Origin of the sequence: Vibrio toranzoniae, from assembly GCF_024347655.1 — a bacterium.
GTDB classification, from domain to species: Bacteria; Pseudomonadota; Gammaproteobacteria; order Enterobacterales; family Vibrionaceae; genus Vibrio; species Vibrio toranzoniae.
In genome coordinates this window covers 576,717-634,387 of record NZ_AP025515.1, presented here as the reverse complement: position 1 = coordinate 634,387, position 57,671 = coordinate 576,717, and the positions used below count along the sequence as shown (strand labels likewise).

The window sequence follows — 57,671 nt, the reverse complement described above, 5'->3', positions numbered from 1 at the left end:
GCAAGACCTAGCTCTCAGAATACTTACCTCACCTAACAATCTATGCCCTCGCGGGTAGGGCATAGATCATTTAAAATTCGCAAAAGGAAATGCAGTATGGCCGTAGCAAGCTATGAAGGAATAAAGATAAACAACCTTTTCCACGAATACGTGGCAGGCAAGCCAATCCTTAAAGGCATTAATATTGATATCGATGAGCCTGGTATCATCGCGATCATTGGTCCATCCGGTACCGGTAAAAGTACGCTTCTGCGCTGTATCAACCGTCTCAACGATCCAAGCCAAGGTGAGATCATTTTTGATGGCGCTGACCTGACTCAATTAAAAGGCCAAGCGCTACGTAAACAGCGTCGACACATCGGCATGGTGTTCCAAGAATATAACCTTGTGGAACGCTTAACGGTTATTGAGAACGTGTTGAGTGGCCGTTTAGGTTACATGACAGCCTGGAATGCGTGGCGTCGTAACTACTCCTCACAAGATTTAGCAAAAGCTTTCGAGTTACTTGAATTTGTAGGCCTACAAGACTTTGCAAACCAACGTGCCGACAGTTTGTCGGGTGGGCAAAGGCAGCGTGTTGGTATCGCTCGAGCGGTGATGCAAGACCCATATATCTTATTGGCTGACGAACCGACGTCATCACTTGATCCAAAGACTGCGGTTGAGATCATGGAGCTCATGGAAACCTTCGCCAAGCAGAAGAACATCCCTGTGTTGGTTAATATCCACGATGTGAACTTAGCCAAGCGTTACGCCAAGCGCATCATCGGAATGTGTAACGGCAAGGTGCATTATGACGGCAACCCTGAAGGCATCTCAGAAGAAGACCTAAAAATCATTTACGGGGGTGAGTCATGGCTGGATTAAACCCAAGTTCTTCAACAAGTGCATCGTCAACAAGCGAATCTTCGTCAGCGAGTTCAATTTCGAAGCACGAAAATCCGTTCAGAACCTCATGGACTAACCGAGCAATCATCGCTGCGATAGTTGCTTATCTGTTTTATAGCTTTTCGACGTTAGGGCTGACCTTTGACCGTTTGATCATTGGTTTTGGTGAAAGTGAGCGGTTACTCGCTAGAATGTTTCCGCCTGATTTTTCGCGTACCAGCTTACTATTGAGCGGTTTAGCAGAGAGCTTGCAGATTGCTATTATCTCTAGCTTCTTTGGTATCGTCATTTCTCTGTTTCTAGGCTTGTTAGCCGCGAGAAACATGATGCCTTCAATCGTGTCGACGCCAATACGCTGCTTCATTGCACTATGTCGTTCTTTTCATCCGGTGATCATCGCAATTCTATTCGTGAAAGCGGTGGGCTTTGGTGCCTTGGCCGGGATCCTGACCTTGGTATTCGCATCGATTGGTTTTATTGCCAAGCTGTTTGCAGAAGCGATTGAAGAGATCTCTTTTAAACCAGTTGAAGCGATTAAGGCAACAGGCGCGAGTTTCATTAGTGTCATTTTATATGCGGTGATGCCACAGGTATTCACGCGTTTTATTGGTTTTGCTAGCTACCAGCTGGACTCGAATTTACGTAATTCCACTATGGTGGGTATTGTGGGGGCGGGGGGCCTTGGCGGTACGCTGTTCTCGGCATTCCAGCGTTTTGATTACGATTTTGTCGCCGCTATTTTACTCACCATTATCGCACTGATTCTTGTCGGTGAATTCCTTTCCAATATTGTTAGGAGAATCTTCTAATGACTACTGCATCTATCGATAGAGAGTGGCAACGCTTTACACCCAACGAACGCGTGGCTCGGTTTTCCGTTTACCTTAGCTTAGTGTGTGCCATTGTTTGGTCTTGGCAAACGGTGGAAGTGATTCCTGAGTTCTTATACGACGCGCCAGCGCAGTTTGCTGATATGTTTGAGCGGATGGTGCCAATGGACTATGCCTTCTATCCTGAATCAATCCACGCAGCGATGATTGAAACACTTCACATCGCAACATTAGGTACCTTATTTACCTTGATATTTGCGATTCCGTTAGCGTTATTGAATGCGCCAAATATCACACCTAATAAAGCGTTGAACTGGGTTGCGCAATTCTTTCTCGTGTCTTCACGCTCAGTGAATTCATTGGTTTGGGCATTGTTGTTTATCGCACTGTTTGGCCCCGGTGTTCTCGCAGGTATTATGGCGATCGCCATTCGCAGTATCGGCTTTGTAGGGAAGCTGTTAGCGGAAGCGATTGCTGAAGTGAACATGGGGCCTATTGAAGCTCTGCGCGCAACAGGTGCTTCGTGGATGAGTATCTTGCTTAAAGGTTATTGGCCACAAGTGATGCCAGCATTTTACTCAATTGTATTATTCCGGTGGGATATCAATGTGCGTGAATCTGCAGTATTGGGTTTAGTAGGCGCTGGTGGTATTGGTGTGGTGCTCAACGATGCGCAGAATTTGTTTGAATGGCAAAAAGTGTCGATGGTATTAGTGAGTATCTTTGCGGTGGTTATTATTGCTGAAGCTGTAGTGATCCATATCCGTAATAAACTCATATAGACAGTTTATTGTGTGAAAGTTAAGAGCTTATCTAGCATTTTGAAGCTCAAACGACCCTAGGTACTTCGGTCTACCTAGTGGTCGTTTTTTTATGTCTAAAGAGTGGTCTGAGATCTGATTAGAAGGGCGTGATTCATTTTTAAGTGTCTAGCTTTTAACTTTTAATTGCCAATAGCGCATCCACAAATTCTGCAAACCCATAGCCACCCGGCTGCGACATTACCGTACTTGGATGATGATCTAACTTATCCCAATAATGCTTAATGTTTGCCACGCCAACGGTGAGTGGTAGTGATTCGAACATCTGTTGATCGTTCATTGAATCGCCGACATAACAGGCTTGGTTATGGATCTGTTCGATCGATAGGCCTTTATTTGCGAGAAAACGATGCACCGCGTTTTTCTTTGAGTGCTCTCCATACCAAGCATTAATATGAATCGAGCTGGCCGTCGCGTGTGCGCCTAAAGCATGTATTCTCTCAAGTAGCTCTTGCACTATTTCAGGATCAACAGGCTTACGGTTTTGGCCGATATCAATAGCGACCTCACACAAGCGGTAAGGTTGGTCCAAAGTTAGAGATAAGTCTGGGTAATTCAACAAGATCGTTTCGACTTGTTGTTTTAGCTTGGCTTGGTTCTGACGCACTTGTTCTAGCGGTATTTCCGATGAAATCTGTAATGCACCATCTTGCTTCTCTAGCAAGAAAGCGCCATTTTCTCCAAGCACGGCATCGACAGGCCAAAGTTGCGCAATATGATCGCACCAACCAGCACAGGCTCCTGTTACTGCGACCACTTTGATTCCATCGTCTCTCAGCTTCTGTAGCGCAATCAGGGTTTCTGGAGGGAGTGAACCTTGCCAAGTGAGCGTGTCATCGACGTCGGTTAATACCCAGTTGATGTGTTGCCAGTCATTACCTAGTTGGTGTTCCATCCTTAAACTCACTTATTCGATTTTTAGTGCTATATAGAGTGATCAGTTTGTCGTTAAACGCCTTTCGATCTGTATCGTTAATGAACGCTGCGGTGTGTTTAGAAAATACAATACTTGGCAAAGTCACCCGCTTCATTAGCCGTCCAGTCGCCTTTAGGTTTCTCTTTCATATCAGTACACCAAGCTTCACTTCCGACTTCTGTACAAGCCATAATTTGAGTGGATAGAAATAGAAGTAGCGCGATTTTTCTCATAATAAATATCCTTTATTGTCTCTATTACTGCTTATAACTGTACCAAATACTATCCGTTATTGTTATAGCAACCAGTGACTTAAGATTGTTAAAAGTGATGGTGATTTTAGGGTGGGGAAAGAACGAGATGACTAGACCTTTTTATCGCTAAAATCAAAGTTACGGAAAGGTCATTTGAGGCCATAGATCGAAAAAGCCAGCAACATGTGCTGGCTTTGAAAACCTTAGTGCGCTTCTATTAGTTAATGCGCTTCTGTTGGTTCATGCACTTCTATTAGTTAGGTCGCTTCTAATTATAGAGTTATACCAATTTCATCTCTTGGATGATATCTGAAGCAATTTCTGGCTTCGTACTTGTTGGCTTCTCATGCAGGTCTGCTTTCAATTGTCCCTTACGGTTACTCAGGCCCGTTTCAAGTTTCTTGAGTGCTGAAGCGATTGCTGGGTACATAACGTCGCCAGTAGCTTTTGCCGATACACGTACGCCTTCGTAGTTGGTGAACACTTCAACCTGATGCTTGCTGTGCTCTTTTGTAATGATGATGTCGCAGCTAATCAGTGATGGGAAATGGTTAGATATCTTCTCGAATTTTCCTTCGATGTCTTTGCGTGACTCGTCGTTAATTGATACATGATGTGTTTGAACATTTATTTTCATAAATCATACCTTTCCAATGACTGTGTCACTTAAACGTAGCAAACATCGGATAGTTTAACCAACAGCGAAAGCATACATGTGTGATTGACTTCAGTGTTATCAAATAATCTATCCTTGCTCCCTTGAAAGTCCGATTAACTGAACGCATATTATGTTTCGTGTTTTAAAGACATGTTCAAAAATACTTCACTCTTGATGCATTGCTCTAACGTACCTTCCTTGCTTAGTTTTTATCACCCAAATAAAGCATCAATCCAAATATATATTCTAGTGATAAATCTACAAATCACCGCTGACTATTATGTGATGGACGGCACTCATCTTTTCATTCCACAAGGGCTAGTGAGCCGTCAAGTTAGACATAAAATAAGGCAACTCAGAGCTGCCTTTAGATTGAGAAACCTAGTTTCATCATAGGTGTTATTAACTGAATTTGTAAGACGATGGCACTACGATTACACCTAGTTTTGAAATATGAAATCGCTCGGCATCGTCCCTGCTATTAATGCCTATTTGAGTATCATCAGGCACCTTAACGTTCTTATCGATGATGCAGTTTTGAATGTGGCAGTTTTTTCCTATTTCAACATCTTCAAACAGAATACTATCAATCACAATTGCGGCATTACTGACTTTGACCTTAGGAAAGAAGATAGAGTTTTGCGCAGATCCGCCTTCAATTACAACCCCGTTCGCTATCATCGAGTTGATAAATATCCCTTGGTTCCCTTCTACAGAAGCGATGGTTCGCGCTGGTGGTAGCTGCGGTTCGTAGGTACGGATTGCCCAATCAGGTTGATATAAATCGATAGGGGAAATTGGTTTTAGCAAGTCCATATTGGCTTGGTAATAGGAGTCTAGGGTTCCAACATCTCTCCAATAGGCGTCTTGAGTGACTCGGCCTTCTGTATCTCCAAACTTATAGGCGTAAACACTGTTATTTCCAACTAACTTAGGAATGATGTCTTTACCAAAATCGTGGCTTGAACTCGGGTCTTCAGCATCAGCCAGTAGTGCTTGTGTTAGCACCTCTTTATCAAAGACGTAAATACCCATTGAAGCCATGCTTCGAGTCGGCCTACCGGGTACACATGCTGGGTAACGTGGCTTTTCGGTAAAGTTATTGATCTCGAGAGATTCGTCTATCTCCATCACACCAAACTCTTTGGCTTCATCAATCGAAACTTCCATGCACGCCACGGTTAAGTCGGCCTCGTTCGTTTTGTGTTGCTTGAGCATTGGGGCGTAATCCATGCGATAGATATGATCGCCAGATAACACCACCACATGCTTGGCTTCACTGCGAGACAGCAAATACAAGTTTTGATAAATAGCATCGGCCGTGCCGCTATACCAGCTATCACCTGTTCGCATTTGTGGGGGAACATTGGTGATGTATTCGCCGAGCTCAGGGTTTAGTACCGACCAACCATCACGTAAGTGTTTTTGCAAAGAGTGAGACTTGTACTGAGTGAGCACCAGAATTTGGCGGAGCCCAGAATGCAGGCAGTTCGCGAGCGTGAAATCGATGATTCGATATTTGCCACCAAACGGTACCGCAGGTTTTGCGCGGTTATCGGTGAGGGGAGAAAGTCGAGAACCAACACCGCCGGCCAGAACGATTGTTAGAGTGTCTTGCATGGTGAGAACCTCAATGTATTTATGATTATGAACATACACTTGCAAGCACTAAGCCAAATGTAACTCATTGAATATTAATCAAGGTTTGAGTTAACGGTGTGGTGCTGCACCAAATTGATGCGTGTGAGATGTTGGCTTGCTCTGTTTTGGCGCAAATAGATCGAAGTAAAGCTAAGGTGTAGTGTTTAAAGGAGTGACGCACGGAAAATATGCATTACAAAACTGTCAATAAAATGAGGAAATAAAGTGATCGAGTCGATATAAATTTACACAAATAACCATAACCTTTCACAAATTGATTTCCATCAATAAAGTAGGGTTACTCTATGCTACCTTGCACGCAAAATAAGAAATGATTACTCATTCACCAATAAAGAATTAAGCCCTAAAAAGGAAATAATAATGAAAAAAACAGTATGTGGTATTGCGGTTATTGCGGCTCTTTTGTCAACCAATGTTCTTGCTCATAAAGAAGGTGATTTCATCATCCGTGCTGGTGCAGCAACAGTATCTCCAAATGACAGCAGTGGCGCTGTTCTTGACAATTCAGACCTAGAGTTTTCAGTTGATTCAGATACTCAGCTTGGTTTAACTTTCGGCTACATGTTTACTGATAACCTTAGTTTTGAAGTATTAGCAGCGAGTCCATTCTCACACAATATCTCCGTCAATGGTTTAGGTAAAGTTGCCGACACTAAACAGCTACCGCCAATGTTTATGGTTCAATACTACTTCGGTGAAGCGAACAGTGATTTTCGCCCTTACGTAGGTGCAGGTATCAACTACACTGTATTTTTTGATGAAAGTTTGAATAGTACGGGTAAAAGTGCAGGCTTGAGTGACCTATCTCTTGATGATTCTTGGGGCTTAGCGGCTAACATCGGCATTGATTACATGATCAATGAAGATTGGTTTCTAAACGCATCGGTTTGGTATGCAGATATTGGTACAACCGCTAAGTACAAGCAAACAGTCGGTGGAATTACCACACAATACTCCACAGATGTTGATATCGACCCATGGGCATTCATGATTGGCGGTGGTTACAACTTTTAATTAACCTTTGTTAGATGATTCAGAGCGCTCAAGCACCAGCCAGCTTGGGCGTTTTTTTTGCATCCTTGTTAATGAAATTCTTACTTCAACTCACTGTTGTTATGGATAAAAGACACCGATTGTCGTCACCTATTGTTAATAAAAGAGAAAGATAAGTGTCATAACAGCCCTCTATGATCTCGATTCAAATCATGGAGGATATATGAATCGTAAATTTAATAAGCTGACATTATTACTGCCTATCGCGGTAAGTTCTGCTCTAGTAGGGTGTTCTCAATCAACGTCAACATCACCAACGACTGCTACGCCATCTCCAGCGTCAGTTGATGCTTTTAGCCTTCAATGCCAATCCATCCAACAACCAATCGCGAGCGGTGCTGCGGTAACTGGACTTACTTTGGTTGGCCGTTCTATTACTGACGCTCCGTTTGATACTTCTGCAGCCGAAATCGTCAGCTACGATTCATGTACCGATAAGCTTTATGTGGTTAACGCTCAAGCGCAGAAAGTCGATGTTTTATCAATGAACTCGGCTAGCGAACCAACATCTGAGGGCTATATTGATCTTCAATCAGCAGCTGCGGCTTCTGGCATTAATATCGGTGCTGCAAATAGTGTATCGACTCATCAAGGCTTAGTTGCGGTCGCAATTGAAAACGCCGACAAGCAACAAAACGGCATCATTGCACTTTATCGTTCAGACACGTTAGAGCTGCTCACTACTTATACGGCTGGTGCATTACCGGACATGGTGAGCTTTTCTAAGGACGGTCGTTACATTGCATCTGCAAACGAAGGTGAGCCGAATGCGGATTACAGCATTGATCCTGAAGGCTCAGTGACACTGGTTGATTTAACCAACGGTCCTTTGCAAGCGAAAGTGACTCAAATTGATTTCAAGGCATTCAACCTAGGTCAGCCACGCCACGCAGAATTGACCGAAAAGGTTCGAATCTCAACTCCGAATGCAACCGTTGCCCAAGATCTAGAGCCGGAATACCTAACGTTTGCTGATAACGGAAAACTCTATGTAGCCCTGCAAGAGAACAATGCATTAGCAGCGATTGACGTGGTGAGTGCACAAGTGGATGCGATTCTGGGATTAGGTGGAAAGCCTTGGGATACTGCTCAGTTGGATGCGTCAAATAAAGACAAAAACATAGGTAACCTACAAAGCTACGCAATGTTAGAAGGTCTCTACATGCCAGATAGCATCACTAGCTACAGTGTTGAGGGCAACACCTACATCGTGACTGCAAACGAAGGTGATGGTCGTGAATATGGCATCAAGACCACGCAAAAAATGTGTGATGAGAAAGGTTTTGAGTGGGACGGTGACGATTATCAAGGCACCGAAAACTACACCACAGAAAAAGACTTTTGTATCGCTTATGTCGATGAAGTGCGTGGCAAGAAGCTAGACGTTGACGCGAACCACCCATTGGCTGGAGCACTCAAAGACAATAAGCAACTTGCTCGTCTTAAAGTGATTAAGCCACAAGGAACACTTGCTGCTGACCAAAAAGTTCAAGCATTCGGTAGCCGTTCTTTCTCTATCTGGGATGAGTCTGGCGAATTAGTGTTTGATAGCGGCGATGATTTCGCTCGGATCGTTCTTGATCAAGATCCTGCAAACTTCAACAGCACCAATGATAACAACCAAAGTGGTGACGATCGCAGTGATGATAAAGGGGTTGAGCCTGAAGCTATCGAAGTGGCTGAGATTAACGGTAAGCACTATGCCTTTATTGGTCTTGAACGCCAAGGTGGCATCATGGTTTACGACGTAACACAGCCTAAAACTGCAAGTTTCATCAGCTACTTGAACAACCGAGACTTTACACAACCAGTGTGCACTAAAGTTGATGAAGACGGTGATTGCGACAACGATACTTACAACTCGAAAGCGGGTGACCTAGGCCCAGAGTCAATCAAGTATTTTACTCGCTCTGGTAACCACTTTATTGCGATTGGCAACGAAGTAAGTGGTAGCACATCAGTTTATCGCGTTGAGTTTTAATTACGGTTACTGCTTGTAGCTAGACTCAATAAAAACAAAAGCGCCACTATTGAATAAGTAGTGGCGCTTTCTATTTATGCATCACAAATATATGCGTGATAATTAACTTCTATGGCTGTTGCTTAGTTGGTGCTAGAGCAATCTCACGGATACATACGTTCTGTGGTTGTTGGTAAGCGAATGATACAGCGCGAGCGATATCGTCAGCTGCCAATACGCCACCCATGTCTTCTTTCCAAGAATCGTAACCGTCTTTGATCTCTTGAGATGTAGTGTGGTACAGAAGTTCTGTTTCTACAGCACCCGGTGCGATAGTCGTAACACGAACATTTGACGCCGCCACTTCTTCACGAACGTTTTCAGAAATAGCGTGTACCGCGAACTTAGTACCACAGTAAGCTGCGTGGCTTGGGAATGTTTTCTTACCCGCGATAGAGCTGATGTTGATGATAGTACCTGTGTTACGTTCCATCATCGGAGCAAGTACAGACTGCATGCCGTTCAGAAGACCAATCACGTTCACATCGAACATTGTCTTCCACTCTTGAGCGTCTTGCGTATCGATTTGACCAAGAAGCATTGCACCAGCGTTGTTGATAAGCGCGTCTACAGGGCCAAATTTCTCTTCACCTTGTGCGATTGCTGCATCAAAAGACGCTTTGTCTGTTACGTCTACTTTTACTGATAGAGAGTTTGGTAGGTTCAGAGCTTCAAGGCGGTCAACACGACGAGCTAAAAGTAGAAGAGGGTGACCTTCATCGCTTAGACGACGAGCGATTGCTTCACCAATACCAGAGCTTGCACCTGTAATTACGATTAGTTTTTTCATTTTATTTCCTCTGTACTTTTATTGCGTCGGTTGGCTACGACGTATTGTTTAAGTGCATTCGAATCAAGTGCTTGTTGCCTTGCTTCGTTGCGATGGAGGTATATTAAGGAAAAGAGCATTGTTGATATATAGCGCTTTACTTGAAACACTGTTGCTGTGGTGCAACAATAAAAGCGTCTATCTCATAACTTCATTAGTAAGCTGGCGACTATGCTCAATCAAATTAACCTGTCTGATATTCGCTCCTTCGTGCTGATCGCTCGTTTAGGTAATTTCACCAAAGCGGCTGAGGAGTTGGATGTGTCTCGTTCCCACGTATCACGCCAAGTGAGTAGCCTAGAAAAGCAGATGGGTGTGACACTGTTTATCCGCACCACTCGAACCTTGAGGCTGACTCACGCGGGGCAAGATCTGTACGCGAGATGTGAGCAAGCCCTCGATAACATAGACCAAGCGCTGATTGCTGCGGTTGATGATGTCGAAGAAGTACGTGGCGACATAAAAGTAAACTGTGTCGGCGGTTATCTTGGTGAGGTGATCATCGCGGATCTGGTCAATGAGTTCATGCAGCTCTACCCAGACATCAGCATTAGCCTTGATTTCAGCAGTAACCGAGTGGATTTGATTGAAGATGCTTTCGATATCGCTTTTCGCATGGGAAGCTTAGAAGACGCGGGCTTTATCGCCAGAAAGCTTTTGGACATCGAGATGGGAACACTCGCGAGCCCTGAGTATTTCGCTCGTAAAGGGAAGCCAAATCACCCTAAAGATCTCATCCACCATGACTGCTTAACAGGCTCTGTTCGCAAGTGGAGCTTTCAAGCGCTAGACGACACCAAGAAAACAGTCGATGTGCATGTGACGGGCAGGCTGCAATGTAAAAATGGGCGAGTGTTGGTGCAGGGCGCGAAGTCGGGCAACGGAATTATTCGTGTTCCAACCATCTATTGCTTACAAGAACTGAACGACGGGCAATTGCTGCAAGTGTTTGAAGAATGGGTGGTGCCTAAGGTCGACTTTTCAGCGATCTACCATCGAGACCGCTATCAACCAAGCCGAATTCGAACCTTCATTGATTTCGTAAAAGGTCGCTTTGAACAAACACCAGTGAGCTAAGCGTGTTTGCTGCAACTAATTAAGACTAGACTTTAATATTTATGAGAGAGCTTTATAGGCAACTAGCTGAGAATAGCCCCTCTCGCTCAGTATTCGCGTAGAATAGAAGCTAGAAAGATAATAAGAATAATTAAAACGATAACAAGAGTAAGGTCGCCATTATGTTCAACATGGATTTTTCAAAGAGACTGGTTATTGAAACCGAATCATTAGATTGGATTGCAAGCCATGCCAAAGGGGTTTGGCGCAAGCCGCTTGAAAGAGAAGAGAAAGAATCAGGTCACACAACCAGTGTGGTGAAGTACGATCCTGAATCTTCGTTTTCTGAGCACCCACACCCACAAGGCGAAGAGATCTTCGTATTAGATGGCGTGTTCTCTGATGAAACTGGAGATTTCCCTGCCGGCACTTATATCCGTAATCCCCCGGGCAGTGCGCATTCTCCATCAAGCAAAAATGGCTGCACGATCTTGGTGAAGCTCAACCAGTTTGATGCGAGAGACTTAACTCAAGTTCGTATCAATACTTTAGAAACGGAATGGCTTCCGGGTATTGGTGGTTTACAAGTGATGCCACTGCATGGTTTTGAACACGAAAATGTTGCCTTGGTGAAATGGCCCGTTGGCGAACGTTTTCAGCCGCATCGTCACTTTGGTGGTGAAGAGATCTTTGTGTTGTCTGGCTCCTTTAAAGATGAACATGGCGAGTATCCAAAACACACATGGATGCGCAGCCCGCATATGAGCGAGCATTTCCCTTATGTGGAAGAAGAAACCGTCATCCTAGTGAAAACAGGTCACCTGCCATTGGATTAAAGGAATGCTCAATATAAAGATGAGAAAGCCGCACTGTTTTGAACAAGCGGCTTTTTTTAGTTTTTATATATGAGTTGACTAGTAAGCGACACCAATACGCTGACGTGGGAACTTGCCAGCTTCGAGCTCATCAATCATCGCGATAGCGTAATCGCTCACTGAAATTTTGCTGTTGCCATCTTCGTCGGTGAGTAGTTGGTCGCCACCAGTACGGTAGGTTGATAGTTTCTCGCCCGGGAATATTTCTGCTGCAGGGCTAACAAAAGTCCAGTTAACTTCGCTGTTCGATTGCTTGAACACTTCAAGAGCTTCACCCTGTGCTAGCGCTTCATTTTTGTAATCCGCAGGGAAGTCCGGAACGGTCACTAGCGGTACGTTTGGCGCCACTTCTAATGAGCCGGCACCGCCAACCCAAAGTAAGCGCTCGATACCGATGCTCGGTAATGTTGCCAGCAATTTAGTCGCAGTGTTTTTTACGATGTCGTGATTACCCAGAGCACGTCCGCCAATCGAAGTAATGACTGCATCAACGCCGGCTAGTGCGTTTGCTAGATTTGCAGTTTCGTCTTGTAAATCAAATGAACGAACTTCAATGTCATTGTTTTCTACGCGGCTTGCATCTCTTACAACTGCAACTACGTCGTGACCACGAGATTGAGCCTCTTGAGCGATGTGACTACCAATCCAACCTGATGCGCCTAATACTGCAATTTTCATAATGTCTCTCCAATTATCTAATTTATTGAGTCGTTTTCTCGACAGCCATTGCAGTCTAATAGCTCACTAGATTGCGATAAATATCGCAAAATGATGTAGATTGTATCTATATATTGATCTAATAAGATTCGATTAGCAGCTAAACAGTTCAAGGAGAGCGTGATGGATAGGTTGACGGCAATGCGTAGCTTTGTCGAAGTTGCGAATTGTGCCAGCTTCACTCAAGCAGCTGAGCATTTGGATATGAGTCGGTTGCAGGTTTCGCGTCATGTTCAAGAGATAGAAGGGTGGTTGAAGCAGAGGCTATTACATAGGACGACTCGAAAGGTGAGCTTAACGGCGGCAGGGGAAATCGCCTTACAGCGCTGTGAGAAAATCCTCCATGAAACCGCTGAGCTAGAAGTTACTTCACTCAATCAAACCGATGATCTTTCAGGAACCATTCGAATTGCTGCACCCATTGGTTTGACTCAATACATGCTGCTGGATGTGGTTGAACAGTTCACTGAGCGCCACCCTAATATCACGGTCGAATTGTTTGCTTCAGACCGTTTTACTCAGCTGGTGGATGAAAGGATAGATATTGCACTTCGCTATACGGACCAACCTGACGATAGTTTGATTGCACGAAAGCTAATGGTAATTGATTCAGTGGTGTGCGCCTCGCAAGCCTACTTGGACCAACATGGTGAACCTGAAACGGTCGAAGCGCTTCGACAACACAATTGCTTTCGTCATCTGAATGTCTCGAAGTGGGATTTCGTTAAGGATAATCAGCACTATTCGGTTGAGGTGTCTGGCACCATCAAGGCCAACGATGTTGGAGTGCTAACTCGCGCGGCACAGCACGGGAAAGGGGTAGTTCGTTTACCTTGTGACTTAGCCAACCCACTGATTGCGAATGGCAAACTGATACGCATATTGGGTGATTTTGTTTCGCCAAGCAGCGTGCTTTGGGCGGTGTATCTGTCTCGCAGTTATCAGCTTCCAGTTGTTCGCCAGTTCATTGATTTTGCAGCACAAGCTTGGGCTAACGATATCAAATCTGGGGATGTTTGAAACTTCATAGGCAATGATACATAGCGATAGAAATTTTGAAGCCCATAAATACAAAAATCCGATATCAATGGTGATATCGGATTTGAACTCAATAATTCAGAGTTCCAGCACGCTCTCCTCTCACGAAGTCTTTACATGTAATGATGTACGGATAATCGAGTATTTATCACCTTTTCGTTGATGTCTGGTAAAGGCTGATACAAGCTTCTCGTAATGTCGGATAATACTTGGTCGTAGACTTGCGACACGACGCTAGAGATATCACTGGTTAATTCGTACATGCTATCTGCCGGTTGGGTCGCTTCGTTGCTCGATGCGATCTCTGTAAGTGCATGCATCGCTCGTGTGCAAACCGGTGAACCGCTGCTAATAGGGCAAATCATTGATAATTGGTTGAGTTTACGGTGTGTCTGAGAAGCATAGAATTTGAATCTCGCATACTCTTCAGGCTTTTCCATATCAGGTATGCACATTCGTAACTTGGTCAAGATCTCCATGCAATCCAAGATCTGTTGCCAATTCATGTGGTACTCACGGCTCATGTCTTCGCGTTCAGACTGAATCAGCCAAATGATCATCACTTCATCCATCAAGAACATGCTGTGACGTATCGTTTTGCCATGAATCGATTGGTTACGTACCAAGGTTCGGTTTTGCCAGTCACTGTGCATGGCGATGAGTTTGAGGTGATAAATGCGGTACATAGGACGGCTATCAAATGACACATGAGATTGAAGCAGTTCAGATACCTCAAGTATGTTGTCGTAAATCTCGTTCACTTTGCGAATCGAGTCGCTAGACAGTTTATGCGCCAGAGCGTAATGCGTTGCCGCGCGGTGTTTGCGTGATAACAACAATAACTCTCTAAGCAGAACTAAGGTTTCAAACCTGTGTGATAGCGCTGTTTGTCTCTTCCTTGAGAAATGAAACAGGGCTGCAAGTACTAATAGGGATAAACCCACTGAAATAACTACAAACATATTCAACTCCTAATATTTGTATACCTACTTAGTGGTAGTGCAGACACCGTGCCAAAATAAATAAGTGTTATATTTCATTGGGTTATGCTTTTAGTCTGATTATGGATGATCAATCATGGTGCATGGCTTCACCATTCGAGTGAATGTTTCTCATATTTTGCAGGATTTTTTGAGAGGTTACGCTTTTCTAGTGATTAGGCTGGGAAGGTTTTGATAACTAGAGGCACTTTGGCGATCTATTTCTGGCTCGTTTCAAGCAGCAGAAATTAAAAAGGCCTCACCCCTTATATGCTTTTAATTATAAAAAGCAGTAAGAGTGAGGCCTTTCAATGTTCATTTCGCAGTGTATTAGCTTAAATGCTAAGTGTTTAGCCCTCAATGCTAAGTGTTTAGCATTGAGGGCTAAACGTTATGCAAGCTTAAGATCGAACTCAGTGCGGTACATCACCATATCTTCAATGGTCAGTACTGGCATGTTGTGCAGTTTACCGAAAGCAACGATCTCTGGCGCTTTTGCCATTGTGCCGTCTGGGTTGGTTACTTCACACAGTACGCCTGCTGATTGAAGACCAGCCATTTGCATTAGGTCCACAGTACCTTCTGTATGGCCGCGGCGAGCAAGTACACCACCTTTGCGAGCGCGCAGTGGGAATACGTGGCCAGGGCGAGCTAGGTCAGTAGGCTTAGCTGTTGGGTTAGCAGCTGTTTTGATCGTTGTTACGCGGTCAGCGGCTGAAACTCCGGTTGTTACCCCCACTTTTGCTTCGATAGTCACCGTAAACGCAGTTTGGTTTGCACTGTTGTTATCTACAACCATAGGTGGAAGTTCAAGTTGGTTTGCTTGCTCGTCAGTTAGACACAGGCACACGATGCCGCTGCATTCGCGGATCATAAGTGCCATTTGAGCATTGGTTAAGTGTTCTACTGAGTAGATGATGTCGCCTTCGTTCTCGCGATCTTCATCGTCAAGTAAAAGTACGCCACGACCTTCGCGTAGGGCTTGCAGTGCGTTTTCAACTCGAGTGATTGGTTCGCCAAATTCGGCAAGTAGTGAAGACTGATTCATGGTTAAACTCCTAAAATATCACCAGAATCAGGGCTGTATGAGGGATCTCAACCGACGAGCATAACAAAGCCAACTCATTACAAGTAGACTTATACCAATCCAAATACGATTGGCATTAGCTCATTATGGTTTATCCAAAACGAAATGCACTCGTCTGAGTTGGAGGCATCAACTCAACAAATAGATGCGCCTTTCCAACTTAAACGAGTGTGCTTTCATTCTCTCTCATCCGGACTATAACCGTCGGCTCTGGCATCTCACCAGATCTGCTGACCTCGACGAATCGAGCGCTCGCGGGCTTATCTTTAGATTTTGCTAAGGACATACCGCCGGTGGGGAATTTCGCCCCGCCCTGAGAATAAAAATTAATAATTTGTTTTGCTTTGACAGCAGACCAGATGTTAATCCTTTCAATAATGGATTTAAAGGACTGGCAGCAAAGTTTTTTAGATTCAGCCCTATGAACTTGATAAGTGCTTACTTAATCGACGGAATATGACATAACTCGGTTTAACGTAGCGTTGTGATGTTTCTAATTACTCTAATCCAACTGTGAATATCAATGGCTGTCTGGCGATTATCATTGACATAAAATTGATATTGGCGATGCTAAGCTGCGATAGCATCCGACCACCTTATCCAAAAGATTTTATTCATGACTTCTCTGTTCTCTAACAAATCCAAAGGCTTATTACTGCTCGTTCTAAGTTTGTATTCCCTAGTACCCTTTTTGATCTTTGGATCTGATTTCGATCTTGGAAGTGCGGTTTTGCCTTTCTATGGTGCCTTCATGACGTTCGTGACGTATTCAGCAGGTAATCAAGGATTCTTGGTAACGCTCGCTGTTTTGTCTTTAGTTTTGCTCACGATGAAATTTTCCAAAGCTAAGCTAGTCAGCCTTTATCTGCAGTTAGGCATTTTATTGGTGCTTAGCTTTGCAGCGAAGACTTTCTTAAAGCATTCAACAGAGAGCCCGCGTCCTTATTCTGAGTATTTGGTTACACAGGAAGTGGTTGAAATGCCAGAGCTGTTTTATGAGTTACCATCGGCAGAAAAAAACGCGGCAATAGAGTCTGTGCAAGATAGGGTCAGCGAGTGGCGAGCACGTCATTGGCTTGGCGAAACAGACTATTCTTTCCCTTCAGGACACATGATTTTCGTTGGTGTGTGTTTAGCGTTCTTTGGTGGTTTGTTCTTGGAAGCGAAGCGCTTTTACCTAGTGGGTGGTTTGCTGGTTTGGGCTGGTGGCGTTGCTTATAGTCGTGTTTGGCTTGGTATGCATCGTCCTGAAGACTTGGTTGCATCTATCGCTTTTGCGGGTTTAATCTACCTATTGGTGCCACTGGTACCAACGCAAAAAATAGAACCTTTACTGCCTAAGTTTTTAAGAGCGACTTAAGCTTTTAAGATCCGCTCAAATTTCTAGGATCTTTCTGAATTTTAAAGCGCTAACATAGTGTTAGATAACCGATTACAAGCTGGCAGTCTCTTTATTGATTGAGACCGAGTTCTGCTTGTTTCTTTTTGGTTAGGCCTAAAGAGACAATTCGGTGTGATTCAGTGAGGTAGTATCTCAGCTCCTCATCTCTTTCTGGTGTGCTTTCAAACAACTGAATCCATTTCATACCACGCGAAGCAAAGTAGGGCGCAGGTTTATAACCGGGCTCTTCTTTCAAAAAGTCGAAGTTTTGGTCGGACGTTTTGAAGATAAATGCAGGCTCATCGTTCGGGCCCCAACCTCCAATCGCAAACACCTTACCTCCCACTTTCCAAACGTGAGAGTTATTCCACTGCATCACATAGCTGGTGGCAGCTTTTGATTCACAAAATGCATTGAACTCGTCGTATGTCATAGAGCGTCCTTTTAATCGTTCGGTATTGGAGCTGTGTGTTTGTTTCTTTGTCGATGTTTCTGCTTCGAGCTAGCCAGCTAAGCCTTGCCAAATGGCAGTAAAGCCGCTGATAGAACATAGCAATAAAGAACCGATACGTATCTTCTCTTTAGGAATGCTTTGCGTGGTCATTAACGCCACTTTATAACCCAACCAAGCTGCAGGAAGCAACGGGATTGTGATGATCAAATGGTGCATCGTGAAGAAGCCAATTGGGATCTGTACCAGCAATGAAATGATAGAACTAAACACGAAAAATGCAGAAAGGTTACCACGAAGTTGATTGGCATCTTGGTGTTGAAGTAGCAACGCCATTGGTGGACCACCAATGCCTGAGCTAGTGCCAAAGAATCCTGAGAAGAATCCCGCGATGCCCATCTTGGCAGGGGTCGGCTCTAATCTAAACGGCAGTAAGCTGACAATCACCGCAAATACCACCAATAAGCCTAACCACAGAGACAGAACGCTCGTTGAAACCATCACCAACAAAGCCCCGCCAGCTATAGAGCCCGGAATACGGCCAAGCAGTGCGATTTTTAATCCGCCAATAGAAATGTTTGCTCGGTGCTTAAACGCATTGAATATAGAAATGAACAGGCCGACGAGACAGATAGGCGCGGGTACATAGTCAGGCGAAACCAAAAACAACAACGGGGCAGCCACAATAGCTAAGCCAAAGCCGATTGCTGTTTGTACAAACGAGCCGACAAAAATGAGTGCCATCGCAATAAGGGCGGTCTGATCTAGGTATTCCATAAGCCTGCGGATTAGTTTTAAAGAAGTGAGCGGATACTATAAAGTAAAATAGCAGGAATAGTCTTATTATTCAGTGAAGTTTATGTGTGAATTTATGCTTTGTTAGCGTTGATATAAACATGACTAATAAGTAGAGAAACTTGAAGGTCGTTTGTTAAACGATTGAACCTTGTAACTTAGAATGAATACATAGATTTTTCAATGTAACTTATTGCTTTATTTGAGTGTTTAACAATGATGTAAAAACTAATATACAAAGTAATCATTAAGTAACATTGGTCTCTAACTCGACTTATCTGTTAAATATCGTAAATTTGGACGCAAATCGTTTCAACATGACTGAAACGCGATGTTAAAAGATTCAGGGAGAGTCATCATATGGATAAAGATCACAACCTTCGCGAAAACTTACTGGCACTGATCTTAGGTAGTGCACTGGTTTCACTCGGCGTTATATTTTTCAACCAAGTCGGTTTGCTCACTGGAGGCACGGCTGGTCTAGCTATCTTCATTACCAAAGTAACAGACCTAAGTTTTGGTCAAGTGTTCTTCGCGCTTAACTTACCTTTTTATATTTTGTCGGTTGCTCGTATGGGCTGGCGTTTCACCATCAGTACCTTTATTGCCGTTTCGATTGTTTCGTTCGCGGTGGATTACTTGTACCACGTGATTCAGATTTCTGAGATTCATGTATTGTATGCAGCATTATTAGGAGGTGGTTTAATTGGCACCGGCATGTTGGTGATCTTTCGTCATAAGATGAGCTTAGGTGGTTTCAACATTCTGGCGTTGTTCTTACAAGAACGTTTTGGGATTCGTGCGGGCAAAGTTCAGATGGCACTAGATTGCACGATTGTCGTACTCTCATTGTTTATCGTTGATGTGTCACTGGTACTACTATCTGTACTGGGGGCGATAGTCACTAACTTGATCCTGGCGATGAACCATAAACCAGGGCGCTATCAACCGGTAGTGAAAGCGGAAGCAGCGTAGCAGTTAGCCAAAGCAAAGTGATTTACAGATTATGAAATGTTGTCTTAGGTCAACGTACTTGAAAGTCGTATTGGACTTTATTACAGCACCGCCAGAAGAGTATTGGGTTGAAGGGATGACAGTTGAAGCTCGTTTTTAGTGCGGATGTTAGCTGAACAAAGGAGTAAATGGAGCGATGATCGCTCCATTTTTATTTCAACGGCTATTGGGTTGAATCAGAAGTCTCTCACATCAAGCTCATTGTTGATCAACACAACACACTGAGAAGCAAACAGCATGTTTGGACCTAAGCTGATTTTCTCAGTCCCTAAACGCTTCAAGCTGTTGTAGCTTTTCTTCGGCATAGGGATATGGTCAGTCAGAAGAAAACATGGGTTTTCAGCAATATTCGCATCACGGATAAAATCGCCTTTTTTATCCATCATGTACAGCTGGTGGTCTTCAGCTAGCTCTTTAACCAGCTTTTCAAAACTCATAGTACGAACAGTGATGCCCGGCTCAACCTGACGCGCCTGTTCTTTTGTCATACCTTGAGAAGCGTCAACCGCTCTTACTACCGCTGATAACAATGCAGACTCATGGAAGCCGCCAATGTTGGTGATCTCGTTTGAATCAAATGTAATCGTACGTGAAAAGTCTTTAGTACTTTCTAATACAAGGTGCACGGTGACATTCTCACGGTGAGATTGAGCAACGAAGATCGTGTTCATCAGGGTATGAGCCAGAATCTCAGTATGAGCATCTTGCCCAACACCTTCTAAGATAAGTTTGCTCTCTGTAGGGGCTGCGCGAGCGCGTAATACAAATGAACGCATGGAATGTACCTTGTCAGTATGTGATAAAGCTAAACGGACTTTATCAACATGAATTTATGAATAACCAAAATTGTGGCGGTATGTAACTCTTTTCTATTAATGAAGTCAAATAGAGTTGCTTATAGCGCCAACCAGAAGAACTCTGCGTATTAAATAGAGAATGACCACATTACAAGATGGTAAGGGTTGAAGCGACCCAATGTTTACGTAGATAGTATGCGCAAATTATTAGGTGACTTACTTAAGGAAGTAGTCGATGACGTTACAGAAAATCAATAAAGAAGAATATAGAAAGAAGATGAACCTGCTGTTGGTTTCGTTAGTTGGGTCACTCGCCTTGTTTGCTATCGTATTCGGTAGCATTCTGATTGAACTTTTTGGTTCAGCTGGGTCTATTAGTGGGGAAGCGACAGGCAATTTCCATTTGAATGTACTCGGGGTGATTTTATCAGTCGCATTGAATGCCTTTATCGCGAGTCGTGTGAAAGGGCATGATTACTTTAAAGAGGCGCTTTATGTGTGGAACCTTAAACAAACTCACAATCAAATCTATCGTAAGCTCAAGCGTATTCAACCGAAAGCTGAGCAAGGTGATCGAGAAGCATTAACTATCCTTTACTTCTATTACACTACGCAAAAACAGGTATACGACCTAGACAACAACACATTGACGATAAAAACAGTTCAGCAATCACTAGATAACATCCTAGAACTGAGTGAGAAATGGAGCATTGAGCTAGATATAGAGGCTTTTTCGAAAGATTTAATCGCAAAATTTTAAGTGATATGCCCACTATTGTATGAGCTTTGAGCTACGAAAGAGCCTTTTGACGTAAAAGTAGCCACTTAAGCAAGTTTTTTGAATTTTTATCAAAAAAGGGGTTGCCATGTTTTCGATGATCTCTATAATGCCGCCTCACTGACACGGCAGACGCCACAAGGCTTCAGCAGTAATCGGTAAGACGGAAAGTTAGAAATGAATTAATTTTAAAAAGTGTTTGACACTTAAGATTAAATCGCTAAAATTCACGTCCGCTTTCAAGAGTCCCTTTGTAAAAAGGAAGTTTCGATAAGCAAAGCTCTTTAACAATTTAAACCTATCAATCTGTGTGGGCACTCGTTGATGAATATCAAAACGTTTTATCTTCCCTTTTTATTAAGAGAAGTAAAACAGATTTCTCGGAATCAACTTTGGTTTCAATGAGCTGAGTGACCAATTCAATTTGGTACAGCCTTGAGCTGTTTGATTTCACTTTTTAAAGTGAAAACCAAAAAGAGCACAGTCAATTCATTATCTTTCTGTTGGAAAGATAATAGCTTTAGAATTACTTTTTGTAGTTTTGAAGTCAGTATTCATTGAGCCGACAAAATCTTAAATTGAAGAGTTTGATCATGGCTCAGATTGAACGCTGGCGGCAGGCCTAACACATGCAAGTCGAGCGGAAACGACACTAACAATCCTTCGGGTGCGTTAATGGGCGTCGAGCGGCGGACGGGTGAGTAATGCCTAGGAAATTGCCTTGATGTGGGGGATAACCATTGGAAACGATGGCTAATACCGCATGATGCCTACGGGCCAAAGAGGGGGACCTTCGGGCCTCTCGCGTCAAGATATGCCTAGGTGGGATTAGCTAGTTGGTGAGGTAATGGCTCACCAAGGCGACGATCCCTAGCTGGTCTGAGAGGATGATCAGCCACACTGGAACTGAGACACGGTCCAGACTCCTACGGGAGGCAGCAGTGGGGAATATTGCACAATGGGCGCAAGCCTGATGCAGCCATGCCGCGTGTATGAAGAAGGCCTTCGGGTTGTAAAGTACTTTCAGTTGTGAGGAAGGGGGTAACGTTAATAGCGTTATCTCTTGACGTTAGCAACAGAAGAAGCACCGGCTAACTCCGTGCCAGCAGCCGCGGTAATACGGAGGGTGCGAGCGTTAATCGGAATTACTGGGCGTAAAGCGCATGCAGGTGGTTCATTAAGTCAGATGTGAAAGCCCGGGGCTCAACCTCGGAACTGCATTTGAAACTGGTGAACTAGAGTACTGTAGAGGGGGGTAGAATTTCAGGTGTAGCGGTGAAATGCGTAGAGATCTGAAGGAATACCAGTGGCGAAGGCGGCCCCCTGGACAGATACTGACACTCAGATGCGAAAGCGTGGGGAGCAAACAGGATTAGATACCCTGGTAGTCCACGCCGTAAACGATGTCTACTTGGAGGTTGTGGCCTTGAGCCGTGGCTTTCGGAGCTAACGCGTTAAGTAGACCGCCTGGGGAGTACGGTCGCAAGATTAAAACTCAAATGAATTGACGGGGGCCCGCACAAGCGGTGGAGCATGTGGTTTAATTCGATGCAACGCGAAGAACCTTACCTACTCTTGACATCCAGAGAATCCAGCGGAGACGCAGGAGTGCCTTCGGGAGCTCTGAGACAGGTGCTGCATGGCTGTCGTCAGCTCGTGTTGTGAAATGTTGGGTTAAGTCCCGCAACGAGCGCAACCCTTATCCTTGTTTGCCAGCGAGTAATGTCGGGAACTCCAGGGAGACTGCCGGTGATAAACCGGAGGAAGGTGGGGACGACGTCAAGTCATCATGGCCCTTACGAGTAGGGCTACACACGTGCTACAATGGCGCATACAGAGGGCAGCAAGCTAGCGATAGTGAGCGAATCCCAAAAAGTGCGTCGTAGTCCGGATTGGAGTCTGCAACTCGACTCCATGAAGTCGGAATCGCTAGTAATCGTGAATCAGAATGTCACGGTGAATACGTTCCCGGGCCTTGTACACACCGCCCGTCACACCATGGGAGTGGGCTGCAAAAGAAGTAGGTAGTCTAACCTTCGGGAGGACGCTTACCACTTTGTGGTTCATGACTGGGGTGAAGTCGTAACAAGGTAGCCCTAGGGGAACCTGGGGCTGGATCACCTCCTTATACGAAGATAGTCACGATGAGTGTCCACACAGATTGATTAGGTTTAGAAAAGCAAAGAGACGAAGAACTCCCAAGTTCTTCAAGGTTTGTTTCTACCTTTTGAAGTAGAGATAAATTAGCAGTGTCCCGTTCGTCTAGAGGCCTAGGACACCGCCCTTTCACGGCGGTAACAGGGGTTCGACTCCCCTACGGGATACCATTGGGTCGTTAGCTCAGTTGGTAGAGCAGTTGACTTTTAATCAATTGGTCGCAGGTTCGAATCCTGCACGACCCACCATTTCCTCCCAAGGAAATAAAATATTGGGGCTATAGCTCAGCTGGGAGAGCGCCTGCCTTGCACGCAGGAGGTCTGCGGTTCGATCCCGCATAGCTCCACCATTCTTTCTCCGCGAAGGAATTAAAACTTTCGTGGGCGATTAGCTCAGTTGGGAGAGCACCTGCCTTACAAGCAGGGGGTCACTGGTTCGAGCCCGGTATCGCCCACCATCTTTAAACGTTCTTTGATGACAATAGTCTGATGAGAGTTTTTAAAAATGGTTTCGAAAGCTTTATGTTTAGAAACTCTTGCTCTTTAACAATTTGGAAAGCTGACTGATTACTTAATTGGTTTTCACTTTAAAAAGTGAAATCAAACAGCTCAAGGCTGTGATTAAGTTAATCAAATTTAAAAGTTCTCAATGTTTATCTGCTCTTAGTGAATAAGAACAGCATAAACACAACAAACACATTCAAGTGTCTTGTATTCGAATGATCAGCAATGATTGTTCATTTTTTGATTCTACTTTTTATTAAAAAGTGGAAACAAAAAGTAAATTGAGTCCGGCAAACAGTCATCAAGAATTAACCCTTCTTGATGACAACCAAAAACCTTGGTGATTTGACATCAACACGAAACTTCTTCGGGTTGTATGGTTAAGTGACTAAGCGTACACGGTGGATGCCTTGGCAGTCAGAGGCGATGAAAGACGTAATAACTTGCGATAAGCCCAGATTAGGTAGTAATAACCTTTTGAGTCTGGGATTTCTGAATGGGGAAACCCACGTGCATAAGCACGTATCTTGTTGTGAATACATAGCAACAGGAGGCAAACCGGGGGAACTGAAACATCTAAGTACCCCGAGGAAGAGAAATCAACCGAGATTCCGAAAGTAGCGGCGAGCGAAATTGGATTAGCCCTTAAGCTTTTAATGATGCAGGTGAAGCCTCTGGAAAGTGGCGCAGTAAAGGGTGATAGCCCCGTAACCGACACATCATCATCAGTGAAATCGAGTAAGGCGGGACACGTGATATCCTGTCTGAATATGGGGGGACCATCCTCCAAGGCTAAATACTACTGACTGACCGATAGTGAACCAGTACCGTGAGGGAAAGGCGAAAAGAACCCCTGTGAGGGGAGTGAAATAGAACCTGAAACCGTGTACGTACAAGCAGTAGGAGCACCTTCGTGGTGTGACTGCGTACCTTTTGTATAATGGGTCAGCGACTTAATTTTAGTAGCAAGGTTAACCGTTTAGGGGAGCCGTAGGGAAACCGAGTCTTAACTGGGCGTACAGTTGCTAGGATTAGACCCGAAACCAGGTGATCTAGCCATGGGCAGGTTGAAGGTTGAGTAACATCAACTGGAGGACCGAACCGACTAATGTTGAAAAATTAGCGGATGACTTGTGGCTAGGGGTGAAAGGCCAATCAAACCTGGAGATAGCTGGTTCTCCCCGAAAGCTATTTAGGTAGCGCCTCGGACGAATACTACTGGGGGTAGAGCACTGTTAAGGCTAGGGGGTCATCCCGACTTACCAACCCTTTGCAAACTCCGAATACCAGTAAGTACTATCCGGGAGACACACGGCGGGTGCTAACGTCCGTCGTGGAGAGGGAAACAACCCAGACCGCCAGCTAAGGTCCCAAAGTATAGCTAAGTGGGAAACGATGTGGGAAGGCTCAGACAGCCAGGATGTTGGCTTAGAAGCAGCCATCATTTAAAGAAAGCGTAATAGCTCACTGGTCGAGTCGGCCTGCGCGGAAGATGTAACGGGGCTAAGCTATACACCGAAGCTGCGGCTACGTACCTTAGGGTGCGTGGGGTAGGGGAGCGTTCTGTAAGCCGTTGAAGGTGGTCTGTAAGGGCTGCTGGAGGTATCAGAAGTGCGAATGCTGACATGAGTAACGATAAAGGGAGTGAAAAACTCCCTCGCCGGAAGACCAAGGGTTCCTGTCCAACGTTAATCGGGGCAGGGTAAGTCGACTCCTAAGGCGAGGCCGAAAGGCGTAGTCGATGGGAAACGGGTTAATATTCCCGTACTTCTTACAATTGCGATGGGGGGACGGAGAAGGCTAGGTGGGCCTGGCGACGGTTGTCCAGGTTCAAGTATGTAGGCGGGTGGTTTAGGTAAATCCGGACCGCTACTAACGCTGAGATACGATGTCGAGCACCTACGGGTGTGAAGTCATTGATGCCATGCTTCCAGGAAAAGCCTCTAAGCTTCAGATTGTAAGGAATCGTACCCCAAACCGACACAGGTGGTCGGGTAGAGAATACCAAGGCGCTTGAGAGAACTCGGGTGAAGGAACTAGGCAAAATGGTACCGTAACTTCGGGAGAAGGTACGCTCTTATCAGTGAAGTCCCTTGCGGATGGAGCAGACGAGAGTCGCAGATACCAGGTGGCTGCAACTGTTTATTAAAAACACAGCACTGTGCAAAATCGTAAGATGACGTATACGGTGTGACGCCTGCCCGGTGCCGGAAGGTTAATTGATGGGGTTAGACTTCGGTCGAAGCTCTTGATCGAAGCCCCGGTAAACGGCGGCCGTAACTATAACGGTCCTAAGGTAGCGAAATTCCTTGTCGGGTAAGTTCCGACCTGCACGAATGGCGTAATGATGGCCACGCTGTCTCCACCCGAGACTCAGTGAAATTGAAATCGCTGTGAAGATGCAGTGTACCCGCGGCTAGACGGAAAGACCCCGTGAACCTTTACTACAGCTTGGCACTGAACATTGAACCTACATGTGTAGGATAGGTGGGAGACTATGAAATTGCGTCGCTAGATGTGATGGAGTCGTCCTTGAAATACCACCCTTGTAGTTTTGATGTTCTAACGTTGGCCCCTGAATCGGGGTTACGGACAGTGCCTGGTGGGTAGTTTGACTGGGGCGGTCTCCTCCCAAAGAGTAACGGAGGAGCACGAAGGTGGGCTAAACACGGTTGGACATCGTGTGGTTAGTGCAATGGCATAAGCCCGCTTGACTGCGAGAATGACAATTCGAGCAGGTGCGAAAGCAGGTCATAGTGATCCGGTGGTTCTGAATGGAAGGGCCATCGCTCAACGGATAAAAGGTACTCCGGGGATAACAGGCTGATACCGCCCAAGAGTTCATATCGACGGCGGTGTTTGGCACCTCGATGTCGGCTCATCACATCCTGGGGCTGAAGTCGGTCCCAAGGGTATGGCTGTTCGCCATTTAAAGTGGTACGCGAGCTGGGTTTAGAACGTCGTGAGACAGTTCGGTCCCTATCTGCCGTGGGCGTTGGAAAATTGAAAGGGGCTGCTCCTAGTACGAGAGGACCGGAGTGGACGAACCTCTGGTGTTCGGGTTGTCATGCCAATGGCATTGCCCGGTAGCTACGTTCGGAATCGATAAGCGCTGAAAGCATCTAAGCGCGAAGCGAGCCTTGAGATGAGTTTTCCCTGGCACTATAAGTGTCCTAAAGGGTTGTCGTAGACTACGACGTTGATAGGCAGGGTGTGTAAGTGCTGCGAGGCATTGAGCTAACCTGTACTAATTGCCCGTGAGGCTTAACCATACAACACCCAAGGGGTTTTGTGGACTCAAAGCAATACCAAACGCTTGAATGAGTTTGAAGAGATAGACTTTTAAATCAGTTTTCCGAATTATTAATTGTCGCTGAGGCGTCAATTAACCAAATTTGCTTGGCGACCATAGCATTGTGGACCCACCTGATTCCATGCCGAACTCAGAAGTGAAACACAATAGCGCCGATGGTAGTGTGGGGCTTCCCCATGTGAGAGTAGGACATCGCCAGGCTTTAATTTCGTTGTTTGCTATGCAAATAACAACCTCAACAGTGCACTAATCTGTTGATGACAATTTGTTGGAGGGATGGCTGAGTGGTCGAAAGCACCGGTCTTGAAAACCGGCAACCGTTAATAGCGGTTCTAGGGTTCAAATCCCTATCCCTCCACCACCATTAGAAAGCCCGCTGAGAAATCAGCGGGCTTTTTTTCGTCTTGAATTTGGTAAAAGAATGCTCAAATACCATTAGATACGTCGTTATCTTATACCAATCTGGAAAATTAACTGATCAGATCAATCCACTCTCTTGTGCACATTCTTTTCACCCTATCTGCACTTTCTAGAAAGCAATTCCATGCACCACATATTTTCTCAACAATGTCGTCATAGTTCATAAAACTCTGGTTTGCTAGATAGTGTTGTCGTAGCCAACTCCATACTTGTTCGATTGGGTTTAGTTCGGGTGAATAGGGAGGCAGTTTAACGAGACTCACATTCGAAAATTGCTCAGCAATATCATCGGTATGCCAACCTGCACCATCCATGATCACAACCGCATGACGACCTTTTTCTGTTGCCTCTGATATTTGAGCAAGGTGGTCAATCATGATGTCCTTGTTTACCCAAGGGACAACCATGGCTTCTCCAATGCCTTTTGATGGACAGACTGAGCCAAACAAATACGCATACTCAAATTGCTGCTGTTTGACAGCACGAGGTCTGGTGCCTCTTTTTGCCCAGAGGCGAGTTGTCGTATTTTGCTGCCCGAATCGAGCCTCATCTTGAAACCAGACATCCACCGATTCCAACCCCATATGCCCCGGGATCTTAAGGATCGTTTCTATTTTGAATTTTTTTAAAATCGTCTTGAACTTGCTGAGATTGAGAAGGGTGTTTAGAGCGTGAAGTTATCCAAGAAAATCCCATGTGATTAAGCAAGTAATAGATAGAGTCAGGGTGATAATGTTTATCAAACTTCCTGACGATGTAGGCATGGATATCGCTGCCCGTTAATCGTCCTCCTGAAGAATCAGAAGCTCGGCTTTTGATAAATAGACTTAACTGTTCACGTTGCTTTGGAGAAAGGAATGCGGGTCTCCCAGTTCTTGGTTTCTCGTGTAATCCTTCAAGTCCTTCTTCAAGGAAAGTTTGTACCCACTTATTCACACTTGTTCTGCTTACTTTAAGGAACTTAGCAATCTGGGTTCGAGAATGACCGTCTTTAAAGTGAGCTAATGCGAGTAATCGCATCTTCATTTGAATAGATTTTTGTTGGCTAGCAAGTTTTTTGAAATCAATGTTATCGAGACTGTCCATAGCGTCTTTTTCACGAATAAGTCATAGACTAAATTAGATCATATTTTTACTTAGATTGGTATTATTCTGCTTCTGTAGAGTTTAGGTATAAAAAAGCAGAGCGCTCAGGCTCTGCTTTGATGTTTTAGTTGTATGTTCTTGTGACTAGTAATACCTATTTGGCTACGTTACCTGCCACGTTTAGCGCATCCCAAGTACGTGCGAATGGAGGTGCGTAACAAAAGTCCATGTAACCTAGTTGTTGTGTGGTCATCTTTGCAGTGATGGCAACAGCTAGTGCGTTAATACGACCTACAGCACCTTTCTTACCGACGATTTCTCCACCAAGTAGAACCTTAGTCTCTGGGTGATAAACCAACTTCACCTTGATGTCTTCTTGGCCTGGGTAGTAATCCGTTTGGTTCTTATCGGAAATCGTTGATACTTTCACATCTAAGTTGTGTTCTTTCGCCAGTAGTTCATTCACGCCAGTGCAGGCTAGTTCGTAGTCGAGCACTTTCAAACAAGATGAACCTAAGAAGCCTGACATGTAGGTATCTTTACCTGCTAGCTTGTCCGCCATCATGCGCGCTTGCTTGTTGGCTGTGGTTGCTAGAGGGACATAAATTGGTTTGCCTAATGCCATATGATGGACAACGGCACAGTCACCGGCGGCATGAATATAAGCGTCTTCAGTAGCGCCATATTCATTTACTAATAACGCACCGTTTGCAGCTTTTGGCAGTTCGAATGCTTCAGTATTTGGTTTGAAACCGAGTGACAGGATCACGACATCGGCTTCTACGTTACCGTTATCAGTTTCTACGATGTAACCACCTTGCTCAGAATCGCGAATTGCAGACACGCTACAACCTGTTTTAAGGTCAGCACCGGATTCGCGAATTGCTCCTTCGACCACTTCAATGATCTCTGGGCTGAACTGACGGCTCATGATGTGCTGTTCACGCTCGATGATCGTCACGTGTTTGTCTAAGCCGTGTGCAGCGTCGAATACTTCCAGGCCGATAAAGCCAGCCCCAATAACACACACACGCTTCTTGTTACTATCCTTTAGCGCCTCTTTAACCGCCAAGCCGTCTTCCATGCTTGTTAGTGTGTGTACGTGTTCTGGATTGAATTCACCGAACGATGGAACGATTGGTCGCGCACCTGTTGCAATGACCAACATATCGTAATCGATGACGCTTTCTTCATTTTGGTGACGTACCGTAATTTGCTTTTCAGTGCGGTCGAACGAGACCATTTCTGTTTCTACACGTACATCCAAGCCAGACTTAATGGCTTGTTCTGGCGTGCGAGAAATCATTCGCCCGGTGTCATCAAACATGCCACCTGCAAAGTAAGGTAAGCCACAGGCTCCAAAAGAGATGTAACTACGCTTATCTAGAACGATGACTTCATCTGATGGTTGATTACGTTTGTACTTTGCTGCGAAACTCATACCAGCGGCACTACCGCCTATAACAACAACTTTCATATTTACTACCTAAATAACCTGAACTCAGGAAAAACAGAAGAGCACTCACGTGGAGTGCTCTTAATTAAGTTTGAGAATTATACTGCTGCTTCTTTTGATACAGTCGCTGTAACGTCAGCGTCGTATTGCTCTGTGTTTAGCGAGCCGTTTTTCTTAGCCGTTAGAACACCAGACAACATAGAGCCTGAGATGTTTAGCGCTGTACGAGCCATGTCAATTAGCGCTTCGATAGACACCAGAATCGCTACTACTGTGATGTCTAGACCCATGATGGTCAGTACCGCTACCGCTGCGAATGTTGCACCGCCACCAACACCTGCGATACCGAATGAAGCAATCGCGATAACTGCAATTAACTGTAGGATGAAGCTTAAGTCTACAGGCATGCCCATTACTTGTGCCGCCATGATTGCTAGCATTGCTGGGTAGATACCTGCACAGCCGTTTTGACCGATACTGGTACCGAATGTCGCTGACATGTTTGCTGTTTCTTCGTCTACACCTAGACGTTGAGTTTGTGTTTCAACGTTTAGTGGGATAGCTGCCATGCTTGAGCGAGAACCGAAGCCGAACACCAACACTGGCCAGATTTTCTTCATGAACTTAGCTGGAGAAAGACCGAACATTGACACCATTACGAAGTGGATGCCAAACATAACGCCAATTGCTACGTAGCTTGCTAGAAGGAAGCGGCCCATTTCAGCCAGTGCGAATAGGTCATTCGTCATCATGAACGTGGTCATCAGAGCGAATACACCGTAAGGCGTTAGCTTCAGAATTTCACGAACCATTGAAAGAACTACTTCTTTTGCAGAGTTGATGAAATCAACGAAGTTTTGCACTTTCTCTGGCTTACGATTCTTAACTTGAAGGATACAGTAGCCTAGGAACATACCGAACAGTACAGTCGATAGTGTAGAGGTACGTTGAGAGCCCGTTAGCATGTCGAAGATGTTGGTTGGAATGATAGACAGAGCCATACCAGACAGACCACTGCTCGCCATTGCATCTTGTGTTGCTACCAGTGAATCACCGCGAGCTTCAATCGCACTGTTTGTGCCAATTGTGCTTACTAGTGCGTTCGCATCGATACCAAATAGGTAAATACTTGCGATACCAACGGCCGCTGAGATTGCACAAGTGAAAAGTAGAATACCGATGATTTTGGGTGCGATACGAGATAGCGCGCCGCCGCCTTCAACGTTCATGATCGAAGAGATCATTGCCACGAATACGAGTGGGATAACGATCATTTGTAGAAGTTTGATGTAGCCTTTACCGAACACGGAAATCAGTTCAGCAAAGCCAGATGTCGCAACGTTACCGACACCGAATACAAGTTGAATCGCGCCACCGAACAGTAAGCCAGCAGCAAGCGCACTCAGTACGCGGAAGTTAAAACTTTTCTTTTGCTTTTTGAAGTTCGACAGCAGTGCGTAGAACCCAAAGAACAGTATGCTTAATCCAATAAATGAAACGCTCATGAGAATCTCCTATGATACCCATTAATAACTAAGTCGGTTATTTTTTGTATGCGATGGCTTCAACTTCAACCAATGCGTCTTTTGGTAATCTTGCTGCTTCAACACAAGAACGAGCAGGTGCGTTCTCTGTACCAAACACTTCTGTGTACACTTCGTTAAACGCGACGAAGTTCTCCATGTCTGATAGGAAGCAGGTTGTCTTAAGCACTGTGTCCAGTCCCGCATTACTCGCTTCTAATACCGCTTTTAAGTTTTCTAGAGACTGACGAGCCTGCTCTTTGATGCCGCCCTCAACAAACTGCATGGTTTCTGGAACGAGAGGTAATTGGCCTGATGTATAAACCATGTCGCCGTAAGACGTACCTTGTGAGTAAGGGCCGATAGCTGCAGGTGCTTGTTCAGTGGCAATGATCTGTTTCACGATGTAACTCCTAAATTATTGGTTTTATTCTGATTTAAATTCACGGATAAACTTGTAAACCGCCTGGCGGCTGATCCCAAGTTGCTCTGATACTTGTGTAGTCGTCTCTTTTAGCTCAAATACTCCGTTATCAAACAAGCAACGGATGATGGCTTTATTGCGACCTTTGGAAGAAATCGTCTCATCTTGGTCAACTTCTTTAATGGCTGAACTCAATGCTTGCTGAATGACGTCATTCGCATTGTTACTGAATGTCTCGCTGACAATGGTTTGAGGTACATTGCACTGCGGCATCAGCGTCTTGACGATTTCTGGGAATGGGAAAGATAAGTTCATGTTGATACACAGCATGCCAATCGGCTTTTGTTGTGGGCCTGCCAGCACGCAGGTGGTCGATTTCAGTAGGGAACCGTCTGCTGCGTTGGTGAAATAACTTTTCGGTGAAACTTCACCAGTTTTCTCGAATGTGCTCCACATACGTAAACCTAAATCGGTGATAGGCGAGCCGATTTCACGACCTGTGTGATGACCATTGACGATCTTCACGACAGAGTTTTCTAAGCTTTCAAAGGAGTGAATGACCACCTCACAGTAAGGGCCAATCAAGTCAGCAATTGTGTCCGCTAAGCGGAAGTAATTGCTTAAACATTCTCTGTCTTCATCGGTGAATCGAACTTGTTTTACATTCATGATTTCGGTTTATATTTTTGAACTCAATGACTGAAATCTACTCCTTTGGTGGTATTTGAACAAGATGCAGTAAACTTCTGTAAACCATAAAAGACGTTCAAAACATCAACAAATAACGAGAATTTAACTTAAATTAAGAGCATAATTTGAACACGATCACCAAACCATCTTCGATATGGTTTAATTTCTTAAACTCCATCAAAGTTTACATATTTAAAACCAAAGGTTGCGTTTTTGAATACTTTAATGATCTAGGACAAGTTCTAAGGGGGGGATGAAAATTGGCTCGACGGATGTTTCCTATTTGCGGAAATCTAGCTAGTAATTGTTAGACTGAAATGATTGTCGGTCGGCATTCTTTTTGGGTGGGGATATCAGAACTTAGATAACAAAAAGCAGCCTGAGTGGCTGCTTTTTGCTCCTTCCTATTTACTAGCTGACTAGCTTAGCTTCGACTTGTCCAAGTGTGCGTTGGTACATAAACCATGCACAGGTTCCTGCAAGTACATTACCTACCATGGCGCCCCAGAATAGGCCTTCAATTCCAGCAACTTGGGAGCCAATCCATAAACAAGGCAAGAAGAAAGCAAACAGACGCAGTGCTGAAATCGTTAATGCGGTGTAAGACTTGCCTAAAGCGTTAGAAATCGAAACCATCAACATACAGATACCCAGTGGCCCTAAGCTGATAGGAACGATCAGTAGGTGATAGTTCAAAATCGTTGAGACCTCGTTGTCACTGGTCATTAGGCTCGATAGCCCGCCAGAGAACAACCAAGTCACCAGCGCAACCAACAACTGGAAACCTAACACGAAGGTGACGGCAATCTTCACGAGTTTACGTATGTTCTCTAGGCTCTTTTCTCCCAACATACGGCCAACCATTGGCGGCATCGACATCGTCAGTGCTAACACTGCCACAATTGAGAAAAACTCAAAACGGGATCCTAACGCCCAAGCTGCAACCGCTGCGGTGCCATAACCCGCAAGTAGTTTAGTCGCCAGCATAGAAGAGACTGGCGGTAGCAGTTGGCTGATCATCGCAGGGCCCATGATATTGCCGATGGAGCGAACACTCTTACCAATATCAAGATCGTGCCAGTCGAACGTCATCCAATGCTTCTTGGTCACTTTTGGAGCCACGATAAAGATGCCTGCGCCGAACGCCAAAATGGTTGCAATGGCTGCACCGTTGATACCCATGTCGAGCGTAAAGATGAAAATCGGGTCCAATACCAAGTTGATGATACTGGTCGCGATCATCATTGAGCCTGGCAGCATAGTGTTGCCATTAGCACGACAGACACTGTAAAAGAAGTAGAGTAGTGCACCCGTCCAAGAACTGACTAGCCAATAGATCCAGTAAGAATCAATGATCGGCAACACCGTTGGCGGCGCATCGAGAAGCTGTAAAATGGGTCCACGAAGCAGATAGATGATGACCGAGAAAAGCGCGACACTCACGCTCCCCATTACAATGACTAATCCACCAAGTTGTTTGGCATAGCGTGTTTCGTTGGCACCAATGGCTCTCGCAATGACTGCCGTTGTCGCGATGCCTAACCCGACCTGAATACCAATGATGATCATCTGTATTGGAAGCGTGAAACCTTGAACTGCGAGCGGCAGAACCCCCAATTGACCAATGAAAGCACTGTCTACAAGTTGGAAGCTCATTAGTGAGAGCACTCCAAACAGCATTGGCCATGTCATTGTATAGAGTTGTCGGCTAAGAGAAGGCGAAGGGGTTGTAATTGTTGAATTCATAACACTCTTATTAGTCTTGAAGCAAGGCTTGTCACAGTGACAACCACCTCAATGTAGATTTGCCTCAAGGATAGCGTAAGGTCAGTTCGATACCAATAAATGTTACCAGATCTATACATATTCAGCTTCGTCAGAGAATAGTGGTCGGTGTGACTAGCGTTAAGGGAAGCAAAAAGCCAGTCTCGATGAACTGGCTTTGTTGACTCTGCTTATTAGGCTAAGTGTTACTTATCCGTAACGTTACCTAACTTCAACCACGTGTCGATAACCGTATCTGGGTTGAGTGAAACAGAGCTGATGCCTTGTTCCATTAACCATTCTGCTAGGTCGTCATGGTCAGATGGACCTTGGCCACAAATGCCCACGTATTTACCGGCTTTGGTTGCTGCGTCGATAGCCATTTTAAGCATCGCTTTCACAGCTGGGTTACGCTCGTCGAACAGGTGTGCAACGTCACCTGAATCTCGGTCTAGGCCAAGCGTCAGCTGTGTCATGTCGTTTGAACCGATAGAGAAGCCATCGAAGTACTTCAAGAACTCTTCTGCCAAGATCGCATTGGATGGCAGCTCGCACATCATGATGACTTTCAGACCTTGGTCACCACGGCGAAGATCGAATTTAGCCAGAATGTCGATAACCGAGGCCGCTTCGCTTGGAGTGCGAACGAATGGAATCATGATTTCAACGTTCTTAAGACCCATCTCGTCGCGAACACGTTTGATCGCTTGAGTCTCTAGCTCGAAACAATCTTCGAATACTGGTGAGATGTAACGAGATGCACCACGGAAGCCCAGCATTGGGTTCTCTTCATGTGGTTCGAACTCTTTGCCGCCTACTAGGTTACTGTACTCGTTCGACTTAAAGTCAGACATACGTACGATCACGCGCTTAGGCCAGAATGCAGACGCGATAGTCGCGATGCCTTCTGTCAGCTTGCTTACGTAGAAATCGATTGGATCTTTGTAGCCGCGAATACGTTCACTGATTTCCGCTTTTAGCTCATCCGTTTGCGCATCGAAGTTTAATAGCGCTTTCGGGTGAATACCGATCATCTTGTTGATGATGAACTCTAAACGAGCAAGGCCCACCCCTTCGTTTGGAATTTGTGCGAAGTCGAATGCGCGATCTGGGTTACCCACGTTCATCATCACTTTGGTTGGCAGCATTGGTAGCTCATCAACCTCAGAACGTTTGATCTCGAAGTCGAGCTCACCTTGGTAAACGTAGCCAGTTTCACCTTCAGAACATGACACTGTCACGGTGTCGCCGTCGTTTAGGTTACTTGTCGCTGTACCACAACCAACGATTGCTGGAATACCGAGTTCACGAGCGATGATCGCGGCGTGACAAGTACGGCCACCACGGTTAGTAACAATCGCAGAGGCTTTCTTCATCACAGGTTCCCAATCAGGGTCTGTCATGTCTGTTACCAATACGTCGCCTTCTTGAACCAGTGACATTTGGTCAAGAGAATCAACCAAACGAACTGGGCCTGAACCGATACGTTGACCGATAGCACGGCCTTCAACCAAGACATCCGCCTTGTTATTTAGCTCGTAACGCTCGATAACGTTTTGGTCGCTTTGAGAACATACTGTCTCTGGGCGAGCTTGAACAATGTATAGCTTGCCGTCGATACCATCTTTCGCCCACTCAATGTCCATCGGACGTTGATAGTGCTTCTCGATGATCATCGCTTGTTTTGCTAGTTCTTTGATCTCTTCATCGTTCAGTGAGAACTCGTTACGCTCTTGCGTATCCGTGTCGATGATATCAACTTGCTTGCCGATCTCTTGGTTGGTCGAGTAGATCATCTTGATCAACTTAGAACCGAATGTCTTTTTAACAACTGGGTAGTGACCCGCTTCTAGCATTGGTTTGTGAACGTAGAACTCATCTGGGTTCACCGCGCCTTGTACGACCATTTCACCTAGACCCCAAGAAGAGGTGATGAATACCACTTGGTCGAAGCCTGATTCAGTATCAAGGGTGAACATGACACCTGAAGAGGCCTTGTCTGAGCGAACCATACGTTGGATACCCGCAGACAATGAAATGCCACGATGATCAAAACCTTGGTGTACACGATATGAGATAGCGCGGTCATTAAATAGTGAAGCGTAAACGTGCTTGGTTGCTTCTAGTACCGCATCGATACCTTTCACATTAAGGAAAGTTTCTTGCTGGCCTGCGAAAGAAGCATCTGGAAGGTCTTCTGCGGTTGCAGATGAACGAACCGCTACAGACAATTCTTCGTTGCCTTCAATTAGTTCACGGTAGTTATCACGGATGTCTTGCTCTAGTGATTCTGGGAAGGGGGCCTCTAGAACCCATTGTCGAATCGTTGCACCTGTCTTACGCAAGGCGTCAACGTCTTCAACATCAAGTTCATCAAGTAGTTGGTGAATACGTTCATCAAGACCTTTGTAATCAAGAAAGTCGTTAAACGCATACGAAGTGGTAGCAAAACCATTAGGTACAGAAACACCAGCATTGGACAGGTTAGAAACCATCTCGCCCAGTGAGGCGTTCTTACCGCCGACTTTGTCGACATCTTCCATGGATAGGCCATTGAACCATAGGGTATTATTTTGCATTTATTTCTCCAGAAACATAGCAAGCATTGTAGGGATTTAAAAGCAAACGATTACGCAAAGGCTAAAAAAAATGTTAAGTATTTTTCAAAGCTGTGGGGGACGTAATAGTCAGCAGGGTTTCGTTATATATATTATGGTGTCTATCCTACTCAAAATAATTTTAAACATTAAATAAAAAATGCAAATTGATATCCAAAGTCGTGATGTATTCTATGTTTCTGATGGAACGGCCATAACATGTGAGACTTTAGGGCATGTTGTTCTAGGTCAATTCCCGTTCGAAGCTAACGAAAAAACCTTCCCGTTTGTTGAAAGTGAAGACAAACTTTCTGATTTATTAAAAGAGATTGAAATTTCGTATCGTGAGACTGGTAACCAGCCTCTGGTCTTTTTTTCGATTGTGATTCCGCAGATTAAGCAGCAGCTTTTGGAGGCACCAGCGCACTGCTATGACGTGCTAGAGAGTATTGTGCAGAAAGTGCAAGACGATACCCAGATGGCCCCGGTGCCTAAGTTGCAGCGTTCACGTAGTGTTAATAAAGATTCAGTGAAGTACTTCGACCGTATTGCTGCGATTGAATACACGCTGGCTCATGATGATGGCATTACGCTTAAAGGGCTCGAAGAGGCGGATATCATCCTATTGGGTGTGTCTCGAAGCGGTAAGACACCGACAAGCTTGTATATGGCAATGCAGTTTGGTTTGCGTGTCGCAAACTACCCATTCATCCACGACGATTTAGCGCGCTTGAAGCTGTTGCCTGAATTTGAGATCTACCGACACAAGCTGTTTGGCTTAACCATCGATGCAGAAAGGCTGACGGAGATTCGTGAGAACCGTTTAGCGGGCAGCGAATACGCGAGTGACTCGCAATGCCTGTATGAATTGCAAACGGTAGAGTCGATGTTTCGCCGAGAAGCGATACCTTACATCAATACGTCTTCGCTATCGGTTGAAGAGATTTCGACACGAATTTTGGAGCGTACTGGTTTGAGAAGACGCTTGTTGTAGCAAAAGAGAGTTGAGGAACAAAAGAAAGTTGAGGAGTAGCATAAAATCGAAGCTCACGATGATAGGTCGAGGCGCTTCGATTTTCCGTTTAGGTTAGCTGTTGATGACTTATCTAACGAACAAATTATCGAAGAAGCTTAATGCTGAGCGTTTTGCTCTGTTTTTCGAGCCAATGCTCAAGTGCTGGTGGCCATGTGATACTTGACTCAACACAGAAGCCACGTAGCATCGAGAAATAGAGTGCTTGATCAATGATAGGCAGTGATGACTCGCCATTTTCTAAGTCCAGTAAAAGCTCAGCATCTTTTAGCAATGGGTTGATTTGTTGGACGTATTGCGGTGTGTTTTCTAAGAGTTCTTCAAAGTTAAAACCTTCTGTCTCTTTACTTGCACGCCAAGCTTCTTTGCTTCCCACAGAGCGATATTCAGCCAAATCGAGATTCCACCAACGTGGGCGTCCGATCTGTTGAGTGAGAGGGAACGAACGGTTTTGGAAAAGTGTAGCCTGCTCTGACGGTTCACGTTGTTCGTTGCTTGATTTCAAATCCATGAAGTAAGCGATGATGTCTAAGCTTTCAGCCATGATAGAGCCATCGTCTTTCTGTAAGACTGGCACCATCTTTTTACCAATAAGGTCGATAAGGGTTTGGGCGTCATCATAATCGACAGAAATAAGTTCGATGTTCAAGCTTAGAGATTGGGCAATGTAGGCAACTCTTGCGCAGAAAGGGCAGTGGTCGTAGATGTAAAGCTTCATAGCTTCCCTCAGTTCATGGTTATTATCAGCATAAGATGTTGCTAATATACCAGAAGCTGTTGTTAAAAATAAGCTTTCTCTAATAACCAATATCAACTGAAAATAGGCAAATTGTAAGTTAAGTGATTTATTTTAAAGGGTTTTTGTTGGTGGTATTAGCCACTGGTAAGGGCATTTATTGTGATGGGGAAGCCAATGGAGAGCGCTGGGGGAGAATCGCTGATATAAAAAAGGCTCTGGCTGATCGTCCTAACAAAGAGGAGTAGCCAAAGCCTTAATTCTGTTATCTTTAGCAGAGTGGCTGCTAAATGAGCGGAGTAATCAAACTATGCTTTTTTAAGGTCTTGCATTGGGTAAGTTAGCGGCATTGCGCCTTCTACCGTTGTAACGTGAACGTAGAAACCGCCAGCACTTAGGCCCGTTACTACCATTTCACCAAGATCAACCCCTTTTGTTGCCATAACGCGATCATCAACTGAAAACATTTTACACACCTTCAACAAACTAAATAAATACGATGGATATCGAACGCGAATTTAAACAGATCGAACCTAAATCAACTAATCCGGTTCTTTGTCGTAAAGATTAAATTTGGTTATGCATAAATTAGTATGTCTTCAAAATCAGTATTTTAACGTGCTGGGTAGCTCTATTTGTCAGAAGGGTAAACGACACCAACTTGCTGACGCATCTCTGTAATTAACTGAGCAACGGTTAAAGCGCGTTGTTCTGCTTGAGATTCAGTAGTTTGATCGCCACCAATGCAGTCTGCAAAGGCTTGTGCTTCGTAACTCATTGAGTTTTCGCTCTGTACTTGAGTGAGGTTCTCAATACTGCCATCACGGTAGTGGATCTTAACATCGGTACATTCGGCGATATGATCAATGATGATAGCTCCAAGCTCTCCTTGGATCTCACTTGGCGCATAGGAGTCGCTCACTTTGGAGTGCGCAAGGGTTACGTCAAATTCTGGGTATTGGAAGATTGCACAACCATGAGCATCAACGCCTGAATCCAGTAGCTTTGCAGAAGCCTGCGCATTTTCAGGTTTGCCAAATAGTGCGACTGTCGCAGCTACACAATAAAAACCGATGTCGACCAACGAGCCGTTAGAGAAAGCGGGGTTGAAAGTATTTGGCTTCTCTCCATTTAGATATTTTTGATAGCGCGAGGAATATTGGCAGTAATTGATGTGTGCTTTATGCACTTTGCCGATTTTTTCTAACCCCAATTGAACTTGTTTAAAGTTCGGAAGAAATTGAGATTTGTACGCCTCAAATAACACCACATCATTTTGTTTGGCTATTTTAAACATTCGAGTCGCTTCATCAATATTCGATGCAACAGGCTTTTCACAGATAACATGCTTGCCATGCTCCATCATCAATATTGATTGCTCGCAATGTAATGAGTTAGGTGAAGCGATGTACACGGCTTCGATAGTGCTATCATTCGCCAGCGCTTCGAGTGAATCGTAGTTTGTTTTAACGTTAAACTCTTGCGCAAACTGCGCGGCGCTGTCTAGGTTACGTGAATATACCGCACCAAGTTTCATTGATTGTGTGTCATGGGCAGCTTGAACAAACTTTTGTGTAATCCAATTGGTGCCAATTACAGCGAACTTTATCATATAGGTATCCATAGTTAGCGTATTAATTCTGTAACGATAGTAGCACTCAACGACTATAAATGTTCCCCTGATTTGCGGAACAATTCCCCTGAAATTACAGCCTAGTATCTGTCAATGATAGTGATAGGGCCCCTGAGGCAGCCTGTATAACAGTGCACAACTAAGCCTTTTTTGCTAAGGTTTCATTGAAAGAAAACAAGGTAATGATATGCAAATCCGTACTGCCAAAGTCGCTGATATACGCTCAATCTTAGAACTCTCTGATCAGATAAACCGTCAACATCATCTTGGTGCTCCTATGGTATTTGCGCCACCTTCACAGGGTTTCGCCGACAGTGAGGAGTACTGGTTAGGCATGATGATCGACCCTTTAGGGACTTTCTTGGTTGCGGTTCATGAGCAACAAGTGGTTGGCTTTTTAGCAGGTAAAGTGACGCAGAACAAAGGGGTAAGTTTTATTCAGCCGCATAAAGTGGCGAGAGTGAGCACAATTGTGGTTAATGAACAGATCCAGAATCAAGGTGTTGGTCGATCTTTGATGAGGTCATTTAATCACTGGGCTCAATCTAGGGGCGCGATTGAGCTTAGACTGGAAGTGATGGAGTTCAACCAGCAAGCTCAAAGGTTCTATGAGTCGCTAGGGATGGAAACTCAATCACGAACCATGTCTATGCGTTTTGAGGAGATTTAAGGGTGCGCTTGCTTTGGTTTTTAGCTGTTTACTTAATGTTATCGACTCACGCTCTATATGCTGCATCGGAACCAATGTTGGAAGAGTCTGTTTACGGCAAAAAACTGGTCGTAGAAAAGATAGCTTCAGATGCGATAGCGATTGAAACTATGGTGTTTGAGTCTGCTCCATCTAAACGTGCGACTACTTCATCAGTAACCACAAATCCAAAGCATGTCACTATTCTTACCGGTGGTACTCTTAAAAATAATTCTGCTGAAGGGGATTCTAGCCAACAAATTGCCCAACTCTCTCAACGATCATCTCGGCGGGTTTACCTTAAGCCAGATACCATTTCTGAATTAGAACCGAAGTTACCGGCAGTAACTCTGGTTAAGGTCGATAAATCGAAGCGTCGAATGTATTTATTAAAAGGGGAAGAAGTCATACAGGAATTTCGGATTGCATTAGGCAAGCAGCCCAAAGGGCATAAACGCTTTGAAGGTGATCACCGCACGCCAGAAGGTCAGTATCAACTTGATTATATTATGGAAGATTCTGACTTCTATCGTTCAGTACACATCAATTACCCTCGCTCTTCCGATAGGCAGTGGGCAGAGAAACATAATGTAACCCCTGGAGGTAATATCAAAGTCCATGGTATTAAAAATGGTGAACTGCGTTCACCTCGCTTTATTCAAAGCTTTGATTGGACTGATGGTTGTATTGCACTAACTAACCAAGACATGGATGAGTTTATCCAACTCGTAAAAATGGGCACCCCTATCCATATTGAATGGTAGTTGATCGCTGCCCATACTCGTTTTTGTTTGTTATCGAATTTTGAGATTTCTAACGGTTAATTTTTAACTCTCCGTTCTATTTTTCAGTGCTCGGACTATCAATTTATAGAGCTGAATTTGTTAGGAAAATCAGTAAATATCGCGTCCACGTTTGAGAGAAATTTGAAGCGAGACGGATCGTTTACGGTGTAGCACCAGGTTTGAATGTTTGCTTCGTTGAGTGTATCGAGATTGCTCTGATTAACGTGCTTATAATTCATGTGACAGCTGAACGCTTTGACCTCATTAATCAGCATCAAATCAGCTTGAGTCAGTTGCTCTGTGATCACTCCAACTCGGTATCTCGGTAAGTGACGAGCTATCTCCGTTATAACCTGGTGGCTGAAGCTAGATAGCAAGATCTTATCGGTGTCTAGGTTTGAGCGAATTAACTCATCGTGCAATAGATCAACCACATGAGGCGCCTGATGTCGGCTATCGACTTTAATTTCTAGGTTGACGCTAAGACTATGTTGCTCAACAAGCGCGAGCAACTCTTCCAATGTAAGTATTTTTTCTCCAGCGAACTGTTCAGACTTCCAACTGCCAAAATCGAGCTGACGCAGTTCTGCAAGGGTGTGTTCATCAACACGCCCTTTGCCATCGCTACAGCGCTCCAGAGTGTGATCATGGCAAACCACAAGTTGATCATCCTGGGTTGGTTGAATATCTACTTCAATCCATTTCAAACCGAGCTTAGCTGCTTGCTCAATGCTTGCTTTGGTATTTTCTGGGTGAGTACCTGCTACCCCACGATGACCTACGATGATAGACGACATAATTAATCCCTCTTAAAGACACACCGCAAAAATGCATTAAATATCAGTGTACTCGATTACGCTAGAGCCGTCGTTAAGCTTATCGCATCTTCGTGTGGCTCCTGTGATGTGACGTTATTCGGGTGAATGCGTTTGCCATGACTGTCAAAAATATGCAGGTTGGATTTATCAATACTCAACCCGAGCGGTACCGCTTGGCATAGGGTCGTCTCGGGTGTTACTGCGATAAATGGTTGTTCGTTGACAAGGCCATGAACTAATTGGTTTGGTCCTAAAGGCTCAACGACGTTGATACGTAATTCAAGCGGCAGCGTGTTCATGACCAAGTCTGCGCAAACATCAGAGTGTTCTGGGCGAATACCAAGCGTGATAGCTGTATTTTTTACGTGGGCGTACTCGGGTAAATACATCTGTTGATCGCCAATTTCAAGATAACCGTCGTCGATTGTGGCTGATAAAAAGTTCATCGCAGGGCTGCCAATGAAGCTTGCAACAAAGGTACTAGCAGGCTGGTGGTAGACTTCTTTTGGCGTACCAACTTGTTCAATCTGGCCTTTGTTGAGAACCACTATTCTATCTGCCAAAGTCATGGCTTCAACTTGATCATGAGTCACGTAAACACTGGTGACACCGAGTTCGCGCTGTAGCTTTTTAATTTCTAACCTCATGTGTGCACGCAGCGATGCATCTAGGTTGGACAGAGGCTCATCAAATAAGAACAGTTGTGGGTCGCGGACGATCGCTCGTCCCATTGCAACACGTTGGCGTTGACCACCGGATAGCTTGGCGGGTTTACGGTCTAGGTATTCTTCGATTTTCAGCGTTTTGGCGACCCTCTCAATTTTTTCTTCGATAATATGCTGGCTGACGCCGCGATTTTTCAAACCATAAGCCAGATTCTTATACACAGTCATGTGTGGGTAGAGCGCATAGTTCTGAAAGACCATTGCGATATCACGTTGAGCTGGCTTTTCGTTATCAACACGGCGACCACCCAAGTGAATTTCACCACCAGAGATGCTTTCCAGGCCAGCAATAGAACGTAGGATAGAAGATTTTCCACAACCAGAAGGGCCAACCAATACAAGGAACTCACCCTTATCGATATCAAGCGAGACATCTTTGACAGCGCGGTGACCATTTTCGTAGGTCTTTACCAAACTCTTAAGACCTAACATGACTGGTTGATTGTGCTTATGTCCTTTGCCCGCTTGATTATGAATTGACATCGAAGTGTCCTCCGTTTTTTGGTGACTTGTTTGGTGAGATGTCTTGTACTCATCGAGTGATTGAATGCGATTGTCTTTGATCAGAATCTTTTTGTTATTATTTTTCACTTTCTACTAGCCCTTTTACAAACCAACGTTGAAATACAATCACCACTAAAACAGGTGGCAACATGGCTAAAATAACCATGGCGAAAACATAGTCGTAGCGCGGTAAACTGGTTTCATTGATGTTGTTGAGTACTTGTTTAATACCCATCACGATCGTGTTGTAACCTTCATCTGTTGTCATCATGATCGGCCACAAGTACTGGTTCCAACCCACCACAAACATGATGATGAAGATCGCGGCGATCATGGTCTTAGACAGCGGCAGTAAGATATCGACAAAGAATCGAAATGGGCCTGCGTTATCTAACTGAGCGGCTTCGAGCAGTTCGTCGGGAATCGTTTTGAAGAACTGCCTGAAAAAGAATGTTGCAGTGGCAGAGGCAATCAAAGGCAGAATCAAGCCGGTATAGCTATTGAGCAGCCCAAGCCCAGCGACAACCTCATAAGACGGGATAATACGAACCTCTAGTGGCAGTAGCAGGGTTACGAAGATCAACCAAAACCAAGCTGTCGCGTAGGGAAGCCGGAAGTAGACCAAAGCAAATGCCGCCATCATTGAAATGATGATCTTACCAATCGCAAAACCTAGCCCCATGATCATCGAGTTGGCGATCATCTTGCTGGCGGTGACTTCACCACTAAAGCCCATGCTCTTGTTCCAAGCTTCGCTATATATAGCCGCAAAGTTATCGCCCGGTAACCACTGCAAACCATCGCTGACAATGGTGTTTGGGTTATGGGTCGAACTGGCGAATATCAGCCAGATTGGGACCAACATAAACAGCATGCCAGCAATTAAAATTAGGTGGTCAGTGATCTTATTACTTTTCATTATTTACTCCTGTCGTGTTTAAACCTAGCTGTGATGGGCTAGTAATGAACACGCTTTTCTACAACGCGAAACTGGATAAAAGTGAGCGTCAGTACCAACAGCAACAACACAACCGATTGTGCCGAGCTGCCGCCCAAATCAGCGCCAACAAAGCCATCGCGATACACCTTGTACACTAGTGAGGTTGTGGCGCCGCCTGGGCCGCCATTGGTCATGGTGTCTATCACGCCAAAGGTTTCAAAGAACGAGTAGGTGAGGTTGATGACCAACAGGAAAAATCCAGTAGGTGCGAGTAATGGAAAGGTAATGGTCCAGAAGCGTTTCGAGTCGCTGACACAGTCTAGCATTGCAGCTTCTTTTACCGCGTAAGAGATAGACTGAAGGCCTGCTAGAAAATAGATGAAATTTACTGAGACTTGTTTCCATACTGAAACCAAAACCAGAGCAAACGTGGCATCCACAGGATCGGTCTGGAAGCTGAAGTCCCAACCCACCACGGCAAATATTTCAGTGAACACGCCAATGTGTGGGTTAAACAAGAAAGCACCAATTACGCCTGCGATTGCAGGAGCAACCGCATAAACCCAAGTGAGCGTGACTTTGTAAGCGCCTTGTCCGTGAATGATGTTGTCGGCTTTTACGGCGAGCAGCAGCGCTAAGGCAAGCGATAAGAAAGAGACCACAATCGCGAACATTAAGGTGAAACCAATTGAGCTCAGATACTCACTCGATTCGAATAGCATTTGGTAGTTTTCGAACCACACAAAGATGGAGGAAGTGCCCCAAGGATCTTCTAACATAAATGAAAGGTAAACCGCCTTTGCCGCTGGGTAGATAAAGAAAACCGCAATGATGAGTATCTGAGGCGCTAAAAATAAGTAAGGCAACGGAGAGTGAAAGAATTGTTGACGTTGTTCCACAGGGTAGTCCAAAAAAGTTAGTGACAGTGACCACTCGCGCGATATCAAGACATGCATCCAGTTGAGTTGTAGTTTTTGGAGCAAGAAATGGCGCTAGTGAAGAATCTCCTCACACCTTGCCATTACGTTTTTAATAACGCAGTGACAAGTGGTGAGGAGCAATGAACAGCTTTGGTTCGCTAAGCTTTTGGCTCAGTTATCTGCTTTGGTTAAAAAGCATAATTAGTTCATCGTACGAGCGAAGCGTTTCAGTAACTTGCTGCTTTCATCTTCGACTTTATCTAAGCTGTTTTTGACGCTAGAGCGGTCAGCGAAGATGTTGTCGAACTCACGGTGCATTACTTCACGAATCTGTGGGTAATAACCTAAGCGGTAACCCTTAGTCCATTCGCCAGATTTTAGGCTTAGCTGCTTAACACCCACTTCGGCGTCAGGTTGCTCGTTGTAGTAACCAGACTCTTTCGCTAAGTCATAAGCGGCTGTTGTGACAGGTACATAGCCAGTTGTTTTGTGCCAGTAAACTTGAGTTTCAGGTTTGGTCAGGTAATCAAAAAACGCCGCGACACCTTTGTCTTGTTGCGGTTTGTGACCATTGAGAGCAAACAGAGCAGCACCACCAATGAAGGTTAAGCCAGCATCCGGGTTGACCGATTTCCAGTATGGGAGGTAAGTGGTGCCTAACTCGAAAGATACGCGGCTACGTAAACCACCGAACGAGCCTGAAGAGCCCATCCACATTGCCACTTCTTGACGTTCGAAAGGGGTTTGGTTCGCATCCCAATCGCTACCGTAATATTTGTAGTAGCCTAGATCTGACCACTCTTTCATCTTGCTAACGTGCATCATCATGTCTTTGGTGTTGAACATGATTTTAGTTGATAAGCCGTCATAGCCGTTGTTCTGGTCTGATACTGGTAGGTTATGGCGTGACTTAAAGTTTTCGAACATGATCCATGGTGTTAGAGATTGAGAGAATGCAATATGACCTTCTGCTTTCAGTTTCTTAGCCACTACTTCTAATTCTTCATATGTTTTGGGTGCATCGACACCGACTTCGGAAAGAAGATCTTTGTTGTAGTACAGAACCGGGGTAGAACTATTGAAAGGCATCCCGACCATTTTGCCTTCGTTATCAGCGTAGAAGTTACGAACCCCCGCTAGGTAATCGTTCGAATCAAAGCTGTAGCCAGACTCAACCAGAATATCTTGTACTGGTTTCGCGACGCCTTTAGCGTTCATGATGGTTGCTGCACCCGCATCGAAAACTTGTAGAATATTTGGTGCTTCACCTGCTCGATATGCTGCAATGCCCGCTGTTAAGGTCTCAGTGTATGACCCCTTGTAGATTGGCGTGATCTCGTAATCGTCTTGTGATGCGTTAAAGTCTGTCGCAATTTTATTGACGGTTTCTCCAAGTTGGCCGCCCATTGCATGCCACCAAGTGATTTGAGTCGTTGCGAAAGCTGGCATTGCTGCTGTTGCCGAAAGAACGCCTGCTAAAATTAGCTTATTCATCTTAGTTTCCTTTTGGATGAAATTCGTATGAGATTTTGATCAAGAGTGTTAACGAGACGGTAGGGGTATCGTTTGAAGTTATCTTGAACAGGGCATATTTCACTTACGTGGCTAAATCGTTTCAGTGGTATGAAAGATTCATTTCGATTTTATTTAAGGGGGAGGTTAATGATGGTTTGGATAGTGACTTTGTTCGTTCCTCTATAAAGGTTTGCTCATTACTGAAAGCCTCTTGATGAACAGGCTTTCAGTAAGATAGAGAGGCAAAATTTTAGTGCGCGATGTCGAGCTGGTTGTCTTTAACGCCGTTAATACGAAACCAACCTGCGATACTGAATCGCTCGGTATTTGTTGTTAAAACCTCGTGTGGAAACTGTTCAGATAAGAACACTAACAAACGGCCGGATTTTGGTGGAATGGTTGCGATGTGATTGTTGTCTAGGTCGTAAATGATTAACTCACCTGCGTCTTCTTCCGTCCACTCATCATTCATGTAAAAAACCGTGGTTAGGCGGCGGTTTTCATTGCCTTTGAAGCAGTCTAGGTGCTTCTGATAGAAGTCACCTTTTTCGTATTTGGCAAAGTGCGCTTCGTACTCGAATAGGCCTAAATAGAATGCTTGGTTTGCAGCTAAACGAATTTGCTCCATTTTGTCTAAGAACAGAGAGGCTGGCTCTCCTGTATCGCGATTTACCCACTGAATTTTGTCACTACGAATAGTCGATTCTTGCGTTACGTCATCGTTACGGCCAATCTTAGCCTTTTTCCAGGCTTCTGGAATGCAATCCTTCAATGCCATCACTTCTTCGTGAGTTAAGAAGTCATCCCAAACAAAGTAACCTTGGGTAGAAAGAGCATCGATTAGTTGGTTCATGTATAGCACTCAGACAATAAATTAGAGGCGCATATATAGTCCTAATAACTCAGGTCAACAAATCACGTATTTTGTCGTCACGATTTATATTTGTATTTTACCAGCGGGGATTGAAAGGAAAAAATTGGAGAAGTGAGTAGTGAGCCTATTGATCGGCTCACTACTGCTTGATTATCGCCCCGTTGATCCTGTGGCGAGGGCTTTGATTTTTACGACTTCGAATGGTCGGGTCCCTGTATCTGTACCGTTATTTAAAGCCGCGGTTCGATCAAGTTGATTGACCGTTATATAAATATAACCATCAGGACCAAATGACATGCCATCAGGCCAAGTTTGGTTGTCTGATAGCGTGGCAATAATTCGGTATCCTTGTGGGGTGGACACTCCGATTGCATTGTTTTCTATATCAGTAACATAAACGTTCTGAGCGCTGTCTACCGTAATGCCATCTGAATAAGATTTATCAGCGTATTTTTCTATATTGCTTGCGACTGTCTGTCCGTTGTTGTCAAAGTGACTCGCTTTTACTCGATAAACGGTGCGACCATTGACGGCCCCGAAATAAACCCATTCGTAAGATGGATCAATGGTGATTGGGTTTAAAGCAAAACCGGTTTTACTGTCGGCTTTCATCGACGGGTGATTTTCAGCCACACGTACCGCTTCCCCTGTCTTGAGATCTACGGTTACAAAGGCTGGAATTGCTTCACTTTTCAGGTCATTTTGAGTCATATCGGCGATTATTATACGCTGTCTTTTTTGGTCTAGCGCAAAGTCTTGGAGGAAGCTTGTCGGTTTCAAAACGGAAGCCGGTATTTTTATCGTTTTGACCAGCGTCTCTTTATGAGTATCCCAACCAGTTATGGTATGGGTTGCTAGATCTAGGATCCACGCGACTCCGTTATCATCCGTACGAATAGCAATGACGGCTTTAAATAGAGAATCATCACCTTGTGCATATTTCATCGTCGGATATGGCGTTTGATTTCCAGCCACACTTAACTCGATGACTTTGGTTGTTGGGTTGTCAAGCGGATGAACACTTAATAATAAACGTCCATCCGGTGTGACGGAAGGGTTGCCCGGACGTTCAGTCATTGTAGCAACAACGGTAGCTTGTTCTGGTTCTGGAGTCAGTTCAGTTTCTGCATACGCATAAGTGGATAAAATAGCGCTCGCAAGAACGGTATTGATTACTGTTTTCTTCATTGTTTTCCCCTTAGTAATTGATGTAAATGTTACTGGAAGGTTGTCAATTTTCAACAGTGCTATGTTTGTTATACTTTCAAATTTTATTTGATAATAGATTGAAACGTATTGTTATAGATAGCTAATAACGGCGATGTTACTAAAATATAAATGCTCTTAAGTGTTAAAAATCAACTGCATGTAACGGACGTTATTACACATACTTATTGATGAGGTATTCGGCTAAGGTTTTTATTATCGGTAGGCAATGATTCAAAAAATTACATTTCAGTCATATTTACTATATTCTGATGAGTATAATTGTTTCAAAATTGTTAAATTTCACCCATCAGCAGGGACAGCGAATAGGAATACAATTTGCAGATTCATACAATCAAAGGTTATATCCAAGACATGTATCTCGTAGAGTACCCAGACAGGCTGCTGTTACTTGATGGCGCGTGCCGAGCGGATATTCCCCATCTTAAAGCTTTCATTGAAGATGAGCTTGGTCGTGAATTTAACGACCTGCATACAGTGGTCGTGACACACATGCATCCAGATCACGCGGGTGCAGCACATAAGCTTAGAAAGCTGACTAACTGTAATTTGGTGGCAGCGAACCGAGATAAGGACTGGTATCAAGGAGTCGATGGTATATTGATGCACCTAACCGATCTTGCCCTTGCAAGGTGGATGGCAAATAGGCTTGGTAAGCCTAGAGCAAATCTGTGGTATTCAAGGAAGCTCAAGCCTGACTACAAACTTTCGGACGGTGATACGATTCCAGGCTTTGATGATTGGCTTGTATTGGAAACGCCAGGACATACCGACAGAGACCTGTCCGTTTATTGTCCTTCGCATAGCGTCGCTTATGTGGCTGATTTAATGGTGGAGGTTAAAAAGAAACTGATTCCGCCGTTTCCCATCTTTCATCCTAACAAGTACCGAGAGTCGGTATCTCGTATTTATGACATGCAGGTTGATACTTTGCTGGTGGCGCATGGAGGACTGGTGGATTTTAGTCAGACAGCCTTTGAACACTTGCTAACGAGTGCCCCAAGAAGACCGGTGACTCATTGGCGTGTAACGAAAATTAAAATGAAGAATTTACTGTTATCTATTTGGCGATTTGGTTTTCAGTATAATGGTAAGTCTTAGAAATAAGTGGAAAACCGCAACACCGAAAGTACTGACTGTAGAAAGGTAGGACATAAATAGGTAAACAAAAATGCCCGTTACGAGACGGGCCTTATTTTGTTATAACCTGTGGTTCGGTTACGATGATTTGGATTAGCGAGTCAGTAGGAATTCACCTGCTGGGTCAACAATCACTTTGTCGCTCATTCCTTGACGACCAAGAAGCATCATGTAGGTCATGTCTTGACGGTTGCTTAGCGTGATATCGATAAGCCACTGTTGATCACCTATTTTAAGCATAGTTTCAATGACACAGCGAGTTTCTACTTCACCGTTTGATGACTTGATTCGCTTACTTGCTTTTAATTTGGTTTTGCAGCGAACTATTTCTTCAAGGTGATAGATGTCTGGGTGTAAATCAAATTCAACGTAGCTTTCACCGTCAGTTTCACTGCAGAGCAGGTTATCCACATGTAGCGAAGAGGTTTTAGCCCCTGTATCTACACGCGTATGTAATCCAGTTATCCCTAACTCCGGTAAGCAAATTGCTTCAGTGTTCCCTATGATCATTTTCTGATTCATGTTTTTTCCAATCATTGGTTTACGGCTCATTTAGTTATTATCGCGGTTAAAGCGATTTTTTAATAGTTAACCTTTTCAATTAGCCTTTGCCGCGAGTGCGGTTTGCATTGGGCTTAGCATTTTTTTCGACAAAGTCAAAAATCATGTCAGCAACATCTTTTCCAGTCGCTTTCTCAATACCTTCTAAACCTGGGGAGGAGTTAACTTCCATTACTACAGGGCCATTTTTAGATTGTAGAATATCGACACCACATAGGTTTAATCCCATGATTTTAGCTGCATTAATTGCTGTTGCACGCTCTTCTTTGGTGAGTTTTACCAGTTGAGCTGTGCCACCACGGTGCAGGTTAGAGCGGAATTCCCCTTTACCAGCTTGACGTTTCATTGCTGCAATTACTTTGTTACCAACAACAAAACAACGGATGTCTGCGCCATTTGCTTCTTCAATGAACTCTTGAACCAAGATGTTCGCTTTTAGGCCCATGAACGCTTCAATAACGCTTTCTGCTGCTTTGTTTGTTTCTGCTAGTACAACGCCGATACCTTGAGTGCCTTCAAGAAGCTTGATAACCAGTGGCGCGCCACCTACGTTTTTGATCAAGTCTTGAATCTTGTCTGGGCGGCTAGCGAAACCTGTTTTTGGTAAGCCAATACCTTTACGAGACAACAGTTGTAGTGAGCGCAGTTTGTCGCGAGAACGACTGATTGCTACTGACTCATTGATACAAAAAGTGCCCATCATTTCGAATTGGCGCACAACAGCAGTGCCGTAAAAGGTAATGGAAGCGCCAATACGTGGAATAACAGCATCGTATTGAGGTAGCTCTTCACCCATGTAGCGAATCTTCGGATTGTTACTCGCAATATCTATATCACAGTGCAGCGTGTCGATAACATCAACATGGTGACCACGAGCTTCTCCTGCCGCTTTTAAGCGAGAAGTAGAGTATAGGTTTTCATTGCGAGAAAGAATGGCGATACGCATGGCGTTTCCTTAGTTAATACCTGATTGGTAACTGCAAATAAATGAGTTGTTCTCTGAGCTTTCAGTTTTTCTGAGGCTCCTTGCTTACTTTGGAGCGAACCTTAAGGCTTTTCGTTTAACTAAGAAAATGAATTAAATTTGTCGAGTCGACAACGTAAGTTTATCGAACGAATGAGTTACTGGTACGGCGGGATTGAAAAGGTATTTGGAAGGAAAAAGCGAGTTGAGACCTAACTCATGTTGGGGGTGGAGCATATTAAGTGGTACTCAACTCGCGTAAACTCGGTGCTAAATGTGTACTAATAACGCCAGTTACATAGCTCTATAAGTGTTCTCAGTGCTTCTCTCTCGAGCTTGCTAGACGTATTTTTTAGCTTATTAAGATAGTATTTTCTCATGGTGATTACTTCTCTTGTATTAGGCTTTGGCGGGAACACGGAGTTCCTTGCTGACTTATTAATTATGGTTATTTAATAGGAACTAATAAACAGACAGGTTTTTTAATAGCTGTTCCTATTTTAGTCTTTTATCACTACTTTTGGGCTAATGTGTTTTATAATGGGCTTAATCAGGAAGGGTTGTTTATAAAAAGGTTCATTATTTGTCTGATCTAAACATGATGCGTTACTACACAAGGCTGAATTCGTTTGAGCCTAACCTCTCACATTCGGTGACCTTAACGGAGGTCGCAGACAAGCTGTTTACCAGTTTGCGTCACGCTCGAACCTTGCTCGGCAAGATGCATCAAGCCGAATGGGTGGTGTGGGAGCCAAAAGTCGGCAGGAATCAACGATCTAACCTGACCTTGTGTTTTAGCAATCAAGAGCTGACTCAACATGTTGCCAGTAAACTGATAGAGCAAGGCAAATACGAAAAAGCACTTTCTATTTTGGAAAATGACCGTGCAATATTTGGGTCTCTACTCCAAAAAACATCTGGTGCAACGATGCGCGAAGGGCTACTGCATGTTCAATTGACTTACAAACGTAAGTTTGAGGATTTGTTCCCACATCATATTCATCGCAGTAGTGAACGATTTTTGATCAGGCAAGTATTTAGCTGCCTCGTCACTTGTAATGGCAAAGGCGAGTTAAAGCCTGAGTTGGCTCATCATTGGGTGTACGATTCTGAAAAATTAACTTGGACCTTTTATTTACGCCCTGGCCTTAGCTTTCACGATGGACACCCAGTCGATGCGAAGCAACTTGTGTCTTTGTTTTCTGCCCTACAAACCTTACCTTTTTATCAGACAGAGTTAGCTCATGTGGCTTCTGTATACAGCGATCAACCATTGAGAATCAGCTTTCAGTTAACTAAAGCAGACACTGGGTTTGCAGGTTTGCTTGCTGGCGTTAAGTATTCGATTCAACCAGCAGCTCAAGTCGCCCGTAAACCGACGCCATTAGGATCTATGTCTCATGCCGTGATTGGAACTGGCCCTTTCAAAGTGGTGGAAAGTAATAACGAGCGTCTAAAACTAGCTGCATTCGAACATTACTATGGCTGCCGATCGTTAACCGATGAGGTCACCATTTGGCAATTTGAAGAATCGATGACGGGGAGCGCTCGCTTTGATGATAGCCAAATGCAGGTTTCGCCTTATCAAGACTCGTCCTGTTTTCATCAATTGGGGAAAAGCGATACGGAACTGGTGTCTGCAGAGAGTGACGGCCTTCGTAGCCGAGTCGAGGACGGGTGTTTATTTATCCTATTTAATCAGAATTCAGCAGTTAAGCCACTCAATAATGAGCAGCGTAAGTACCTCTCAGGGATCGCCAACCCACAAGCTATTTTGTCTCAATTAGAACAGAATCAAGGGTTGTTTAGTGTATCTTTGGCTCAAAATATACTGCCAAGTTGGCAAAGGTTATATCGAACGCCATCAAAGGAAGCTCAACTTCCTCAAAAGATGACTATCGCGGTTTACGACTACTATGCGTTATACCGATGTGCTATTTGCGTATCAGATATACTAAAAAGATACGGCGTTGATGTTGAGGTGAATACCTACAGTTTTAGAGAATTGGCTCAGCTGTCCCAGAGTGGCGAGCTAAAGGAGGATTTGGTGTTGTGTAATTTGAACTTAGATGACAACACACCTTCTTCATTGTTCTCGTGGTTGATGAATGATCCCGTGTTGCATTCCGCACTAGGTGGGACGAACAGCAACTGGCTGAAACAGCGTTTGGATCACCACAAAGCCTCCGTTGAACTGCCTGACTACTTAGCAGAGTTGGAACCTATCGCGTCCACGTTGATTTCTGATTATTGGTTGGTGCCAATGTTTCATCACTTGCAAACTGTGCGTTTCCAAGGGATTTTGAAAAATGTCGCTATCACTAACTGGGGATGGCCAGAATTCAAAAACGTATGGTCAGCCGATTAGTGACAGGTACTGATGGCAACATTTGAATTGAGAACTGAACTCGATAAGCGGTGGCTTTAGAACGTGAGTATTTAAAAATTAGCGTTTGAATACTTACTATTGTTTCGTTGTCTAGCGCTCTAGGCTATCTTACAACATTCGATACTGGCGAATACTAATGATGCTTAAGCGTCAGCGTTAAAGTTCACTGCATGATCTGTTTTTTGAGGCTGTTTACGGGTCAGTCACCGCTTGTTTTTAGTTCCCGCTAATCCGCGATGAACCTTTTTATTATGTGATGTTCAATAATGTGCTTATTACTTTACATTGAATTAGACATTTAGACGTCTAGACGTTGACAAGCTCTAAGTGTGACATTAGTCTGCTCCTCTTCTTGTTTTATTGCGTTGATGTTCCATGTCCAATTCAAAAAATTCTAATGCTGTCATTGCCCCTTCTGCAGTTGCGCTTATCCCTCTGATTGTGTTCCTAGCGCTGTTTATTGGCGTAGGTACGTACTTGTCACTGCAAGGCGTCGATTTTGCTTTCTATCAGCTTCCAGCTCCGATTGCGGCTTTGCCTGCTGTGATGCTGGCGTTGTTGCTAAGCAAAGATAAATTGAACCGTGCTATCGAACAATTCTTAGGTGGAGTAGGCCACAAAGACATTATCGCAATGTGCATGATCTACCTATTGGCGGGGGCTTTTGCGGCTGTGGCTAAAGCTTCTGGTGGCGTCGATGCGACGGTAAACCTTGGTCTATCGGCTATTCCTACGAGCATGATTCTGCCAGGTATCTTCCTGATTTCAGCTTTCATCGCGACAGCAATGGGTACGTCGATGGGGACCATTGCTGCCGTTGCACCGGTGGCGTTAGGCATTGCAGATTCAGCAGGCATGAGCATTCCACTGACTGCCGGCGTTGTTTTGAGTGGCGCGATGTTTGGTGACAACCTGTCTATCATCTCTGATACCACAATTGCTGCGACACGTTCACAAGGTTGTGAGATGAGAGATAAGTTTAAAGAGAATATCCGTATTGCACTGCCTGCTGCTCTTATCGCGATTGTTATCTTTGCTTTCAATAGCACGGCAACCCAGGTTCCTGAAACAGGTCCAATCGAGTGGCTGAAAGTGTTGCCTTACATCACTATCTTAATTCTTGCGGTATCGGGCATGAATGTTTTTGTCGTGCTAACGATTGGTATCTTACTGGCGGGTGGCGTGAGCCTAGGTTCTGTTGAGAACTACGGTATGACGGATTACGCTCAAGATATCTATGCAGGCTTCGGCAATATGCAGGAGATCTTCTTACTGTCGATGCTGATTGGTGGTTTGAGTGAGCTAATGCGTCGCCAAGGTGGGTTGGCGTTCCTGACTAACTTAGTCAGTGGTGTGATTCGTGCGTTTGGTTCTTCACACTCTAAGCAAGCGAATGGCCGTGCGAGTGAGTTAGGCATTGCTGGTTTGGTATCTATGGTGAACCTATGTACTGCAAACAACACGGTAGCGATCATTGTTTCTGGTAGTGTGGCTCGCCAACTGGCGGAAGAGAACAATGTGTCTCCGCGTCGCTCTGCAAGCTTGTTGGATATCTTCTCCTGTGTGATTCAAGGTGTGTTGCCTTATGGTGCACAAGTGCTATTGCTCGGTTCGGTGTTTAACTTATCGCCTTTAGATATTATCACGCACTCATACTACTGTTTTGCACTTGCAATCGTGGCTGTGGTTACTGTGTTTATTAAACACTCGGCTCGCCAAGTTGCTCAAGCATAGTCATTATTGATTTCGTTAAAAGGCTCCCTCGGGAGTCTTTTTGTCGATATATTATGTTTGTTGTCTGTCTGCATTCAAATCTTAATGAGAACTAATTGCAATAATGCTTTACTTTATTTATGGTAGCGGGCTGATGTAGTTACGGATAGCCGGATAAAATGAACGACCCTATTTTCTTTGAACACCTTTTTGAACACGCCAAACAGGTGACTCCCTATTTAGATGGTCAAATCACTCCTCTACCTGAAGCTGAAGCTAACCTCGCTCATAAGCTTATTCATAAAGAGATACCTAGCTCAGATACTCTGCGCGAGCTTTATGAAAACCTTAAGAATGAACACCCAGAAGCAGGGGCTGCATACTGGTTGACTCGAACCTGGACACTGCTTTGCTGGCAGCCTATTTACGTTGCATTTATCTCTATTTACTCTTGCCGCGGTTTACCTGAATTATCCTCAATGGCTCAGCAGGTACACCCTAATTTTATTGGCGGCTATCAATTCCCTTCAACCGCTTATGTCACGGGTTCAGAGGATGAGTTGGTTACACGTGCAGGCCAAGAGCTAGTGTCACTATTTGATTATTTTCGGGAGGAAATGAGTAAGTGGACGCGGATTCGCCCTGGATTCACCAATCATCTGTTTGCCGATGGGATTCTTGGGTGTTTGGTGAAACTGAGTCAATACGCTCCTGAATTACCTGAAGCGTACTTACTTGAACAGGCTCGTTTGTGGCTAAATGCCTGTGCTTTGCCAGAAAAACTTATCCATTCGATTCATTATCATGAACATGAGAAAAAGCTTGTTTTGGTTCGAACCAGCTGCTGCTTAGTTTATAAATGCCAAGGGCGTAAATTGTGTCGCGATTGTCCAAGGCATCCGGACAATAAACGCTAAGGTGATTCTACCGCCTCAGTGTTACGGTACCTCGATACAGAGTAAGCGATAATGAGTATCGTGGCCGAAAACAATATGCACAAATAGATCGGATAAGTGGGTGAAAGGGTTGCCATGAAGGCAAGTAATGATGCCACTCCATAGCCTATCGTGTGTGCCATTGAGAGGTAACCTGCAACCGCACCGGGAGCATCATTTTGTTGTTCTGTTGCGGCAGAGGTATAAGCTGGAACCAATAAAGCGGCCCCGCTCGCGACTACTGCCATTGCAATGCAAAGTACCCAAATATTCGTCACGAGAAATAGAGCAAACCCCATCACCATAGCAAACGCACCAAGTTGATACATGATACGTGGTGTGAGTTTTTTCTTTTTGATTACCAATAGTTGAGTACCGAACGTGCACGCAGCACTGATGGTCAGCAATGCTCCTATGCCGTCACTGATCTGGCTGGTGGACCAATCAGTTATTGAAGAAAGTAAAGGCGAGAAGCTATATTGAAGTAAAGCAATGGCAGCACACAAGAATAATCCACTCATTAGGTATGGATATAGCGTTGGATTGGGTAACCAGGGCTGTGGGCTTTTGTTGTTGGTTTCCTGTTGAGGTTGGTTTGGAATCGGAAGATTTATAGCTCCCATCAGAGCGATACAAGGAAGCGTAACCATGATCATCAATGGCGCAAAAGGGGATAACTTTAATGCCAATATTGAGATAAGTGGTCCGACTAAGCGGCCTGCGCTTAACCCTATGCTG

General features: G+C 44.5%; 49 protein-coding genes, 5 tRNA genes, 3 rRNA genes and 1 riboswitch (1 of these 58 only partly in view). Of the genes, 26 read left to right on the top strand and 31 right to left on the bottom strand.

All coding sequences use genetic code 11. The features are described from left to right. Nucleotides 1–96: 96 nt before the first annotated feature. Genes phnC through phnE (OCU50_RS17250) form a run of 3 tightly spaced genes read left to right on the top strand, consistent with a single transcriptional unit; the run spans nt 97 to nt 2,500 of the window. Nucleotides 97–867 carry a phosphonate ABC transporter ATP-binding protein gene (gene phnC, locus OCU50_RS17260; RefSeq protein ID WP_060468953.1) on the top strand — a complete coding sequence of 257 codons (771 nt, stop codon included), beginning with the start codon at nt 97–99 and terminating at the stop codon, nt 865–867. Continuing rightward, entirely contained in the window at nt 855–1,697 is an 843-nt protein-coding gene (phnE, locus tag OCU50_RS17255; RefSeq protein ID WP_060468952.1) for a phosphonate ABC transporter, permease protein PhnE, read from the top strand. Before phnC ends, phnE (OCU50_RS17255) begins: the two co-directional genes overlap by 13 nt. Next, entirely contained in the window at nt 1,697–2,500 is an 804-nt protein-coding gene (gene phnE / locus OCU50_RS17250; protein ID WP_060468951.1) for a phosphonate ABC transporter, permease protein PhnE, read from the top strand. Before phnE (OCU50_RS17255) ends, phnE (OCU50_RS17250) begins: the two co-directional genes overlap by 1 nt. Before the next feature lie 154 nt (nt 2,501–2,654). Here phnE (OCU50_RS17250) and OCU50_RS17245 read toward each other — a convergent pair whose 3' ends face one another. The 4 genes from OCU50_RS17245 to glgC all read right to left on the bottom strand — a co-directional run bounded on the left by OCU50_RS17245 (nt 2,655) and on the right by glgC (nt 5,987). Further along, nucleotides 2,655–3,434, bottom strand: coding sequence for an HAD-IIB family hydrolase (locus tag OCU50_RS17245; RefSeq protein ID WP_060468950.1), 780 nt, complete (start codon nt 3,432–3,434; stop codon nt 2,655–2,657). 98 nt (nt 3,435–3,532) lie between these two features. After that, complete coding sequence (locus OCU50_RS17240; RefSeq protein WP_082710365.1) at nt 3,533–3,688, bottom strand: DUF3012 domain-containing protein; 156 nt, start codon at nt 3,686–3,688, stop codon at nt 3,533–3,535. A 301-nt stretch (nt 3,689–3,989) separates the two neighbouring features. After that, the gene (hpf, locus tag OCU50_RS17235) at nt 3,990–4,346 is read right to left on the bottom strand and encodes a ribosome hibernation-promoting factor, HPF/YfiA family (protein ID WP_017054839.1); all 357 of its coding nucleotides are present in this window, start codon (nt 4,344–4,346) and stop codon (nt 3,990–3,992) included. A 423-nt stretch (nt 4,347–4,769) separates the two neighbouring features. After that, entirely contained in the window at nt 4,770–5,987 is a 1,218-nt protein-coding gene (gene glgC, locus OCU50_RS17230; protein ID WP_060468949.1) for a glucose-1-phosphate adenylyltransferase, read from the bottom strand. A 402-nt stretch (nt 5,988–6,389) separates the two neighbouring features. On the opposite strand from glgC, the gene ompW reads away from it, so the two are divergent. Together ompW and OCU50_RS17220 are read left to right on the top strand one after the other, a co-directional pair. Continuing rightward, nucleotides 6,390–7,043 (top strand): outer membrane protein OmpW, encoded by a 654-nt coding sequence (gene ompW, locus OCU50_RS17225; RefSeq protein ID WP_017054837.1) that lies wholly within the window; start codon nt 6,390–6,392, stop codon nt 7,041–7,043. A gap of 202 nt (nt 7,044–7,245) precedes the next feature. Further along, a complete protein-coding gene (locus OCU50_RS17220; protein WP_060468948.1) occupies nt 7,246–9,063 on the top strand; it encodes a choice-of-anchor I family protein in 1,818 nt (605 codons plus the stop codon). A 109-nt stretch (nt 9,064–9,172) separates the two neighbouring features. On the opposite strand, the gene OCU50_RS17215 is transcribed toward OCU50_RS17220, so the two are convergent. Then, a complete protein-coding gene (locus OCU50_RS17215) occupies nt 9,173–9,892 on the bottom strand; it encodes an SDR family oxidoreductase (RefSeq protein WP_060468947.1) in 720 nt (239 codons plus the stop codon). 210 nt (nt 9,893–10,102) lie between these two features. Between OCU50_RS17215 and OCU50_RS17210 the strand changes: the two genes are divergently transcribed. Then, complete coding sequence (locus OCU50_RS17210) at nt 10,103–11,008, top strand: LysR family transcriptional regulator (protein ID WP_060468946.1); 906 nt, start codon at nt 10,103–10,105, stop codon at nt 11,006–11,008. A gap of 161 nt (nt 11,009–11,169) precedes the next feature. After that, the gene (locus OCU50_RS17205) at nt 11,170–11,823 is read left to right on the top strand and encodes a cupin domain-containing protein (RefSeq protein WP_060468945.1); all 654 of its coding nucleotides are present in this window, start codon (nt 11,170–11,172) and stop codon (nt 11,821–11,823) included. 78 nt (nt 11,824–11,901) lie between these two features. Here the strand turns inward: OCU50_RS17205 and OCU50_RS17200 are convergent, their stop codons facing one another. After that, nucleotides 11,902–12,540, bottom strand: a complete 639-nt coding sequence (locus tag OCU50_RS17200; RefSeq protein ID WP_060468944.1) for an NAD(P)-dependent oxidoreductase — start codon at nt 12,538–12,540, stop codon at nt 11,902–11,904. A 162-nt stretch (nt 12,541–12,702) separates the two neighbouring features. Between OCU50_RS17200 and OCU50_RS17195 the strand changes: the two genes are divergently transcribed. Continuing rightward, the gene (locus tag OCU50_RS17195) at nt 12,703–13,599 is read left to right on the top strand and encodes a LysR family transcriptional regulator (protein WP_060468943.1); all 897 of its coding nucleotides are present in this window, start codon (nt 12,703–12,705) and stop codon (nt 13,597–13,599) included. Nucleotides 13,600–13,730: 131 nt separating this feature from the next. Here OCU50_RS17195 and OCU50_RS17190 read toward each other — a convergent pair whose 3' ends face one another. Next, nucleotides 13,731–14,579, bottom strand: coding sequence for a hypothetical protein (locus OCU50_RS17190; protein ID WP_060468942.1), 849 nt, complete (start codon nt 14,577–14,579; stop codon nt 13,731–13,733). A gap of 409 nt (nt 14,580–14,988) precedes the next feature. Next, nucleotides 14,989–15,645, bottom strand: a complete 657-nt coding sequence (gene ribB, locus OCU50_RS17185; protein ID WP_017054827.1) for a 3,4-dihydroxy-2-butanone-4-phosphate synthase — start codon at nt 15,643–15,645, stop codon at nt 14,989–14,991. 213 nt (nt 15,646–15,858) lie between these two features. Beyond that, nucleotides 15,859–16,009, bottom strand: a riboswitch (FMN riboswitch). A gap of 291 nt (nt 16,010–16,300) precedes the next feature. Between ribB and OCU50_RS17180 the strand changes: the two genes are divergently transcribed. Continuing rightward, nucleotides 16,301–17,044 carry a phosphatase PAP2 family protein gene (locus OCU50_RS17180; RefSeq protein ID WP_060468941.1) on the top strand — a complete coding sequence of 248 codons (744 nt, stop codon included), beginning with the start codon at nt 16,301–16,303 and terminating at the stop codon, nt 17,042–17,044. A gap of 91 nt (nt 17,045–17,135) precedes the next feature. Here OCU50_RS17180 and OCU50_RS17175 read toward each other — a convergent pair whose 3' ends face one another. Further along, nucleotides 17,136–17,498: an MmcQ/YjbR family DNA-binding protein gene (locus OCU50_RS17175; protein WP_060468940.1), complete on the bottom strand. Its 363-nt coding sequence runs from the start codon at nt 17,496–17,498 to the stop codon at nt 17,136–17,138. A 69-nt stretch (nt 17,499–17,567) separates the two neighbouring features. Next, complete coding sequence (locus OCU50_RS17170; protein WP_167346770.1) at nt 17,568–18,293, bottom strand: sulfite exporter TauE/SafE family protein; 726 nt, start codon at nt 18,291–18,293, stop codon at nt 17,568–17,570. A 378-nt stretch (nt 18,294–18,671) separates the two neighbouring features. Between OCU50_RS17170 and OCU50_RS17165 the strand changes: the two genes are divergently transcribed. Further along, nucleotides 18,672–19,286, top strand: a complete 615-nt coding sequence (locus OCU50_RS17165) for a DUF6198 family protein (RefSeq protein WP_060468938.1) — start codon at nt 18,672–18,674, stop codon at nt 19,284–19,286. A gap of 215 nt (nt 19,287–19,501) precedes the next feature. On the opposite strand, the gene trmY is transcribed toward OCU50_RS17165, so the two are convergent. Next, on the bottom strand, nt 19,502–20,101 hold the full coding sequence (gene trmY / locus OCU50_RS17160; RefSeq protein ID WP_060468937.1) for a tRNA (pseudouridine(54)-N(1))-methyltransferase TrmY: 600 nt from the start codon (nt 20,099–20,101) through the stop codon (nt 19,502–19,504). 256 nt (nt 20,102–20,357) lie between these two features. Between trmY and OCU50_RS17155 the strand changes: the two genes are divergently transcribed. The 9 genes from OCU50_RS17155 to OCU50_RS17115 all read left to right on the top strand — a co-directional run bounded on the left by OCU50_RS17155 (nt 20,358) and on the right by OCU50_RS17115 (nt 27,234). Next, nucleotides 20,358–20,882 carry a DUF3087 family protein gene (locus OCU50_RS17155; RefSeq protein WP_060468936.1) on the top strand — a complete coding sequence of 175 codons (525 nt, stop codon included), beginning with the start codon at nt 20,358–20,360 and terminating at the stop codon, nt 20,880–20,882. A 593-nt stretch (nt 20,883–21,475) separates the two neighbouring features. Next, nucleotides 21,476–23,028 (top strand): 16S ribosomal RNA (locus OCU50_RS17150). 123 nt (nt 23,029–23,151) lie between these two features. Further along, nucleotides 23,152–23,227, top strand: a tRNA-Glu gene (locus OCU50_RS17145). 2 nt (nt 23,228–23,229) lie between these two features. Beyond that, a tRNA-Lys gene (locus tag OCU50_RS17140) sits at nt 23,230–23,305 on the top strand. A 25-nt stretch (nt 23,306–23,330) separates the two neighbouring features. Further along, nucleotides 23,331–23,406: transfer RNA gene (locus tag OCU50_RS17135), tRNA-Ala, on the top strand. A gap of 32 nt (nt 23,407–23,438) precedes the next feature. Further along, a tRNA-Val gene (locus OCU50_RS17130) sits at nt 23,439–23,514 on the top strand. Between the two features lie 424 nt (nt 23,515–23,938). Next, nucleotides 23,939–26,832 (top strand): 23S ribosomal RNA (locus tag OCU50_RS17125). A 126-nt stretch (nt 26,833–26,958) separates the two neighbouring features. After that, nucleotides 26,959–27,074, top strand: a 5S ribosomal RNA gene (rrf, locus tag OCU50_RS17120). Together the 16S, 23S and 5S rRNA genes with 5 tRNA genes alongside form the textbook arrangement of a ribosomal RNA operon. 69 nt (nt 27,075–27,143) lie before the next feature. Further along, nucleotides 27,144–27,234, top strand: a tRNA-Ser gene (locus tag OCU50_RS17115). 109 nt (nt 27,235–27,343) lie between these two features. Here the strand turns inward: OCU50_RS17115 and OCU50_RS17110 are convergent. The 7 genes from OCU50_RS17110 to ppsA form a co-directional block, all read right to left on the bottom strand. Continuing rightward, nucleotides 27,344–28,379, bottom strand: a protein-coding gene (locus OCU50_RS17110) for an IS630 family transposase (protein WP_099049815.1) whose coding sequence is annotated in 2 segments (ribosomal slippage) — nt 27,344–27,919 and nt 27,921–28,379 — 1,035 coding nt in all. Because the reading frame shifts where the segments join, the coding sequence is not laid out codon by codon here. Nucleotides 28,380–28,533: 154 nt separating this feature from the next. Next, the gene (locus tag OCU50_RS17105) at nt 28,534–29,856 is read right to left on the bottom strand and encodes a CoA-disulfide reductase (protein WP_060469421.1); all 1,323 of its coding nucleotides are present in this window, start codon (nt 29,854–29,856) and stop codon (nt 28,534–28,536) included. A 77-nt stretch (nt 29,857–29,933) separates the two neighbouring features. Next, nucleotides 29,934–31,340 (bottom strand): cation:dicarboxylate symporter family transporter, encoded by a 1,407-nt coding sequence (locus tag OCU50_RS17100; RefSeq protein WP_060469422.1) that lies wholly within the window; start codon nt 31,338–31,340, stop codon nt 29,934–29,936. Nucleotides 31,341–31,377: 37 nt separating this feature from the next. Then, the gene (locus OCU50_RS17095) at nt 31,378–31,761 is read right to left on the bottom strand and encodes a RidA family protein (RefSeq protein ID WP_017111552.1); all 384 of its coding nucleotides are present in this window, start codon (nt 31,759–31,761) and stop codon (nt 31,378–31,380) included. A 24-nt stretch (nt 31,762–31,785) separates the two neighbouring features. Further along, a complete protein-coding gene (locus OCU50_RS17090) occupies nt 31,786–32,451 on the bottom strand; it encodes a helix-turn-helix transcriptional regulator (RefSeq protein WP_176680040.1) in 666 nt (221 codons plus the stop codon). A gap of 432 nt (nt 32,452–32,883) precedes the next feature. Next, a complete protein-coding gene (locus OCU50_RS17085; protein WP_060469424.1) occupies nt 32,884–34,218 on the bottom strand; it encodes an MATE family efflux transporter in 1,335 nt (444 codons plus the stop codon). Nucleotides 34,219–34,442: 224 nt separating this feature from the next. Next, nucleotides 34,443–36,815, bottom strand: a complete 2,373-nt coding sequence (ppsA, locus tag OCU50_RS17080; RefSeq protein WP_060469425.1) for a phosphoenolpyruvate synthase — start codon at nt 36,813–36,815, stop codon at nt 34,443–34,445. A gap of 178 nt (nt 36,816–36,993) precedes the next feature. On the opposite strand from ppsA, the gene ppsR reads away from it, so the two are divergent. Beyond that, nucleotides 36,994–37,827 (top strand): posphoenolpyruvate synthetase regulatory kinase/phosphorylase PpsR, encoded by an 834-nt coding sequence (gene ppsR, locus OCU50_RS17075; protein WP_060469426.1) that lies wholly within the window; start codon nt 36,994–36,996, stop codon nt 37,825–37,827. 124 nt (nt 37,828–37,951) lie between these two features. Here ppsR and grxB read toward each other — a convergent pair whose 3' ends face one another. From grxB to OCU50_RS17060, 3 genes are all read right to left on the bottom strand, one after another. Beyond that, nucleotides 37,952–38,584 carry a glutaredoxin 2 gene (gene grxB, locus OCU50_RS17070; protein WP_060469427.1) on the bottom strand — a complete coding sequence of 211 codons (633 nt, stop codon included), beginning with the start codon at nt 38,582–38,584 and terminating at the stop codon, nt 37,952–37,954. A gap of 326 nt (nt 38,585–38,910) precedes the next feature. Continuing rightward, complete coding sequence (locus OCU50_RS17065) at nt 38,911–39,069, bottom strand: hypothetical protein (RefSeq protein WP_017058755.1); 159 nt, start codon at nt 39,067–39,069, stop codon at nt 38,911–38,913. Nucleotides 39,070–39,233: 164 nt separating this feature from the next. Then, a complete protein-coding gene (locus OCU50_RS17060) occupies nt 39,234–40,214 on the bottom strand; it encodes a Gfo/Idh/MocA family protein (protein WP_060469428.1) in 981 nt (326 codons plus the stop codon). Between the two features lie 208 nt (nt 40,215–40,422). Between OCU50_RS17060 and OCU50_RS17055 the strand changes: the two genes are divergently transcribed. Both OCU50_RS17055 and OCU50_RS17050 read left to right on the top strand, forming a co-directional pair. Beyond that, nucleotides 40,423–40,905, top strand: a complete 483-nt coding sequence (locus tag OCU50_RS17055) for a GNAT family N-acetyltransferase (RefSeq protein WP_017058753.1) — start codon at nt 40,423–40,425, stop codon at nt 40,903–40,905. A gap of 2 nt (nt 40,906–40,907) precedes the next feature. Continuing rightward, entirely contained in the window at nt 40,908–41,687 is a 780-nt protein-coding gene (locus OCU50_RS17050) for a L,D-transpeptidase family protein (protein ID WP_060469429.1), read from the top strand. 98 nt (nt 41,688–41,785) lie between these two features. Here the strand turns inward: OCU50_RS17050 and OCU50_RS17045 are convergent, their stop codons facing one another. The 7 genes from OCU50_RS17045 to OCU50_RS17015 all read right to left on the bottom strand — a co-directional run bounded on the left by OCU50_RS17045 (nt 41,786) and on the right by OCU50_RS17015 (nt 49,192). Further along, complete coding sequence (locus OCU50_RS17045) at nt 41,786–42,505, bottom strand: glycerophosphodiester phosphodiesterase family protein (RefSeq protein WP_060469430.1); 720 nt, start codon at nt 42,503–42,505, stop codon at nt 41,786–41,788. 56 nt (nt 42,506–42,561) lie between these two features. Beyond that, nucleotides 42,562–43,842, bottom strand: coding sequence for a sn-glycerol-3-phosphate ABC transporter ATP-binding protein UgpC (gene ugpC, locus OCU50_RS17040; RefSeq protein WP_060469431.1), 1,281 nt, complete (start codon nt 43,840–43,842; stop codon nt 42,562–42,564). Then, entirely contained in the window at nt 43,832–44,674 is an 843-nt protein-coding gene (gene ugpE / locus OCU50_RS17035) for a sn-glycerol-3-phosphate ABC transporter permease UgpE (RefSeq protein WP_060469432.1), read from the bottom strand. The genes ugpC and ugpE overlap by 11 nt, the downstream gene beginning before the upstream one ends. A gap of 38 nt (nt 44,675–44,712) precedes the next feature. Beyond that, nucleotides 44,713–45,594: an ABC transporter permease subunit gene (locus OCU50_RS17030; RefSeq protein ID WP_060469433.1), complete on the bottom strand. Its 882-nt coding sequence runs from the start codon at nt 45,592–45,594 to the stop codon at nt 44,713–44,715. A gap of 222 nt (nt 45,595–45,816) precedes the next feature. Beyond that, complete coding sequence (locus OCU50_RS17025; protein ID WP_060469434.1) at nt 45,817–47,109, bottom strand: extracellular solute-binding protein; 1,293 nt, start codon at nt 47,107–47,109, stop codon at nt 45,817–45,819. 271 nt (nt 47,110–47,380) lie between these two features. After that, nucleotides 47,381–47,983, bottom strand: a complete 603-nt coding sequence (locus tag OCU50_RS17020; RefSeq protein ID WP_060469435.1) for a 2OG-Fe(II) oxygenase — start codon at nt 47,981–47,983, stop codon at nt 47,381–47,383. A 171-nt stretch (nt 47,984–48,154) separates the two neighbouring features. Further along, nucleotides 48,155–49,192 (bottom strand): L-dopachrome tautomerase-related protein, encoded by a 1,038-nt coding sequence (locus OCU50_RS17015; RefSeq protein WP_060469436.1) that lies wholly within the window; start codon nt 49,190–49,192, stop codon nt 48,155–48,157. A 357-nt stretch (nt 49,193–49,549) separates the two neighbouring features. Here OCU50_RS17015 and OCU50_RS17010 point away from each other — a divergent pair, with 357 nt between their 5' ends. Continuing rightward, nucleotides 49,550–50,332, top strand: a complete 783-nt coding sequence (locus OCU50_RS17010; protein ID WP_060469437.1) for an MBL fold metallo-hydrolase — start codon at nt 49,550–49,552, stop codon at nt 50,330–50,332. 132 nt (nt 50,333–50,464) lie between these two features. On the opposite strand, the gene OCU50_RS17005 is transcribed toward OCU50_RS17010, so the two are convergent. Both OCU50_RS17005 and rimK read right to left on the bottom strand, forming a co-directional pair. Further along, a complete protein-coding gene (locus OCU50_RS17005; protein ID WP_046225032.1) occupies nt 50,465–50,893 on the bottom strand; it encodes an ATP-dependent zinc protease family protein in 429 nt (142 codons plus the stop codon). 79 nt (nt 50,894–50,972) lie between these two features. After that, entirely contained in the window at nt 50,973–51,878 is a 906-nt protein-coding gene (gene rimK / locus OCU50_RS17000) for a 30S ribosomal protein S6--L-glutamate ligase (protein ID WP_017058742.1), read from the bottom strand. 601 nt (nt 51,879–52,479) lie between these two features. Between rimK and OCU50_RS16995 the strand changes: the two genes are divergently transcribed. The 3 genes from OCU50_RS16995 to OCU50_RS16985 all read left to right on the top strand — a co-directional run bounded on the left by OCU50_RS16995 (nt 52,480) and on the right by OCU50_RS16985 (nt 56,915). After that, nucleotides 52,480–54,264, top strand: a complete 1,785-nt coding sequence (locus OCU50_RS16995; RefSeq protein ID WP_060469438.1) for an SgrR family transcriptional regulator — start codon at nt 52,480–52,482, stop codon at nt 54,262–54,264. Nucleotides 54,265–54,660: 396 nt separating this feature from the next. After that, complete coding sequence (locus OCU50_RS16990; protein ID WP_046225034.1) at nt 54,661–56,019, top strand: Na+/H+ antiporter NhaC family protein; 1,359 nt, start codon at nt 54,661–54,663, stop codon at nt 56,017–56,019. A 158-nt stretch (nt 56,020–56,177) separates the two neighbouring features. Continuing rightward, nucleotides 56,178–56,915, top strand: a complete 738-nt coding sequence (locus tag OCU50_RS16985) for a siderophore ferric iron reductase (RefSeq protein WP_060469439.1) — start codon at nt 56,178–56,180, stop codon at nt 56,913–56,915. Here the strand turns inward: OCU50_RS16985 and OCU50_RS16980 are convergent. Continuing rightward, a protein-coding gene (locus tag OCU50_RS16980; RefSeq protein ID WP_060469440.1) for an MFS transporter crosses the window boundary here: on the bottom strand, nt 56,912–57,671 show its 3' portion. The gene runs 449 nt beyond the window's last position; 760 of the gene's 1,209 nt are visible here — the last part of the coding sequence; its start codon lies beyond the right edge, outside the window — the gene reads right to left on this strand; it ends in the stop codon at nt 56,912–56,914. The two genes, OCU50_RS16985 and OCU50_RS16980, sit on opposite strands and share 4 nt — an antisense overlap.

Excerpts from the sequence above, each read along its gene's own strand:
- phnC (WP_060468953.1), top strand. The coding sequence starts at position 97 with ATGGCCGTAGCAAGCTATGAAGGAATAAAGATAAACAACCTTTTCCAC.
- phnE (WP_060468952.1), top strand. The coding sequence starts at position 855 with ATGGCTGGATTAAACCCAAGTTCTTCAACAAGTGCATCGTCAACAAGC.
- phnE (WP_060468951.1), top strand. The coding sequence starts at position 1,697 with ATGACTACTGCATCTATCGATAGAGAGTGGCAACGCTTTACACCCAAC.
- OCU50_RS17245 (WP_060468950.1), bottom strand. The coding sequence starts at position 3,434 with ATGGAACACCAACTAGGTAATGACTGGCAACACATCAACTGGGTATTA.
- OCU50_RS17240 (WP_082710365.1), bottom strand. The coding sequence starts at position 3,688 with ATGAGAAAAATCGCGCTACTTCTATTTCTATCCACTCAAATTATGGCT.
- hpf (WP_017054839.1), bottom strand. The coding sequence starts at position 4,346 with ATGAAAATAAATGTTCAAACACATCATGTATCAATTAACGACGAGTCA.
- glgC (WP_060468949.1), bottom strand. The coding sequence starts at position 5,987 with ATGCAAGACACTCTAACAATCGTTCTGGCCGGCGGTGTTGGTTCTCGA.
- ompW (WP_017054837.1), top strand. The coding sequence starts at position 6,390 with ATGAAAAAAACAGTATGTGGTATTGCGGTTATTGCGGCTCTTTTGTCA.
- OCU50_RS17220 (WP_060468948.1), top strand. The coding sequence starts at position 7,246 with ATGAATCGTAAATTTAATAAGCTGACATTATTACTGCCTATCGCGGTA.
- OCU50_RS17215 (WP_060468947.1), bottom strand. The coding sequence starts at position 9,892 with ATGAAAAAACTAATCGTAATTACAGGTGCAAGCTCTGGTATTGGTGAA.
- OCU50_RS17210 (WP_060468946.1), top strand. The coding sequence starts at position 10,103 with ATGCTCAATCAAATTAACCTGTCTGATATTCGCTCCTTCGTGCTGATC.
- OCU50_RS17205 (WP_060468945.1), top strand. The coding sequence starts at position 11,170 with ATGTTCAACATGGATTTTTCAAAGAGACTGGTTATTGAAACCGAATCA.
- OCU50_RS17200 (WP_060468944.1), bottom strand. The coding sequence starts at position 12,540 with ATGAAAATTGCAGTATTAGGCGCATCAGGTTGGATTGGTAGTCACATC.
- OCU50_RS17195 (WP_060468943.1), top strand. The coding sequence starts at position 12,703 with ATGGATAGGTTGACGGCAATGCGTAGCTTTGTCGAAGTTGCGAATTGT.
- OCU50_RS17190 (WP_060468942.1), bottom strand. The coding sequence starts at position 14,579 with ATGTTTGTAGTTATTTCAGTGGGTTTATCCCTATTAGTACTTGCAGCC.
- ribB (WP_017054827.1), bottom strand. The coding sequence starts at position 15,645 with ATGAATCAGTCTTCACTACTTGCCGAATTTGGCGAACCAATCACTCGA.
- OCU50_RS17180 (WP_060468941.1), top strand. The coding sequence starts at position 16,301 with ATGACTTCTCTGTTCTCTAACAAATCCAAAGGCTTATTACTGCTCGTT.
- OCU50_RS17175 (WP_060468940.1), bottom strand. The coding sequence starts at position 17,498 with ATGACATACGACGAGTTCAATGCATTTTGTGAATCAAAAGCTGCCACC.
- OCU50_RS17170 (WP_167346770.1), bottom strand. The coding sequence starts at position 18,293 with ATGGAATACCTAGATCAGACCGCCCTTATTGCGATGGCACTCATTTTT.
- OCU50_RS17165 (WP_060468938.1), top strand. The coding sequence starts at position 18,672 with ATGGATAAAGATCACAACCTTCGCGAAAACTTACTGGCACTGATCTTA.
- trmY (WP_060468937.1), bottom strand. The coding sequence starts at position 20,101 with ATGCGTTCATTTGTATTACGCGCTCGCGCAGCCCCTACAGAGAGCAAA.
- OCU50_RS17155 (WP_060468936.1), top strand. The coding sequence starts at position 20,358 with ATGACGTTACAGAAAATCAATAAAGAAGAATATAGAAAGAAGATGAAC.
- OCU50_RS17105 (WP_060469421.1), bottom strand. The coding sequence starts at position 29,856 with ATGAAAGTTGTTGTTATAGGCGGTAGTGCCGCTGGTATGAGTTTCGCA.
- OCU50_RS17100 (WP_060469422.1), bottom strand. The coding sequence starts at position 31,340 with ATGAGCGTTTCATTTATTGGATTAAGCATACTGTTCTTTGGGTTCTAC.
- OCU50_RS17090 (WP_176680040.1), bottom strand. The coding sequence starts at position 32,451 with ATGAATGTAAAACAAGTTCGATTCACCGATGAAGACAGAGAATGTTTA.
- OCU50_RS17085 (WP_060469424.1), bottom strand. The coding sequence starts at position 34,218 with ATGAATTCAACAATTACAACCCCTTCGCCTTCTCTTAGCCGACAACTC.
- ppsA (WP_060469425.1), bottom strand. The coding sequence starts at position 36,815 with ATGCAAAATAATACCCTATGGTTCAATGGCCTATCCATGGAAGATGTC.
- ppsR (WP_060469426.1), top strand. The coding sequence starts at position 36,994 with ATGCAAATTGATATCCAAAGTCGTGATGTATTCTATGTTTCTGATGGA.
- grxB (WP_060469427.1), bottom strand. The coding sequence starts at position 38,584 with ATGAAGCTTTACATCTACGACCACTGCCCTTTCTGCGCAAGAGTTGCC.
- OCU50_RS17065 (WP_017058755.1), bottom strand. The coding sequence starts at position 39,069 with ATGTTTTCAGTTGATGATCGCGTTATGGCAACAAAAGGGGTTGATCTT.
- OCU50_RS17060 (WP_060469428.1), bottom strand. The coding sequence starts at position 40,214 with ATGATAAAGTTCGCTGTAATTGGCACCAATTGGATTACACAAAAGTTT.
- OCU50_RS17055 (WP_017058753.1), top strand. The coding sequence starts at position 40,423 with ATGCAAATCCGTACTGCCAAAGTCGCTGATATACGCTCAATCTTAGAA.
- OCU50_RS17045 (WP_060469430.1), bottom strand. The coding sequence starts at position 42,505 with ATGTCGTCTATCATCGTAGGTCATCGTGGGGTAGCAGGTACTCACCCA.
- ugpE (WP_060469432.1), bottom strand. The coding sequence starts at position 44,674 with ATGAAAAGTAATAAGATCACTGACCACCTAATTTTAATTGCTGGCATG.
- OCU50_RS17025 (WP_060469434.1), bottom strand. The coding sequence starts at position 47,109 with ATGAATAAGCTAATTTTAGCAGGCGTTCTTTCGGCAACAGCAGCAATG.
- OCU50_RS17020 (WP_060469435.1), bottom strand. The coding sequence starts at position 47,983 with ATGAACCAACTAATCGATGCTCTTTCTACCCAAGGTTACTTTGTTTGG.
- OCU50_RS17015 (WP_060469436.1), bottom strand. The coding sequence starts at position 49,192 with ATGAAGAAAACAGTAATCAATACCGTTCTTGCGAGCGCTATTTTATCC.
- OCU50_RS17005 (WP_046225032.1), bottom strand. The coding sequence starts at position 50,893 with ATGAATCAGAAAATGATCATAGGGAACACTGAAGCAATTTGCTTACCG.
- rimK (WP_017058742.1), bottom strand. The coding sequence starts at position 51,878 with ATGCGTATCGCCATTCTTTCTCGCAATGAAAACCTATACTCTACTTCT.
- OCU50_RS16990 (WP_046225034.1), top strand. The coding sequence starts at position 54,661 with ATGTCCAATTCAAAAAATTCTAATGCTGTCATTGCCCCTTCTGCAGTT.
- OCU50_RS16985 (WP_060469439.1), top strand. The coding sequence starts at position 56,178 with ATGAACGACCCTATTTTCTTTGAACACCTTTTTGAACACGCCAAACAG.